Origin of the sequence: Corallococcus sp. RDP092CA, from assembly GCF_041903675.1 — a bacterium.
Classification (GTDB): domain Bacteria; phylum Myxococcota; class Myxococcia; order Myxococcales; family Myxococcaceae; genus Corallococcus.
Window position 1 is genome coordinate 342844 of the sequence record NZ_JAYESI010000002.1, and the last position, 56022, is coordinate 398865.

General features: G+C 71.3%; 53 protein-coding genes (2 of these 53 cut by a window edge). 18 read left to right on the top strand and 35 right to left on the bottom strand.

The features are described 5' to 3' along the window. The 5 genes in view from nuoL to nuoE are tightly spaced (at most 40 nt apart) and all read right to left on the bottom strand, a layout consistent with a single transcriptional unit that may run on beyond the window. Nucleotides 1–148, bottom strand: partial view of an NADH-quinone oxidoreductase subunit L gene (gene nuoL, locus U8525_RS03655; protein WP_374261205.1) — the start only. The gene continues 2081 nt to the left of window position 1, outside the view; 148 of the gene's 2229 nt are visible here — the first part of the coding sequence; it begins with the start codon at nt 146–148; the stop codon falls past the left edge of the window. A 25-nt stretch (nt 149–173) separates the two neighbouring features. Continuing rightward, complete coding sequence (gene nuoK, locus U8525_RS03660) at nt 174–476, bottom strand: NADH-quinone oxidoreductase subunit NuoK (RefSeq protein WP_374261207.1); 303 nt, start codon at nt 474–476, stop codon at nt 174–176. 25 nt (nt 477–501) lie between these two features. Beyond that, complete coding sequence (locus tag U8525_RS03665) at nt 502–1008, bottom strand: NADH-quinone oxidoreductase subunit J (protein WP_374261209.1); 507 nt, start codon at nt 1006–1008, stop codon at nt 502–504. Next, nucleotides 1005–2348, bottom strand: coding sequence for an NADH-quinone oxidoreductase subunit NuoF (nuoF, locus tag U8525_RS03670; RefSeq protein ID WP_374261211.1), 1344 nt, complete (start codon nt 2346–2348; stop codon nt 1005–1007). Before nuoF ends, U8525_RS03665 begins: the two co-directional genes overlap by 4 nt. A gap of 40 nt (nt 2349–2388) precedes the next feature. Next, nucleotides 2389–2877, bottom strand: a complete 489-nt coding sequence (gene nuoE / locus U8525_RS03675; RefSeq protein WP_374261215.1) for an NADH-quinone oxidoreductase subunit NuoE — start codon at nt 2875–2877, stop codon at nt 2389–2391. A gap of 105 nt (nt 2878–2982) precedes the next feature. On the opposite strand from nuoE, the gene U8525_RS03680 reads away from it, so the two are divergent. From U8525_RS03680 to serB, 3 genes are all read left to right on the top strand, one after another. Further along, nucleotides 2983–3735 (top strand): TIGR02266 family protein, encoded by a 753-nt coding sequence (locus tag U8525_RS03680; RefSeq protein WP_374261218.1) that lies wholly within the window; start codon nt 2983–2985, stop codon nt 3733–3735. A 91-nt stretch (nt 3736–3826) separates the two neighbouring features. Continuing rightward, nucleotides 3827–5446, top strand: coding sequence for a serine/threonine-protein kinase (locus U8525_RS03685; protein ID WP_374261221.1), 1620 nt, complete (start codon nt 3827–3829; stop codon nt 5444–5446). Nucleotides 5447–5519: 73 nt separating this feature from the next. After that, nucleotides 5520–6710, top strand: a complete 1191-nt coding sequence (serB, locus tag U8525_RS03690) for a phosphoserine phosphatase SerB (RefSeq protein ID WP_374261223.1) — start codon at nt 5520–5522, stop codon at nt 6708–6710. Nucleotides 6711–6727: 17 nt separating this feature from the next. Here the strand turns inward: serB and U8525_RS03695 are convergent, their stop codons facing one another. Beyond that, nucleotides 6728–7582: a hypothetical protein gene (locus tag U8525_RS03695; protein WP_374261226.1), complete on the bottom strand. Its 855-nt coding sequence runs from the start codon at nt 7580–7582 to the stop codon at nt 6728–6730. 82 nt (nt 7583–7664) lie between these two features. Here U8525_RS03695 and U8525_RS03700 point away from each other — a divergent pair, with 82 nt between their 5' ends. Both U8525_RS03700 and U8525_RS03705 read left to right on the top strand, forming a co-directional pair. Beyond that, the gene (locus tag U8525_RS03700) at nt 7665–7859 is read left to right on the top strand and encodes a CPXCG motif-containing cysteine-rich protein (protein ID WP_374261228.1); all 195 of its coding nucleotides are present in this window, start codon (nt 7665–7667) and stop codon (nt 7857–7859) included. A 233-nt stretch (nt 7860–8092) separates the two neighbouring features. Further along, nucleotides 8093–8542: an Hsp20/alpha crystallin family protein gene (locus U8525_RS03705; protein WP_374261231.1), complete on the top strand. Its 450-nt coding sequence runs from the start codon at nt 8093–8095 to the stop codon at nt 8540–8542. 123 nt (nt 8543–8665) lie between these two features. On the opposite strand, the gene U8525_RS03710 is transcribed toward U8525_RS03705, so the two are convergent. The 6 genes from U8525_RS03710 to U8525_RS03735 form a co-directional block, all read right to left on the bottom strand. Then, nucleotides 8666–9295, bottom strand: coding sequence for a response regulator (locus U8525_RS03710; RefSeq protein ID WP_043321054.1), 630 nt, complete (start codon nt 9293–9295; stop codon nt 8666–8668). 44 nt (nt 9296–9339) lie between these two features. After that, nucleotides 9340–9915, bottom strand: a complete 576-nt coding sequence (locus tag U8525_RS03715) for a KdsC family phosphatase (RefSeq protein WP_374261234.1) — start codon at nt 9913–9915, stop codon at nt 9340–9342. Nucleotides 9916–9938: 23 nt separating this feature from the next. Next, complete coding sequence (kdsA, locus tag U8525_RS03720; protein WP_374261236.1) at nt 9939–10775, bottom strand: 3-deoxy-8-phosphooctulonate synthase; 837 nt, start codon at nt 10773–10775, stop codon at nt 9939–9941. Further along, on the bottom strand, nt 10772–12412 hold the full coding sequence (locus U8525_RS03725; protein ID WP_374261239.1) for a CTP synthase: 1641 nt from the start codon (nt 12410–12412) through the stop codon (nt 10772–10774). The genes kdsA and U8525_RS03725 overlap by 4 nt, the downstream gene beginning before the upstream one ends. An 87-nt stretch (nt 12413–12499) precedes the next feature. After that, nucleotides 12500–12733 carry a hypothetical protein gene (locus U8525_RS03730; protein ID WP_374261243.1) on the bottom strand — a complete coding sequence of 78 codons (234 nt, stop codon included), beginning with the start codon at nt 12731–12733 and terminating at the stop codon, nt 12500–12502. A gap of 329 nt (nt 12734–13062) precedes the next feature. Continuing rightward, entirely contained in the window at nt 13063–14832 is a 1770-nt protein-coding gene (locus tag U8525_RS03735; RefSeq protein ID WP_374261246.1) for an ABC transporter ATP-binding protein, read from the bottom strand. A gap of 115 nt (nt 14833–14947) precedes the next feature. On the opposite strand from U8525_RS03735, the gene U8525_RS03740 reads away from it, so the two are divergent. Further along, nucleotides 14948–15796: an aldo/keto reductase gene (locus tag U8525_RS03740; RefSeq protein ID WP_374261249.1), complete on the top strand. Its 849-nt coding sequence runs from the start codon at nt 14948–14950 to the stop codon at nt 15794–15796. A gap of 6 nt (nt 15797–15802) precedes the next feature. Here U8525_RS03740 and kdsB read toward each other — a convergent pair whose 3' ends face one another. Beyond that, entirely contained in the window at nt 15803–16540 is a 738-nt protein-coding gene (kdsB, locus tag U8525_RS03745) for a 3-deoxy-manno-octulosonate cytidylyltransferase (protein WP_374261252.1), read from the bottom strand. A gap of 104 nt (nt 16541–16644) precedes the next feature. Between kdsB and wecB the strand changes: the two genes are divergently transcribed. Both wecB and U8525_RS03755 read left to right on the top strand, forming a co-directional pair. Further along, nucleotides 16645–17766: a non-hydrolyzing UDP-N-acetylglucosamine 2-epimerase gene (gene wecB / locus U8525_RS03750; RefSeq protein WP_374261255.1), complete on the top strand. Its 1122-nt coding sequence runs from the start codon at nt 16645–16647 to the stop codon at nt 17764–17766. A gap of 106 nt (nt 17767–17872) precedes the next feature. Beyond that, on the top strand, nt 17873–18862 hold the full coding sequence (locus tag U8525_RS03755; RefSeq protein ID WP_374261258.1) for an RluA family pseudouridine synthase: 990 nt from the start codon (nt 17873–17875) through the stop codon (nt 18860–18862). Here the strand turns inward: U8525_RS03755 and U8525_RS03760 are convergent. From U8525_RS03760 to purF, 7 genes are all read right to left on the bottom strand, one after another. Then, nucleotides 18859–19656 carry an alpha/beta fold hydrolase gene (locus tag U8525_RS03760; protein WP_374261261.1) on the bottom strand — a complete coding sequence of 266 codons (798 nt, stop codon included), beginning with the start codon at nt 19654–19656 and terminating at the stop codon, nt 18859–18861. The two genes, U8525_RS03755 and U8525_RS03760, sit on opposite strands and share 4 nt — an antisense overlap. A 42-nt stretch (nt 19657–19698) precedes the next feature. Further along, complete coding sequence (locus U8525_RS03765; RefSeq protein ID WP_374261264.1) at nt 19699–22833, bottom strand: efflux RND transporter permease subunit; 3135 nt, start codon at nt 22831–22833, stop codon at nt 19699–19701. A 27-nt stretch (nt 22834–22860) separates the two neighbouring features. Then, nucleotides 22861–24054 (bottom strand): efflux RND transporter periplasmic adaptor subunit, encoded by a 1194-nt coding sequence (locus U8525_RS03770; RefSeq protein WP_374261266.1) that lies wholly within the window; start codon nt 24052–24054, stop codon nt 22861–22863. Nucleotides 24055–24087: 33 nt separating this feature from the next. Further along, nucleotides 24088–25413 carry a TolC family protein gene (locus U8525_RS03775; protein WP_374261269.1) on the bottom strand — a complete coding sequence of 442 codons (1326 nt, stop codon included), beginning with the start codon at nt 25411–25413 and terminating at the stop codon, nt 24088–24090. 166 nt (nt 25414–25579) lie between these two features. Then, nucleotides 25580–26944, bottom strand: coding sequence for a sigma-54-dependent transcriptional regulator (locus U8525_RS03780; RefSeq protein WP_374261272.1), 1365 nt, complete (start codon nt 26942–26944; stop codon nt 25580–25582). After that, nucleotides 26941–28485: an ATP-binding protein gene (locus U8525_RS03785; protein WP_374261274.1), complete on the bottom strand. Its 1545-nt coding sequence runs from the start codon at nt 28483–28485 to the stop codon at nt 26941–26943. Before U8525_RS03785 ends, U8525_RS03780 begins: the two co-directional genes overlap by 4 nt. A gap of 79 nt (nt 28486–28564) precedes the next feature. Continuing rightward, nucleotides 28565–29950: an amidophosphoribosyltransferase gene (gene purF, locus U8525_RS03790; protein WP_374261277.1), complete on the bottom strand. Its 1386-nt coding sequence runs from the start codon at nt 29948–29950 to the stop codon at nt 28565–28567. A 166-nt stretch (nt 29951–30116) separates the two neighbouring features. Between purF and U8525_RS03795 the strand changes: the two genes are divergently transcribed. Both U8525_RS03795 and U8525_RS03800 read left to right on the top strand, forming a co-directional pair. Continuing rightward, nucleotides 30117–31433, top strand: a complete 1317-nt coding sequence (locus tag U8525_RS03795; protein ID WP_374261280.1) for a neutral/alkaline non-lysosomal ceramidase N-terminal domain-containing protein — start codon at nt 30117–30119, stop codon at nt 31431–31433. 133 nt (nt 31434–31566) lie between these two features. After that, nucleotides 31567–32424: a neutral zinc metallopeptidase gene (locus U8525_RS03800; protein ID WP_374261283.1), complete on the top strand. Its 858-nt coding sequence runs from the start codon at nt 31567–31569 to the stop codon at nt 32422–32424. A gap of 13 nt (nt 32425–32437) precedes the next feature. On the opposite strand, the gene U8525_RS03805 is transcribed toward U8525_RS03800, so the two are convergent. Continuing rightward, on the bottom strand, nt 32438–32896 hold the full coding sequence (locus U8525_RS03805; RefSeq protein WP_374261286.1) for a hypothetical protein: 459 nt from the start codon (nt 32894–32896) through the stop codon (nt 32438–32440). A gap of 350 nt (nt 32897–33246) precedes the next feature. Between U8525_RS03805 and U8525_RS03810 the strand changes: the two genes are divergently transcribed. Both U8525_RS03810 and U8525_RS03815 read left to right on the top strand, forming a co-directional pair. Beyond that, nucleotides 33247–34809 carry a parallel beta-helix domain-containing protein gene (locus U8525_RS03810; RefSeq protein ID WP_374261289.1) on the top strand — a complete coding sequence of 521 codons (1563 nt, stop codon included), beginning with the start codon at nt 33247–33249 and terminating at the stop codon, nt 34807–34809. A gap of 39 nt (nt 34810–34848) precedes the next feature. Then, on the top strand, nt 34849–36075 hold the full coding sequence (locus tag U8525_RS03815) for an SO2930 family diheme c-type cytochrome (protein ID WP_374261292.1): 1227 nt from the start codon (nt 34849–34851) through the stop codon (nt 36073–36075). 3 nt (nt 36076–36078) lie between these two features. On the opposite strand, the gene U8525_RS03820 is transcribed toward U8525_RS03815, so the two are convergent. Then, complete coding sequence (locus U8525_RS03820) at nt 36079–37362, bottom strand: dicarboxylate/amino acid:cation symporter (RefSeq protein WP_374261295.1); 1284 nt, start codon at nt 37360–37362, stop codon at nt 36079–36081. A 163-nt stretch (nt 37363–37525) separates the two neighbouring features. Here U8525_RS03820 and U8525_RS03825 point away from each other — a divergent pair, with 163 nt between their 5' ends. Continuing rightward, nucleotides 37526–37720, top strand: a complete 195-nt coding sequence (locus U8525_RS03825) for a hypothetical protein (RefSeq protein ID WP_374261298.1) — start codon at nt 37526–37528, stop codon at nt 37718–37720. A 25-nt stretch (nt 37721–37745) separates the two neighbouring features. Then, nucleotides 37746–38459, top strand: coding sequence for a S8/S53 family peptidase (locus U8525_RS03830; protein ID WP_374261301.1), 714 nt, complete (start codon nt 37746–37748; stop codon nt 38457–38459). Between the two features lie 21 nt (nt 38460–38480). Here the strand turns inward: U8525_RS03830 and U8525_RS03835 are convergent, their stop codons facing one another. Next, nucleotides 38481–40595 carry a catalase gene (locus tag U8525_RS03835; protein WP_374261304.1) on the bottom strand — a complete coding sequence of 705 codons (2115 nt, stop codon included), beginning with the start codon at nt 40593–40595 and terminating at the stop codon, nt 38481–38483. Between the two features lie 266 nt (nt 40596–40861). Here U8525_RS03835 and U8525_RS03840 point away from each other — a divergent pair, with 266 nt between their 5' ends. Together U8525_RS03840 and U8525_RS03845 are read left to right on the top strand one after the other, a co-directional pair. Continuing rightward, nucleotides 40862–41446: a Uma2 family endonuclease gene (locus U8525_RS03840; protein WP_374261307.1), complete on the top strand. Its 585-nt coding sequence runs from the start codon at nt 40862–40864 to the stop codon at nt 41444–41446. Between the two features lie 82 nt (nt 41447–41528). Beyond that, nucleotides 41529–42698 carry a metallophosphoesterase gene (locus U8525_RS03845; RefSeq protein ID WP_374261309.1) on the top strand — a complete coding sequence of 390 codons (1170 nt, stop codon included), beginning with the start codon at nt 41529–41531 and terminating at the stop codon, nt 42696–42698. Here the strand turns inward: U8525_RS03845 and U8525_RS03850 are convergent. Beyond that, nucleotides 42676–43794, bottom strand: a complete 1119-nt coding sequence (locus tag U8525_RS03850; RefSeq protein ID WP_374261312.1) for an alpha/beta fold hydrolase — start codon at nt 43792–43794, stop codon at nt 42676–42678. The two genes, U8525_RS03845 and U8525_RS03850, sit on opposite strands and share 23 nt — an antisense overlap. Nucleotides 43795–43932: 138 nt before the next feature. On the opposite strand from U8525_RS03850, the gene U8525_RS03855 reads away from it, so the two are divergent. Next, nucleotides 43933–44607 (top strand): YfhO family protein, encoded by a 675-nt coding sequence (locus U8525_RS03855; protein WP_374261315.1) that lies wholly within the window; start codon nt 43933–43935, stop codon nt 44605–44607. Here U8525_RS03855 and U8525_RS03860 read toward each other — a convergent pair. From U8525_RS03860 to U8525_RS03885, 6 genes are all read right to left on the bottom strand, one after another. Continuing rightward, complete coding sequence (locus tag U8525_RS03860) at nt 44532–45314, bottom strand: hypothetical protein (RefSeq protein WP_374261318.1); 783 nt, start codon at nt 45312–45314, stop codon at nt 44532–44534. The two genes, U8525_RS03855 and U8525_RS03860, sit on opposite strands and share 76 nt — an antisense overlap. A 203-nt stretch (nt 45315–45517) precedes the next feature. Continuing rightward, nucleotides 45518–46408, bottom strand: coding sequence for a hypothetical protein (locus U8525_RS03865; RefSeq protein WP_374261320.1), 891 nt, complete (start codon nt 46406–46408; stop codon nt 45518–45520). After that, a complete protein-coding gene (locus U8525_RS03870; protein WP_374261323.1) occupies nt 46405–46677 on the bottom strand; it encodes a hypothetical protein in 273 nt (90 codons plus the stop codon). The genes U8525_RS03865 and U8525_RS03870 overlap by 4 nt, the downstream gene beginning before the upstream one ends. Nucleotides 46678–46812: 135 nt before the next feature. Next, the gene (gene yhbY / locus U8525_RS03875; protein ID WP_374261326.1) at nt 46813–47169 is read right to left on the bottom strand and encodes a ribosome assembly RNA-binding protein YhbY; all 357 of its coding nucleotides are present in this window, start codon (nt 47167–47169) and stop codon (nt 46813–46815) included. Nucleotides 47170–47198: 29 nt separating this feature from the next. After that, nucleotides 47199–49682 (bottom strand): DnaJ domain-containing protein, encoded by a 2484-nt coding sequence (locus U8525_RS03880; protein WP_374261329.1) that lies wholly within the window; start codon nt 49680–49682, stop codon nt 47199–47201. Between the two features lie 106 nt (nt 49683–49788). After that, nucleotides 49789–50601 carry a hypothetical protein gene (locus U8525_RS03885; RefSeq protein ID WP_374261332.1) on the bottom strand — a complete coding sequence of 271 codons (813 nt, stop codon included), beginning with the start codon at nt 50599–50601 and terminating at the stop codon, nt 49789–49791. 61 nt (nt 50602–50662) lie between these two features. On the opposite strand from U8525_RS03885, the gene U8525_RS03890 reads away from it, so the two are divergent. Further along, nucleotides 50663–51448: a TSUP family transporter gene (locus U8525_RS03890; protein ID WP_374261335.1), complete on the top strand. Its 786-nt coding sequence runs from the start codon at nt 50663–50665 to the stop codon at nt 51446–51448. Between the two features lie 18 nt (nt 51449–51466). On the opposite strand, the gene U8525_RS03895 is transcribed toward U8525_RS03890, so the two are convergent. The 5 genes from U8525_RS03895 to U8525_RS03915 all read right to left on the bottom strand — a co-directional run. Next, complete coding sequence (locus U8525_RS03895) at nt 51467–51988, bottom strand: YfbM family protein (RefSeq protein WP_374261338.1); 522 nt, start codon at nt 51986–51988, stop codon at nt 51467–51469. Between the two features lie 8 nt (nt 51989–51996). Continuing rightward, on the bottom strand, nt 51997–52506 hold the full coding sequence (locus U8525_RS03900) for a biotin/lipoyl-containing protein (protein WP_374261341.1): 510 nt from the start codon (nt 52504–52506) through the stop codon (nt 51997–51999). Between the two features lie 41 nt (nt 52507–52547). Continuing rightward, the gene (locus tag U8525_RS03905) at nt 52548–54065 is read right to left on the bottom strand and encodes an acetyl/propionyl/methylcrotonyl-CoA carboxylase subunit alpha (RefSeq protein ID WP_374261344.1); all 1518 of its coding nucleotides are present in this window, start codon (nt 54063–54065) and stop codon (nt 52548–52550) included. Nucleotides 54066–54105: 40 nt separating this feature from the next. After that, a complete protein-coding gene (locus tag U8525_RS03910) occupies nt 54106–54720 on the bottom strand; it encodes a hypothetical protein (protein ID WP_374261346.1) in 615 nt (204 codons plus the stop codon). Nucleotides 54721–54837: 117 nt separating this feature from the next. Continuing rightward, a protein-coding gene (locus U8525_RS03915) for an acyl-CoA carboxylase subunit beta (RefSeq protein ID WP_374261348.1) crosses the window boundary here: on the bottom strand, nt 54838–56022 show its 3' portion. The gene runs 378 nt beyond the window's last position; only the last 1185 of its 1563 coding nucleotides appear in the window; its start codon lies off the right edge, out of view; it ends in the stop codon at nt 54838–54840.

Sequence of the window (56022 nt, forward strand, 5' to 3'; positions counted from 1 at the left end):
GCACGTTGGCCCGGCCCAGCCACTTGCCGAACACGCCGCACACGAACGCGCCCAGCAGCGGCAGCAGGATGATCAACCCCAGCGAGGGGCTGAACACCTCGGGGGGGATGGGGGCGGTTCTGAAGAACTCGACGAGGGATCCGTCCATGGGTGCGCTCAGGGGTGACGGGGCGTTAGTGCTTCATCGTCCGGATGTCGTCGACGTTCACGGAGCCGCGACTGCGGAAGACCGCGATGACGATGGCCAGACCGATGGCCGCTTCCGCGGCCGCCACGGCGATGACGAAGAAGGCGGACACGTGCCCGGTGGCCTCGCCGTGCATGCGCGCGAAGGCCAGGAACGTGAGGTTGACCGCGTTGAGCATCAGCTCCACGCACATGAAGACGACCAGCGCGTTGGTGCGCACCAGCACGCCGAACATGCCCATGCAGAAGAGGGCCGCGGCCAGCAGGAGGTAGTAGGTGATGGGGACCATTGGGTTGTCCGGAAGGTCGCGAGGGTCAGATGCGGGACTTGGCCACCACCACCGCGCCCACCATGGCCACCAGCAGGAGCAGGCTGACCGCCTCGAAGGGCAGCAGCCAGGCGGTGAAGATGGTCTCGCCGATGGCCGCCATGGTGCCGAACGTCGCCTGCTGCTGGGCTCCCATGGGCGCGGGCAGCGCGTCCAGCCGGCCCAGCGTCACGCCCAGCACGGCCAGCAGGCCCAGCGCGGAGGCGCCGCCCAGGAACCGGGTCGCCGAGGGCTTTCCGCGGTGGGGGGCGTCACCCAGGTTGAGCAGCATGATGACGAAGAGGAAGAGCACCATGATGGCGCCCGCGTAGACGAGCACCTGCACCGCGGCCACCGTGTGCGCCCAGAGCAGCACGTAGATGCCGGCCAGGAAGAAGAACGTCGACACCAGGGCCATGGCGGAGTTGATGGGGCTCCGCGCGCTGATGACCAGCCCCGCCGACAGCAGCGTCATGACGGCGAAAACGCCGAAGAGGACCAATTCGATGTTCAAGACCAGTCTCCGAAGGAACCCCAGGGGTGGTCACCGTAAGGGCAGCGGTGCTCGCGCACGTGAGCCTCGAACTCGTCCCGGAACCGCATGAGGAAGGAGTGCGTGGGCAGCGCCGCCGCGTCACCCAGCGCGCAGATGGTGTTGCCCAGGCCGATGGGCGGGTAGGGCGCGATGGAGGAGGCGACGTTCGACAGCATGTCGATGTCGCTCATCTCCGCGCGGCCTTCCTCGATCTTGCGCAGGAGGCGCGTCTGCCAGGGCGTGCCCTCGCGGCACGGGGTGCACTGGCCGCAGGACTCTTCCGCGTAGAAGCGGGCCACGCGCCAGAGGCTGCGCACCATGCAGGTGGCGTCGTCCATCACGATGACGCCGCCGGAGCCGGCCATCGTCTGCTTCATCTTCAGCGCCTCGAACTCCAGCGCCACGTCCAACTCGTCCGCGCCCAGCACCGGCGCCGAGGAGCCGCCCGGGATGACCGCCTTGACCTTGCGGCCCTTGGGCATGCCCTGGCCGTACTGGTCGTCGTGGATCAGCTCCAGGATGGTGGTGTGCATCCCCACCTCGTAGACGCCGGGGCGGTTCACGGAGCCGGACAGGCACACCAGGTGCGTGCCGCCGGACTTGTCCGTGCCCAGCTTCGCGTACCACTCCGCGCCCTTGGCGAGGATGGGCGGCACGCTGGCGAGCGTCTCCACGTTGTTCACCACCGTGGGGCTGCCGAACAGGCCCACCACCGCGGGGAAGGGAGGCTTCAGGCGGGGCCAGCCCTTCTTGCCCTCCAGGGACTCCAGGAGCGCCGTCTCCTCACCGCAGATGTACGCGCCCGCGCCGCGGACGAGGTAGCAGTTGAGCTCGTAGCCGTCCTTGCCCATCAGCGACTTGCCGAAGATGCCGGCCTTGTAGGCCTCGTCGATGGCCGCCTGGGTGCGCTGCGCCTGGAACTTGAACTCGCCGCGCAGGTACACGTAGCAGGTGTGCACGCCCAGCGCGTACGACGCGATGGCGATGCCCTCCAGCATCATGTGCGGGTCGTTCTCCAGGATGTAGCGGTCCTTGAAGGTGCCCGGCTCGGACTCGTCGCCGTTGACGGCCAGGTACTTGGGCTTGGGGCTGTCCTTGGGGACGAAGCTCCACTTCATGCCCGTGGGGAAGCCCGCGCCGCCACGGCCGCGCAGGTTGGACTTCTTCACCTCGTCGATGATGGCGGCGGGCTCCATCGTGAGCGCGCGCCTGAGGCCGTCATAGCCGCCGCGCGAGCGGTAGCTGTCGAGGGTCCAGGACTGGGGCTTGCCCCAGGCCGCCGAGATGACGGGTTCGACCGCCTTTGCCGTAGAGGCCATGGATGAACGTCCTAGGAAAGCAAGGGAGAGGAGGGGCGACTCACGACAGCCGGGCCAGGATGGCGTCCAGCTTCGCCTGGGTCAGGCGCTCGTGGTGATCCTCATTGATCTGCAGGCAGGGCGCCGTCCCGCAGGACGCCAGGCACTCCGTCTCGCGCAGGGTGAACTTCTCGTTCGTCTCCCCGGCGGTCAGGCCCAGCTTCTGCTCCAGGTACGCGAGCATCTTCTCCGCGCCCCACAGCGAGCAGGAGAGGTTCGTGCAGACGTCGATGACGTACTTGCCCGGCTTCTTGAGGTGGTACATCACGTAGAAGCTGGCGACCTCGTAGGCGCGCTCCGGCGTGACTTCCAGGTTCTTCGCCACCAGCCGAAGGCCCTCGGGAGGCAACCACCCCTTGAGGTCCTGCAGCAGGCGCAGCGCGGGTAGCATGCCGGCGCTTTTGCGATCAGAGGGGTAGTGCGAGAGGATTTCCGCGATCCCCGCGTCGAACTTCTTCTGCTCTTCAGGAGTGAACAGGGGCTCCGCCATGGCGGGCCGGTACGTATTGCCGCAATGGCTTCGTTGTCAACATAAACCCTCGGCGGTAGACTGGGCCGCGCTCAGCAAATTACCGAGCGATTTCAACCCCTTGTTATGAGCTTGGACCCTGCGGACCAGCGGCAGCACCCTCGTGTCCCCACCATCCTGCGGGTGGACTACGCCCACGGTCGGCCGCTGCGGGACGTGACGGAAAACCTCTCCGCCGGAGGCCTCTTCGTCCAGACCGAGCAGCTCTTCGCGGTGGGGGATGAACTGCGGCTTGCTCTTTCTTTCCCGGGACTGCTGGATCCGGTAGAAGTCGCGGGGACGGTGGCGTGGGTGCGCATCGCCGCCCCGGATCAGCCGGGCGGCGTGGGCATTCGTGTGGAGCGCGAGCAGGACCGGCGGCGACTGGGTGAGATCTTGAGTGCGGCGGGACCCAACGACAGCGCGGTGACCCCCTCGGAGCAGGACGGGTACCGTGTGCTCATCGTCGAGGACAACCCCCACATCATCGAGATGTACAGCTACGTGCTGAAGAAGCTCGCGAGCAACGACCTGCACGGCAAGGTCCCGCTGGAGGTCCACTTCGCCCCGGACGGCCACCACGCCCTGCTGCGGCTGCGCGAGGATCGCTTCAGCCTGGTGATGCTGGACCTCTACATGCCGGTGATGGACGGCTTCGCCCTGGTGGAGCGCATCCGCGAGGAGGAGGAGCTCAAGGGCATCCCGGTCATCGCGATCTCCGCGGGCGGCAAGGAGGCCCAGGAGCGGGCGATGCAGCTGGGGGTGGACATCTACCTGCGCAAGCCCGTGCGGTTCGTGGAGGTGCTGGAGACGGTCAAGCAGCTCCTGCGCATCCGGTAGGGCGGCCGGGGCCCGGCGCTGCCCGCGCCTCCTATAAGATGCGCCAGACGTTGAAGCGCCGGGCGGGTGCCGCGTAGAGTCCCGCGCACCCATGACGAAGCCCGCCATCCATCGTGACACCGTCAGTGGCGAGGCGCTGCTCATCCTGCAGAATCTGCGGGAGAACGGCCGCCTGGGACGCTCGAACAAGCTGGCCGACGTGAAGGCCGCCCTCGAGCCGTCCGTCTCGCTGGAGTTCGACAGCTACTTCTTCTTCCTGCGCAAGTTCCACTACATCGCCATGGACCGCGAGGCCCAGCTCAAGCTCACCGAACAGGGGGAGCGGGTGGTGGAGGGGGACCTGCAGGACCGGTTCGCGTCCGAGGTCGACGACTTCTTCGCGGATCAGCTCCTGCCGGCGGAGGACGCCACGCACATCGGCCGCCCGCTGGACGAGGACGAGCCGATGAGCGTCCCGCCGCCGCCGCCGGAGCTGCTCCTGGACGAGACGGAGGTGGATCCATCCTCCGCGGCCGGGGCCGCTCCCCCGGTGGGGCCGCCGCCCGTGCCGCCGTCGCGCACGCAGCGCGTGGCGATGCCGGCGCTGGACCTGGGGCAGGCCGCGACGCAGATGCAGCCCGCCGCCCCGGCGCCCATCGCGCCGCCCCGCTCGGAAGGCCCGGCGGAGGGACGCCGGGAGACCTTCATCGGGCTGCCGCCGTCTCCCCAGCCCGCCGTGGTGACCGCGCCGGCTCCCAGCGCGTCCCAACCGCTCATCATCACCCCTCCGCTCGCCGCCGCGCCCGCTCCGATGCCCCCTCCCGCCACGACCCCCGCCCCCGCAGCCCCGGTTCCCCAGGCCGTCGCCGCGAAGGGCGCCAGCGACCTGGATCTGCGCTACCAGAAGTTCGACCCCATTGGCACGGGGCCGCTGGGCACGGTCTTCAAGGGCCGCTACAACGCGCTGGGGCTGGACATCTGCATCAAGGAGCTGAAGGACATCTTCGGCTACTTCTCCTTCCTGCAGCGCGGTGAGGTCCTCAAGCGCCTCAAGAAGGAGCTGTGCGCGCAGGCGCAGGTGCGCCACCCGGGCGTGGTGCAGATCCTCGACCAGAACGTGGACTCGGGGCGGCCCTACTTCGTGGTGGAGCTGATGCGCGGCAGCCTGAAGGAGCGGCTGGAGGCGGCCGGCGGCAAGGGCATTGACGTGCCGCACGCGCTGCGCACCTTCCTGCAGCTGGCCTACGGCCTGAAGGCCGCGCACGCGGCGGGGCTCACCCACCACAACATCAAGCCGGAGAACGTCCTCTTCGACGCCTACGGCAACGCGAAGCTCGCGGACTTCGGCATGAGCCGCGTGGTGGAGGTGGACGCCACCAAGGGCATGCCCCAGGTGTTCGTGGGCACGGGCGGCATGGTCTACATGGCGCCGGAGCTGATGAACAAGGGCGTCCAGGAGGCGGGCCCGTCTGCGGACGTGTACGCCCTGGGCATCCTGCTCTACGAGATGTTCACCGGTCAGATTCCGGGCCGCCGCTCGCCGCTGCCCTCCGAGGTGAACCCGGAGGCGCCGAGCGGGTTGGATCAGCTCTTCGACAAGGCCACGCAGGACCGGCGCGAGCAGCGCTACCCGGACGTGGACGCGATGCTGGCGGACTTCTACAAGGCCTTCCCGGAGCGCGAGTACCTGGACCGCGGCGCGCTCATCCTGTCGTCGGAGCCGCAGGAGTAGCCGTTGGCCGGGCGGGCGGGCTCCTCGCGAGGCTCGCCCGTGCCCGCATGGACCTGTCAGAGTGCGGTGCGTCATGCACACGCGCTCCTCTGACAGCGTCCTCCTCACCGTCACCGGCAGGGACGGCCCCGACACCACCGCCCGCCTCACCGGCCTGCTCGCGCAAGCGGGCGCGGAGCTGCTCGACGTGGAGCAGGTGGTGGTGCAGGGCCTGCTCACCCTGGCGCTGTGGGTGCGCCTGCCGGAGGGCGCGTCCCTCCAGGCGCTCCCCGAGCTGGCCCGCGAGCTGGGCGTCACGGTGGACGTGCGCGCGGTGCCTCCGCCCGCCGCGCCGCCGGGGCCGGCGCCGTTGCGCTACGTCGTCACCGCGGTGGGCAAGGCGCTGGGCGTGCAGGACGTGCACGCGCTGACGCGGCAGCTGGCGGAGGGCCACGCGCGCGTGGAGCGCATCACCCGGCTGAGCGAGACGCCGCTCGCCGCGGTGGAGCTGCACGTCACGCTGCCTCCGGCCGCCGACACGGCGGCGCTCAAGCGCGCGCTGCTGGCGCTGTCCATGGCGAGCCCCACGTTCGACGTGGCCCTCCAGCGCGAGAGCCTCTACCGGCGCGGCAAGCGGATGGTGGTGATGGACATGGACTCCACGCTCATCCGCATCGAGGTCATCGACGAGCTGGCGCGGGCGTACGGCGTCCACGCGCAGGTGGCCGCCATCACCGAGCGCGCGATGCACGGGGAGATGGACTACGACGAGTCCCTGCGCCAGCGCGTGGCGCTGCTCGCGGGGCTGGACGCGCGCGTGCTGCACGAGCTGGCCGCGAGCCTGCCGCTCACGGAGGGCGCGGAGACGCTCATCCGCGTGCTCAAGCGCCTGGGCTACCGCACCGCCGTCATCAGCGGCGGCTTCTCCGTGGCGGCGGAGGCGCTCCAGCAGCGGCTGGGCATCGACTTCGCGTACTCCAACGCGCTGGAGGTGCGGGACGGGAAGCTCACCGGCCGCACGGTGGGCACCATCGTCAACGCGCGCCGCAAGGCGGAGCTGCTGGAGACGCTGGCGAAGCAGGAGGGCGTCCTCCTGGAGCAGGTCATCGCCGTGGGCGACGGCGCCAACGACCTGCTGATGCTGGAGAAGGCGGGGCTGGGCATCGCCTTCCGCGCCAAGCCGAAGCTCCGTGAGGCCGCCGACACGTCCATCTCCGCCGGCGGGCTGGACACCATCCTCACGCTGCTGGGGCTCACCGCGCGCGAGCTGCGCGAGGTGGGCTGAAGACCGCCGGCAGGCCCTCAGAGGCGCATGCGCGCGGCCAGCTCGCGCTGCTGCACCTGGCCCTTCTCGAAGACGAGCTCCAAGAGGGCGCGCAGGATCTTGGAGCTCTTCTCCTGGTTCTGCTGCACCGTCTGCAGGCGGGCGAGGTCCTCCTCGGTCCACTCGGAGGTGGGCGCGCCGCCCGCGAGGATTTCATCCAGGATGTCCGAGGCGCTGGAGCTGGAGCTCGCGGCGGGCGCGGGGGCCGCGCGCGCGGCGGGTGGCGGGGCGGCGGGCGGCGCGGCGTTCGGGTCGACGATGTCGCTGATGCGCTTGACGACCGTCTTGCCGCTCATGTCCACGACCTTGAACTCCTCCTCCTCCGGGAGCTCCCCCGCGTCCTGCTGCTTCGCCGTGTCGGGCTTGAAGCGCTTCTTCTCCACGGGCTCCTGGCCGCGGTAGTGGCGCAGGATGGCGTGCTCGATTTCACGGTCGCCCGCCACCATGGGGACCACGCGGGCGCGGCTGCGCGCCGCGACCTGATCCAACGTGGCCAGGTCCGTGGGGTCGGCCATGGCCAGCACCAGCGTCTTCCCGTTGTCCTTGAGCTGCACGGGGAAGATGCCCTTCTGCTCCGCCAGGCCCACGTCCACGCGCGTGAGCGCGGCCGAGTCCTTCGTCAGGTTGCCCAGCTGCACGCGCGGCATTCCCAGGCCCTGGCAGATGGCCTGGGTGATGGTCTCCTCGGACGCCAGCCCCAGGTCCGCGACGACGCGCGACACGCGCCCGCCCCACTGGTCCAACGACGCGAGCGCGCTGCGTAGCTGCAGCTCGTCGATGACGCGCGCCTTGACGAGGATGTCCGCGATGCGATTCCGGGAAGGGGGAGCCATGGGATGGGGATTCTAGCGTCTGATGGCGCGGACGCTCAGTCCACGTCGATGAACATGCCTTGAGGGCAAGGAGGCCTGGACCATGCAGCCGTTCGCGGACGCCGCCACCCAGATGTGCCCGTACTGCGGTGAGGAGGTCGAAGTCGACGTGGACTCGCTGGGCGCCTCCTCCGAGTCCTACGTGGAGGACTGCCCCGTCTGCTGCCGCCCCTGGCAGGTGCGCGTCACCCGGGACGAGGACGGCCCCGTCGTCGCCCTGGGCCGCGACGACGACTGACCGCCCGGGCGGTGGCCCGCTGGCAGGAGGGCAGGCGGGCGGGCGCGGGGGCGCGCTGGGCGGCGCGAGGGCGGCCGGGGCCGTTCCTTGACACGTCCCGAAGCATGGTTCTCTTGAGTCTTGTGAGGCGCTGCCGGGCGCCCTCGGAGACGAGGTCCCGGCCGCCCGATTCAACAACGACCGTGAACCCGCACACCGTGCGTCCGCGAGGGCGACACGAACAGGAGAAGACCATGCTGAACGCTCGCCACCCCTTCAACAACGCCGCCGTTGCCCACCCGCTGCTGCGCGACTTCGACTTCCTCTTCCGCGAGCTGGCCTCGCCGGGCGTCCGCAACGACGCCGAGCGCACCGTCACGCCCGCGGCGGACATCGTGGAGGCCGAGTCCGGCATCACGCTGCGCGTGGACCTGCCGGGCCACGACGCCAAGGCCATCCAGGTGAAGGTGGAAGACGGCGTGCTGACCGTGCGCTCCGAGCGCAAGGAGGACGCGCTGCCGGAGGGCAGCACCCTGCGGCGCCAGGAGCGCGCCCCGGGCGTGTACGCGCGCCAGTTCCGCCTGCCGGAGACGGTGGACTCGGCCCGCGTGGAGGCCCGCTACGACAATGGCGTGCTCACCCTCACCCTGCCGCGCCGCGAGGAGACCAAGCCCCGCGTCGTCGAGGTGAAGGTCCAGGGTTGATGCCCATGCGGCAACACCCCGTCAGGGAGGCCGCTGCCCTCGCGACCGCGAGGCGCGGCGACTCCCGCAAGCAGCCTTGCGACCCGAGGGCTTCCGCGGTGGCCGGCGGAAGCCCCCGTCCCCTCACTTGCGAGCAGCGCTGGTGTTGAGCGCCAGCGGCACCCGGAACAGCTCCATCACCTGCGTCACGTCCAGCGGCTTGGCCAGGCACGCCACCGCGCCGGCCTGCTTGGACTGCTCCACCACGTCGGGCGTGTGATTGCTCGTCATGGTGATGAGGCGCACGCCCTCCATCTGCTTGCGCGCGCGGATGCGCTTGCAGACCTCGATGCCGTCGATGTCCGGCATGTTGAGGTCGATGATCATCCCGTGCGGCTTCTGCTCCGACACCAGCAGCAGGGCCTCCACGCCGCTCGTGGTCGTCTGGAGCTCCACCTGGTTCGCGTGCGGCTTGAACGCGCGCTTGATGGCGTCCAGCACCGGGCGCTCGTCGTCCACGACGAGCAGGCGCACCGTGCTGCTGCCCAGCTCCTCGGGCACGGGCATCTGGTGGGTGACCAGGAAGGTGCGCAGGTCCGTCGAACGCACCCGGCGGTGGCCACCCGGCGTGCGGAACGCCATCAGGATGCCGCGGTCAATCCACTTGCTCACCGTCGACGGGTCCACCTGAAGCAACCGACTGATGTCGTGCGTCGTGTAGAGCTGGTCCGTCATCGCCGTACTCCCCTCGGACTGCATCGTTCCACTAGCCATGGAAATAAACACCTACCTTGAATGCGGGGTTTGATCAACCCACCCTACGACGTGCTGCGTTTCTCTGTGCTTCTCATCAGACCCACGGCGTCTTCCCAACGGCCACTGGCACGGAGGCACAGCTCCACAAGCTCACGGGCGGCTCCGTGACCGCCCACGTTCGTCGTAACGAAGTCCGCTTCCTGGCGCACCTCAGGAACAGCATCCGCCGGACAGGCCGAAAGCCCAGAGAGTGACATGGGGTCCAGGTCGTTGAGGTCGTCTCCCATGTACGCGCACTCGTTTGCGGGGATTTGGAGTTGGGCGAGCAATTCCAGGAGGGCGGGGCCCTTCTGCTTGCGGCCCTGGAAGATGGCGGCGAGGCCCAGCTCCCGGCCTCGCGCCTCGACGATGCGGGACGAGCGCGCGGTGAGGATGGCGGCGGGCAGGCCCACCAGCCGGGCCATGACGAGCGCATGGCCGTCCTTCACGTTGAAGCGCTTCATCACCTCGCCGGTGTCGCCGTAGTACAGGGCGCCGTCGGTGAGGACGCCATCCACGTCGAACACGAGCAACCGCACGCGCGACGCACGGGACGTCAGCTCTTCCTTGCCCGGCTTGGAAGGCGCTTCCGGCTGCATGGCCTCCTCACCTTTCGCGTCCATCAACTGGCTTCGTGACCCAGCGCGCGGCGGATGCTGAGCACATCTCGTACCACGTCCTCGAACATCTGTGGATTGAGCGAGCACGGACCGTCACACAGGGCACGGTCGGGGTCTTCGTGGACTTCTGTGAATAAAGCGTCAATCCCGGCGGCGGCGGCGCTGCGGGCAAGCAGCGAGACGAATCGTCGCTCCCCGCCCGTCTTGCCGTCGCTGGAGCTGGGCAACTGCACTGCGTGGGTCGCGTCCATGCAGACCACGAGGCCGGCCTCGCGCATCTGGGCGAAGCCGCGCATGTCCACGACGAGGTTGTTGTAGCCGAAGGAGGAGCCCCGCTCGGTGACGAGGACGTTGGGGTTGCCCGCCTCCACGGCCTTCCGGGCCGAGTGGACGATGTCCTTGGGGGCCACGAACTGTCCCTTCTTCAAGTTCACCCCCTTGCCCGAGCGGGCCACTGCCTCCACGAGGTCCGTCTGCCGGCAGAGGAACGCCGGTATCTGGATGATATCCACGACTTCAGCGGCAGGCCCGACGTGGCTGGTTTCATGGACGTCCGTGAGAACGGGCACTCCCACCTCCCGTCGCACGCGGTCCAGGATTCTCAGACCTTCCTTCAAACCCGGGCCACGGAACGACTTGCCGCTCGTCCGGTTGGCCTTGTCATAGGAACATTTGAAGGCATACGGGACGCCGAGCCGGGCGGTGATGCCCTTGAGGAGGTGGGCGTGGCGCAGGGCCATCTCCTCGGACTCGATGCTGTCCGGGCCGGCGATGACGAAGAGGCGCTGGCCGGGGCCGACCTTGTGGCCGCACAGCTCGATGGAGGGGGCGTTGCTCACGAGCGCACCGGGGCCTGGCCCTGGGCGGCGTCGCGCTGGGCGAGCGCCGCGCCGATGAAGCCGGAGAAGAGGGGGTGGGGGGCGAAGGGCTTGCTCTTGAACTCGGGGTGGAACTGGCAGCCGACGAAGTACGGGTGGTCCGTCAGCTCGATCATCTCCACCAGGTTCAGCTCCGGGTTGTGGCCGGAGATGACCAGCCCGGCCTCCTGGAGGCGGCCGCGGTAGGCGTTGTTGACCTCGTAGCGGTGGCGGTGGCGCTCCTGGATGGCGTCCTGGCCGTAGAGCCTGTGCGCGACGGTGCCGGGCTTGAGCGCGCACGCGTAGCTGCCCAGGCGCATGGTGCCGCCCTTGTCCTGCACCTTCACCTGGCTCTCCATGAGCGTCACCACGGGGTGGGCGGTGTGCTCGTCGAACTCCAGGCTGTTGGCGCCCTTGAGGCCCAGCACGGTGCGGCTGAACTCCACCACGGCCATCTGGAGGCCCAGGCAGATGCCGAAGAAGGGGAGCTTGTTCTCACGCGCGTAGCGGACCGCGGCGATCTTCCCCTCCGTGCCGCGCACGCCGAAGCCGCCGGGCACGAGCACCGCGTCCACGCCCGCGAGCATCTTCTCCGTCCCCTGCGCCTCCACGTCCTGGCTGTCCACGAAGCGCAGCTTCACGCGCACGTCGTTGGCGATGCCGCCGTGGAGCAGGGACTCGTTGAGGCTCTTGTAGCTCTCCGTGAGGTTCACGTACTTGCCCACGATGGCGACGGTGACCTCGCCGCGTGCGGGCTCGTAGATCTTCCGGGTGATGGTCTCCCACTTCTCCAGGTGGGGCGCGCGGCTCCAGATGTTGAGCACCTCCGCCAGCCGCTCATCCAGGCCCTGGCGGTGCAGCTCCAGGGGCAGCTCGTAGATGCTGCGCACGTCCGGGGACGTGAACACGTTGCCGTTGTCCACGTTGCAGAACATGGCGATCTTGTCCTTCAGCTCGCGAGAGATCTCCCGGTCCGTCCGGCACAGGAGGAAGTCCGGCTGGATGCCGATCTCTCGCAGCTTCATCACCGAGTGCTGCGTGGGCTTGGTCTTCACCTCACCCGCGGCGCCGATGTACGGCAGCAGCGTCAGGTGGATGTAGACGGCGTTCTGGCTGCCCACGTCGTAGCGCATCTGGCGGATGGCCTCGAGGAAGGGCAGGGACTCGATGTCGCCCACCGTGCCGCCGACCTCCACGATGACGACGTCCACGTCCTGGGCGGCCTGGCGGATGCTGGCCTTGATCTCGTCCGTGATGTGCGGAATCACCTGGACGGTCTTGCCCAGGTACTCCCCCCGGCGCTCCTTGGTGATGACCGCGTTGTAGATGCGGCCGGAGGTGAAGTTGTTGAGGCGGCTCATCCGGGCGTGGGTGAACCGCTCGTAGTGGCCCAGGTCCATGTCGGTCTCGCCACCGTCCTCGGTGACGAAGACCTCGCCGTGCTGGAAGGGGCTCATCGTGCCCGGATCCACGTTGATGTACGGATCCAGCTTGATGAGGGTGATGTCCAGCCCGCGGTTCTCGAGGAGGGCGCCAATGGATGCGGAGGCCAGTCCCTTCCCCAGCGAGCTGACCACGCCGCCCGTCACGAAGATGAACTTGGTTTTCTTGGAGCGCATGTCCCTTCCTGCCAAGAGGGCCAGGGGGCGTCAAATATTCTCTGACGCACGGACGGCCGGCTGGTCCCGCCCCGCGAGCTCAGCCCTTCACTGCGCGTCCCAACCGCTAGGGCGGGCGACCGCGAACTGCTGGGCGGTGGGCTGGCCCACGCGGAAGTGGCGCAGGTCACACCCCCGGCAACTCCAGCCCTCCCAGCCTTTCTTCACGACCTGGTGCAGGCAGGCGTCGTAGTTGGGACAAAAAAGATTGCGCTGGTCGTCCACCGTCTCTTCATCACGGAGGGCGGAAGGCAGCGGGATGGGGCATGGCGTGATGGACACGGCAGTTCTCCGGCAGGCGACCCCGACGGTCGTGGATGGCGCTTCCCCCCGGCGGCCTCGAACCGGTGGGTGGACAGGACATTCCCGGTGGGTCGGGGGACGAAAAAAGTCGCCCCCGTCGGCAAGGACGGGGGCGACTCGTTACCGCGAGCGTCGGCTTTCCGCCGGGCGGCCCTGCGCTAGCAGGCCACCGCGACGGAGGCAGACGCCTTGATCATGCTGTCGTTCAAGGCATCACCTCCTTTCTTGCGGCAGCAGAGATAATGCGCGCCTTCATTTCGCGCCATGGAACCCGGGGGACAGGTGCGGCCTGTCCAGGGAACGAGCGTTCAGGCGGCGACGACCTGGCGCTCCACGAGGCGGCGGTAGAGGCCGTCCTGCGTCATGAGGGCGGAGTGGGTGCCGCTCTGCACCACGCGGCCGTGCTCCATCACCAGCACGCGCTGGGCGTTGGCCACGGTGGACAGGCGGTGGGCGATGATGAGCGTGGTGCGGCCCTGCATCAGCCGGTCCAGGGCGTCCTTCACCAGGTGCTCGCTCTCTGAATCCAGGGCGGAGGTGGCCTCGTCCAGGATGAGGATGCGCGGGTCCTTGAGCACGGCCCGCGCGATGGCCACGCGCTGCTTCTGGCCGCCGGAGAGCTGCACGCCGCGCTCGCCCACCTCCGTGCGGTAGCCGTCCGGGAAGCGCTGGATGAAGTCGTGGGCGTTCGCGGCCCGGGCGGCGGCCTCGACCTGCGCGTCGGTGGCGTCCGGCCGGCCGTAGCGGATGTTGTCCGCGATGGAGCAGGAGAAGAGCAGGGGCTCCTGGGCGACCATGCCCACGTGGCGCCGCAGCCAGTCCGGGTCCAGGGACTTCAGGGGGCGGTCGTCCAGGAGCAGCTGGCCCTGGAGCGGATCATAGAAGCGGGACAGGAGGGCGGCGAGCGTGGACTTGCCGGCGCCGGAGGAGCCCACCACGGCGACGACCTCGCCGGCGTTGACGGTGAGGTCGATGCCCTGGAGCACCGGCACGTCCGGGCGCGTGGGGTAGGCGAAGTGCACGCCGCGCAGCTCCACGCGGCCCTCGACGGTGGCGGGGCGCTCGCCCTCGTTGGTGGGGATGGCGGGCGGGCGGTCCATCAGCTCGAAGACGCGCTCGGCGGCGCCGGAGGCGCGCATGAAGTCCGCCCAGAGGTCCGCCAGGGAGCCCAGGGAGACGGCCACGAGCATCGTGTAGATGAGGAACGAGGTGAGGGCGCCCACGGAGAGCTCGCCGTCCACCACCAGCCGGCCGCCGTACCAGAACACCACCACCGCGGCGATGTAGCCCGCGCTGGAGGCGCCGCCCATGAAGGCGGCGGACTGGCGCGCGCGGTGGCGGGCGACCTCGTAGGCGTGGCGCACGGTGCTGCCGTAGCGCGCGACCTCGGACGCCTCCGCCGCGAAGGAGCGCACGGTGCGCATGCCGGACAGGCTCTCCTCGGCGACCTCGCTGGCCTTGGCGAGCGCGTCCTGCACGTTGCGCGACAGCCCGCGCACGCGCCGGCCGTAGACCATGCCGCCCACGGCGACGACCGGGACGATGGCGAGCATCAGGAAGGTGAGCGAGGGCGAGGTGTAGAAGAGCAGCACGATGCCGCCCAGGACCTGCACCGCGTTGCGCAGCCCCTGGGAGATGTTCACGCTCACCGTGTTCTGGAGCACGGTGGTGTCGGAGGCGAGCCGGCTGGTGAGCTCTCCGGTGCGGTGCGTGTCGAAGAAGGCCACCTCCTGGTTCATGAGGCTGCGGAAGAAGTCATGGCGCAGGCGCATGACCACGCGCTCGCCGGCGGCGGCGAAGAGATAGAAGCGCAGGGCGGTGGCCACGCCCTGGACCAGGAAGACGGCCAGCATGACGAGCGCGGCCTTGTCGATGAGGTCGCGGTTCTTCGCGTTGAGGGCCTCGTCGACGAGGATCCGGACGCCCTGGGGGTAGACTAGGCTGGCGGCGCTGCTGATGAACAGGAAGACGGTGGCGAACAGCAGCGTGCCCAGTTCAGGGCGGGCCAGCGCCAGCAGGCGGCGGATGGTGACCCCGGAGGCACGTTGACGTGTCGGAGCGGTGACGGAGGGAGGCACCGGCGGAGCCTACCGGACTGTCGCGGGACGTGCAGCCCGGACCGCGTCCGCAGGGCCGGGATGCAGGCGGGAGGCCTGGGTGGTATTCCAGGGCCGTTCCACGTGAGGAGGGGCCATGGAGACGCGCGTCTTTGGCAACACCGGGGTGGCGGTGCCCGTCATCGGACAGGGCACCTGGCAGATGGAGGGGGACGACCCGAAGTCCGTCGTCCAGGCCCTGCGCGCCGGGTTGGACCTGGGGCTCACGCACCTGGACACCGCGGAGCTCTACGGGCAGGGGCGGGTGGAGGAGGCGCTGGTGGCGAAGGCCATCGAGGGCCGGCGCGACGAGGTGTTCCTCGTCTCCAAGGTGATGCCCTCCAACGCGACGCGGGAGGGCACGGTGGCCGCCTGTGAGCGCAGCCTGAGGCGGCTCGGCACGGACCGGCTGGACTGCTACCTGTTGCACTGGCCCGGGGCGCACCCGCTGGAGGGCACGGTGGCGGCCTTCGAGGCGCTGGTGAAGGCGGGGAAGATCCGCTCCTGGGGCGTGAGCAACTTCGGGGTGGAGGACCTGGAGGAGGTGCAGGCCCTCGCGGGCAAGGGGCGCATCGCGTGCAACCAGGTGCTGTACCACCTGGAGGAGCGCGCCATCGAGCACGCGGTCATCCCGTGGTGCGAGGCGCAGGGCGTGGCGGTGGTGGCCTACAGCCCGTTCGGCAACGGGCAGTTCCCCTCGCCCACCAGCGCGGGCGGCAAGGTGCTGGCGTCCATCGCGAAGGCGCACGGCGCGACGCCCTTCCAGGTGGCGCTCCAGTTCCTCGTGCGCCGGCCGTCGGTGTTCGCCATCCCCAAGGCGAGCGACGTGGCGCACGTGCGCGACAACGCGGGCGCGGCCTCGCTGAAGCTCACGAAGGAGGAGCTCCAGCGCATCGACGAGGCCTTCCCCAGGGGCGACGACCCGGGCGAGCTGCCGGTCATCTGAGCCCGGTCAGCCGCGCTGGCGCAGCACGGCCTCCACGCGGGCCACGTCCTCCGGCACGTCCACCGCCACGGTGCGCCAGGACACGCTGGCGCAGCGGATGCGCAGGCCGTGCTCCAGGGCGCGCAGCTGCTCTAGCTTCTCCGCCTCCTCCAGCGGGGTGGGGCTGAGCGAGGCGAGCTGGAGCAGCGTGTCGCGCCGGTAGCCATAGAGGCCCAGGTGGGCCCAGCGGCGCACGGCCGTGCCGGGGTCGCGGGCGTGCGGCACCGCGGCGCGGCTGAAGTAGAGCGCGTCGCCGTTGAGGGCGAGCACGGCCTTCACCACGTTGGGGTTGTCCACCTCCTCCGCGTCCAGGGGGCGCACCAGCGTGCCCATGTGGACGGACTCGTCCTGGAAGAGGTCCGACAGCACCTTGAGGGCGGCGGGGTCCACGAGCGGCTCGTCCCCCTGCACGTTCACCCACACCTCCACGTCCGGGCGGGCGCGGGCGACCTCCGCGATGCGGTCCGTGCCGGTGGGGCAGGCGGGGCTGGTCATCACCGCCTTGCCGCCGAAGCCCTCCACGACGTCGCGGATCCGCGCGTCGTCCGTGGCCACCCACACCTCGTCGAAGGCGTGGGCCTCCTGACAGCGGCGCCAGACGTGCTCGACCATGGGGGTGCCGGCGATGAGGGCGAGCGGCTTGCCAGGGAAGCGGGTGCTGGCATGGCGGGCGGGGATGACGGCCACGGTGTGGGAGGCGGGCATGGGGCGGCATCTATCAGATTCAGGACGTCCCGCCGCGACCGGGAGGGGGCTGCACGGCTCCCACCACTGGCCAGAATCCGTGCCATGCCTAGCTTCCGGGCGACATGAAGAAGGTCATCCACATCGTTGGCGCGCGCCCCAATTTCATGAAGGTGGCACCCATCCATCGGGCCATCTCCGCGCGCGCGTCCCTGCGGCAGCTCGTCATCCACACCGGCCAGCACTACGACGCGAAGATGAGCGACGTCTTCTTCGCGGACCTGGGGCTGCCTCCGCCTGAAATCCACCTGGGCATCGGCTCCGGGAGCCACGCCGAGCAGACGGCGAAGATGATGGTGGAGCTGGAGAAGGTCTTCCTCCAGGAGAAGCCGGACCTGGTCTCCGTGGTGGGCGACGTGAACAGCACCATCGCCGCGGCGCTCGTCACGTCCAAGCTGGCGATTCCGCTGTCCCACGTGGAGGCGGGGCTGCGCAGCTTCGAGCGGCACCAGCCGGAGGAGATCAACCGCGTCGTCACCGACCGGCTCTCCGACCTGCTGCTCACGCCGTCGCGCGACGCGGACGCGAACCTGCTGAGGGAGGGCATCGACCCGAAGCACATCCACCTGGTGGGCAACGTGATGATCGACTCGCTCCTGTCGTCCAAGGAGAGGGCCGACCAGCTGCCCACGCTGAAGCACCTGGGCCTGACGCCGAAGGGCTACGTGGTGGCGACGCTGCACCGCCCGTCCAACGTGGACAACCCGAAGCTGCTGTCGGGCCTGCTGGGCGTGCTGATGGACGTGGCGAAGCAGCTGCCCGTCGTGTTCCCGGTGCACCCGCGCACCCGGAAGATGATCGCCGAGCAGGGGCTGGGCGAACAGTTGGAGCAGACGCCGGGGCTCAAGCTGGTGGACCCCATGGGCTACCTGGAGTTCCTGTCCGTGACGTCGCAGGCGAAGCTGGTGATGACGGACTCGGGGGGCCTCCAGGAGGAGACCACGGCGCTGAACGTGCCGTGCCTCACCATGCGCGAGCAGACCGAGCGTCCCATCACCGTGGAGGTGGGCTCCAACGAGGTGGTGGGCACCGACCCCGCGCGCATCCGCGAGGCCGCGAACCGCGTGCTGTCCGGGAACTTCAAGAAGGGCCGGGTGCCGGAGCTGTGGGACGGCCGCACGGGCGAGCGCATCGCGGACCTGTACGCGCGCTTCCTGGGCGTGCAGACGAAGCGCGCCTTCGGGTGAGCCGGACGCGTCCGTGAAGCAGCCAGGCCGCCGGGTGCTCGCGTCTTCGCGCGCGGGGGCCGGGCGGCCTTCGTGTTTCAAAGCGTGGTAGAGCGTCGGGTCCGCCATGCGTGACGACGCCGCTCCCGCTCCTGCTCCGGACCTGCCCGACGGCTACGTCGACATCCCGTTCGTCGTGGAGCCGAACTACGCGGGGTGGCGGCTGGACCGCTACCTCTGCGAGAAGATCCGCCGCATGGACCTGGAGCGCGTGCGCGGCATCATCCTGCGCGGCGTGCTGTGCGACGAGTACCGGCTCAAGCCCTCCACGCCCGTGTACCCGGGGCTCACCTTCCGGATCCGCCGCCCCGCGAGCCAGGAGCCCGCGACGCCCACCGCGCTGCCCGTGGTCTTCTCGGATGACTGGCTGCTGGTGTTGGACAAGCCGGCGGGGCTGCCCATCCACCCCACCGCGCGCTACCACAAGGGCACGCTGGTGACGCTCCTGCGCGAGCGCTTCGGGGAGCGCTTCGCGGAGCCCGCGCACCGGCTGGACCGCGAGACGAGCGGGCTGGTGGTGTGCGGCCGCACCACCGAGTCCTGCCGTGTGCTGGGGGGGCTGTTCCTGTCGCGTGACGTGCACAAGGAGTACCTGGCGCTGTGCGAGGGCCAGCCCGCCGAGGACACCTTCGTCGTGGACGCGCCCATCGCGGAGGGGACGGACCTGATCCGCATCGCCGTGCGCATCGACCCGGTGGTGGGCAAGCCCAGCCGGACCCGCTTCCAGGTGCTTCAGCGCTTCACGCATGACGGCGCGCCGTTCGCGCTGCTGCGCTGCTTCCCGGAGACGGGGCGGCAGCATCAGATCCGCGTCCACCTGCGCGAGGCGGGCTTCCCGCTGGTGGGGGACAAGATGTACGGGCCGGACCCCGGGTACTTCGACCGCTTCAGCAAGCACGCGCTGGAGCCGGAGGCGTGGGCCCGGCTGCGGCTGCCCCGCCACGCGCTCCACGCGGAGCGCATCACGTTCCCGCACCCGGGCACCGGGGAGACCGTCACCTTCGCGTCGCCGCTCCCCGACGACTTGAAGGACTTCATCGCCGGGAAGGCTCCCTAGGCCAGCTCACGCAGGAACGACGCGACCCGCTCCGCCAGGCGCTCGGGCTGGTCAAACGGGAGGCCGTGGCCGGCGTCCCGTACCTGCTCGATGCGCACGCGCGGGTTGAGGCCCCGCAGCTCCGTTGCCATCTCCAGCGTGACGACGGGGCTGCTGTCCCCAATGACGAGGAGGAGCGGGACGTCCATCGCGCGCACCACGTCGCGGTACCCGGGGTTGGGCGGCGTGAGGACGTCGAAGGCCTCCAGGCGGGTCTCCAGTCGCGCCTCGGCCTGGAGCTCGATGATCTCGGGCGGGCGATGCGGGTGTCGGGCCAGGGCCTGCGCGACGAGGTCGGACCTGCTCAAGCCGAGCGCCCGGCGGTGTTGTTCAGCGACGTCGCTGGCGTGCACCTCGCGTTGGCGCTCGGGGCTCAAGAACGTCGGGTCGACCAGGATGACGCCGCGCAGGCCCGCCGCCCCTCGACTCGCCACCACCGCGGCGGTCATGCCGCCCATCGAGTGGCCCAGCAGCACCGGACTCGAGAGCTCCAGGCCCCGGATGAGGCCCTCGACGTCGCTCGCGTGATCGTCGTACCGGTAGCCGTGGCGCGGCGTGCTCGAACCGCCGTGCCCTCTGGCGTCGGGCATGACGACGTCGAACCCACCTTCGAGCACGCGCGCCACGGGAGTCCAGCAGGCGCCGCTCCCCATCAGCCCATGGAGCAGCACGACGGGAGGGTTGGCGCCTCCGGTCCGGAGGTAGTGGAGGTTGATGCCGTTGGTCTCGCAGACTCCACTCAGCCAGGTCGCCATGGGCCTGTTCCTGCCTGCCCCGGCCTCGCAAGGGAAGCTCAATCAGCCTGCCTTGCGGAGGTTCTTCGCTCCCGGCACCACGCGCAGCAGCTGCGGCGGCATCCGGTCCACGACCTGCTCCGTGAAGCGGGCGGAGATGCGGAAGAGCACCGGCAGGAGCACCAGCGTCAGCGCGCACGCGGAGAGGGTCCCGGACACGATGACGATGGCCAGGGGCTTCTGCATCTCCGAGCCGATGCCGCTGCTCAAGCACGCCGGCACCAGGCCCAGCGCCGCCAGCGCCGCGGTCATCAGCACCGGGCGCAGGCGCTCGCGGCTGCCGTGGAGGATGGCGTCGTCCAGGGACTCGCCGGCCTCGCGGCGCTCCGCGATGGCGCTCATCACCAGCACGCCGTTGAGCGCCGCCTGACCGATGAGCGCGATGAAGCCCACCGCCGCCGCCACGCTCAGCGGCATGCCCGCCCAGGACAGGCCGAACACGCCGCCCATCAGCGCGAAGGGCACGTTGAGCAGCGTCACCACCGCGCGGCCAAACGAGTTGAACGCCTTGAAGAGCAACAGCAGCGTGAGCACCAGCGCCACCGGGAGCACCGTGAGGAGCCGGTCCATCGCGCGCTCCTTGCTCTCGAACTCGCCGCCCCACTCGACGCTCGTGCCCGGCGGGGGCGGGGCCTCCTGCTGGACCAGGGCCTGCGCGTCCTTCACGAAGGAGCCCAGGTCCCGGCCTCGCACGTTCATGCGCACGCCGATGTAGCGCCGGCCGTTCTCGCGGTTGATGGAGGCGCGGCCGAAGCCCGTCTTCACCTGGGCCAGCTCGCTCAGCGGCACCAGCACGCCGCCCTCCACGGGCACGCGCAGGCGGGAGATCTTCTCCACGTCGTCGCGGCTGGACATGGGCAGGCGCATCACCACGTCGAAGCGGCGCTCGCCCTCCCAGAACTCGCTGAGCGGCCGGCCGCCCACCGCCGTCTGGAAGACGTGCTGGAAGTCGCCCAGCGACATGCCGTGGCGGGCCAGCGCCTTGCGGTCCGGCGTCACCTGGATGCTGGGGACCTCGCCGCTCTTCACGATGCCCAGGTCCGCGACGCCGTCCACCTTCGACAGCGTGCGCTTCACCTTCTGGGAGTACTCCTGGAGCACCTGGAGGTCGTCGCCGAAGAGCTTCACCGCCAGCTGGCCCTGCTGGCCGCTGATGCTCTCGTTCACGTTGTCGCCAATGGGCTGGCTGAAGCTCACCTCCATGCCCGGCACCTCCGACACGGAGCGCTGGAGGAACTCCAGCACGTCGTCCAGCCGGGGCGTGCTCCTGGGCCACTCCGCGGGCGGCTTGAGCTTCACGAAGAACTCCAGGTTGTTGGTGAGCTTCGCGTCCGTGCCGTCCTCCGGGCGGCCCAGCTGGCTGAGCACGCCGTCCACCTGCGGCGCCTGGCGCAGCAGGCTCTCGATGCGCGGCACCAGCTTGCGGCCCTCCGACAGGGAGATGTTCGAGGGCATGGTGAAGGTCAGGTAGAGGCTGCCTTCGTTGAGCGCGGGGAGGAACTCGCTGCCCATGCGCGGGACGAGCGCCCCCGCGCAGAGCAGGCCCGCCGTGCACACCGCGACCACGATGGCCGGGTGCTGGAGGCTCCAGGACAGCACCGGGCCGTAGGCCTTGTCCGCCGCGCGCAGCACCGGGGACTCCTTGTGCTTCACCGGCTTGCGGTAGACGAACGACGCCAGCACCGGGATGAGCGTGACGGAGAAGACGAGCGCGCCCAGGAGCGCCGCCACCACCGTGTTCGCCATGGGCGCGAAGATGCGGCCCTCCACCCGCTGCAACATGAAGATGGGCAGGTACGCCGCGATGATGATGAGCAGCGAGAACACCGTGGGGCGCACCACCGCCTTCGTCGCGCGCTGGATGCGCTCGAGCGGTGTCTCCGCCTCGAACGGGTGGCCGGACATGCGCGCCAGGATGCTCTCGATGATGACCACGCCGCCGTCCACGATGACGCCGAAGTCCACCGCGCCCATGGACAGCAGGTTGGCCGACATGCCGCGCATCTTCAGGTAGATGAACGACGCCAGCAGCGAGAGGGGAATCAGGACGCCCACCACGATGGCGGCCCGCAGGTCCAACAGGAAGATGAAGAGCACCAGCGTGACGAGCAGCGCGCCCTCCAGCAGGTTGTGGCCCACCGTGCGCAACGTCGTGTTCACCAGGTCCGTGCGGTCGTAGAACGGGTCGATGTGGGCGTCGTCCGCCTGGAGGCGGCCGTTCACCGCGGCCACCGCGTCTCGCACGCGGGCGAGCACGACCGACGGGTTCTCCCCCCGGCGCATCAGCACGATGCCCTGCACCACGTCGCCGTCGCCGTCGCGGCTGACCACGCCCTGGCGGGGGGACCAGCCTTCGTTCACGTCCGCCACGTCCTTGAGGAACACGGGCGTGCCCTCGTGCGTGGCCACGCGCACGTCCCGGATGTCGTCCAGCGAGTGGAAGAGGCCCTCGCTGCGGATGACGAACTGCTCGGAGCCTCGCTCCAGCACGCCGCCGCTCGCGTTCTCCGAGCCGTCCTTCAGCGCGTCCTCCACGTCGTCCAGCGTGAGGCCGAACGCGGCGAGCCGGGCGGGGTCCGGCTGGATGTGGATCTCCTTGAGCAGGCCGCCGTAGCTGACGACGTCCGCGACGCCGTCCACTCGCAGCAGGCCCGGCCGCACCACCCAGTCCTGGAGGGTGCGCAGCTTCATGGGGTCGCCCTTCGCGCCCTTGAGCGTGTAGCGGTAGATCTCCCCGATGGGCGTCGCCAGCGGGCCCAGCGCCGGCGTGAGGCCTTCCGGCAGCTCCGCGTCGCGCAGGCGCTCCAGCACCTGGGCGCGGGCGAAGAGCACGTCGGTGTTGTCGTTGAAGCTCAGCGTGACGAACGACAGGCCGAACATGGAGAGGTTGCGCAGGCGCGTCAGGCCCGGGATGCCGTTGAGGGCGCGCTCCAGCGGGAGGCCAATCTGGCGCTCCACCTCCTCCGACGGCTGACCCGGATAGAGGGTGATGACGTTGACCTGCGTGTCGGTGGGGTCCGGGAAGGCCTCCACGGTGAGGTCGCGGAAGCAGAAGTAGCCCCAGATGGCGGTCAGCAGCGTGAGGAACACCACCGCCGCGCGGTTCTTCAGACTGAAGTCGACGAGCTTTTCGAACATGGGCGTCTTTCGATGCGGCGAGGGGGCTCAGTCCGCGAGCTCGATCTGGTTCTCCAGGAGCAGCGCGCCCCGGGCGACGAAGCGGTCTCCGGAGGCGAGGCCGCCGCGCAGCTCCACCTCGCCGTCGCGGCGGCGGCCCGGCGTCACGGCGACGCGCTCCAGGCGGTTCGAGTCGCGGGCGATGAAGACCACCGAGCGCGCGCCGTCCGTCACCACCGCGCTGTCAGGGACCCGCACGCGCTTGACGCCCTCCGGCGCCGTGGGCGTCACCTCCACGAAGGCGTTGGGGCGGAAGCGGCGGTCGCCGTTGGGGACGCGCACCCGCACCTCCACGGTGTGGCGGAGCGGATCCACCACCTCGGAGACGCGGTCCACCTTGCCGGCCCGGACGACGCCGTCCCGCGTGGTGACGGTGACGTCCTGGCCCTGGGTCATGTCCAGCGCGTCCGCCTCCTGGAGGTCCGCGACCACCAGCACCTCGTCCAGGTCCGACAGCCGCACGAGCGGCCTGTCGCGGTCCGGGGTCACCTCCTGGCTGGCCACCACGTCCAGGTCCACCACCGTGCCGGAGCGCGGGGCCTTCACCCAGAAGAGGTTCTCTCCCCGGGAGGAGACGCGGAGGCTGCCCTGCTTCGCCTTCGCGGCCTCCAGGGAGAGCTCGGCCTGGCGCAGCTCCGTCTGCGCGGCGAGCAGGTCCTTCTCCGGGGCGGCGCGCAGGGCCACCAGCTCCTTGAGGCGCTCCACGTTGCGGCGCTTCTCCGCGACCTCGGCCTCCGCGCCGCGCTGCTCGCGCAGCAGCTCCGCGAAGGCTCCGGAGCGCACGCTGAAGAGGTCATCTCCCAGCTTCACGCGGTCGCCGGGGCGCACGCGCACCTCCTCCACGCGGCCCGCGAGCGGGGCCCCCACGGACGCGGTGCGCGCCTCGTCGAACTGCACTCGCGCGGGGGAGGGGAGCGGGGTGAGGGCGCTGCCCTCGGTGGCGACGGCGAGCTGCACGTAGTGCCACTGCGGCGCGCCGTCCGGCAGGTGCACCGTCTCCCCGTTCACGGAGGGGCCCTGGATGGCGGTCTCGCCCTCCGCGACGGAGTCCGTGGGGGCCAGCGCGTAGAGCAGGACGCCGGCGCCCAGCAGGCCCGCGCCCGCGAAGGCCATCCAGACCGGGGCGCGGCGCGAGGGGGTGGAGGTGGATGTCGGGGCGGCGGAGGTGTCGGGGGTGTTCATGGCGTGGGGCCCTCAGGAAGGGGGTTGGGATGCTCAGGAGCGGGGAGCGGCCAGCGTGTCCGGCGCGCGCGGGCCGGCGGCGCTAGCGCGGGCGATGGCGATGGCGAGGTGGTAGGCGGTCTGGTCCAGGTCGGCCGCGTGCAGCACCAGCTCTCCGTAGGTGCGGCGCGCGAGGAGCAGGTCCTGCAACGCCGCGCCTCCGGCCTTCACCGCCGCGTCCAGGCGCTGCACCACGCCCTCGGCCAGGGGCAGCGTCTGCGTGTGCAGCTTCTGACGGCGCTCCTGCACCGCGCGCAGCTGCCGGGTCAGCGCGTCCGTCTCCCGCTCGGCCTGGGCGGCGAGCTGCTCGCGGGCGGCCCTCGCGGAGCGGGCGCTGACGCTGGCGGCGTGCGCGTCCGCCTGGCCGTGGTCGAAGAGGGGGAGGGGAATCGACAGGCCCACGAAGAGGGAGTTCTTCTGGTTGCCGGCGATGACGAACTGGTCCCGCGTGTAGCCGGCGCGCACGGTCGGATCCGGGATCCAGCGGCGCCGCGCGAGCGTCAGGGAGGACCGCGCGGACTCCTCCTGCGCGCCCAGGGCCCGCAGGTCCGGGCGGGCCTCGATGGCGGCGGGCGCGGGCGCCTGGTCGAGCCTCGCCTGGAGGAAGGACATCGCCCGCTCATGGCTCCCGAACGGCTCACACGGGACGCCCGCGAGCTGCGCGCAGGCGAGGAGCGCGTCCGTCAGCTTCGCCTGCTCCTCGCCCAGCGACGTCTCCAGCGACTGCGCCTCCAGCGTGGAGCGGTCCACATCCAGCCCCGCCGCGTCGCCGTGCTGCTGCCTCGCGCGTTGCAGGTCCGTGAGCTTCCGCGCGTCCTCGGAGAGCTTCGTCAGCTCCGCGATGCGCACCTCCGTGCTGGCCACGTCCGCCGCCCGCTCCAGCACGTCGTAGGTGCGGGCCCTGAGCGCGGCGTGCACCTCCAGCGTCGTGGCGGCGAGCGCCGCCTTCGCCGCGTCCTGGCGCGGTCCGCGCTTGCCCAGCTCCACCAGCTCCGACAGGCCCACGACGTAGTTGGGCACGTCGCCCAACCGCCGCAGCCCCGGCGGGTTCGTGTCCCCGAGGGGGAGGGTGTTCATCGACACGTCCAGCTCCGGGTTGGGCAGCAGGTGCGCGCGCTGGTGGTCCGCCCGGGACGCGGCGATGCGGGCGCGGTCGTCCGCGAAGTCCGCGGAGTGCTCCCAGAGGAGCTCCGCCAGCCCGTCCTCGTCCGGCAGGGCGGCGAGCAGCAGCGTGGCGGAGGAGGTGGGGCGCTGCTCGGCGCTGGCGGTGAGACCGAGCAGGGTGCCGAGGGCGAAGAGGGCGGGGAGGGAACGGCGCAAGCGGCAGGCTCCGGTGAGAATCCGGAGGGCCTCCATCGCAAGCCGTGTGCCCGGCCTGTCCCCAGCAAATCCGCGCGGATGCGACGCCGCGCGACTGCAAGAAACTTTCAGCGCCGGCCGACTTCAAAATCCTTTCATCGCCCCGGCGCGGGCACTGCAAAGCCCTTCACGCGTCGCCCAGGCGCTTGAGGAAGGTCGGATAGGACAACCCGAGCGCCTTCGCCGCCTCCATGCGCCGGCCGCCCTGCCGCTCCAGGACCCAGCGCACGTAGGCGCGCTCCAGGTCCTCCATGGGCACGGGCTCCGTCACGCTGAAGGCCCCCGGCGGTACGGCGGCCGGCGCCTCCGCCGCCGCGCTGCTCGCGGGGAGCGCGCCGGCGAGGACCTCCAGCTCCAGCTCCGGTCCGGGCTCCAGCACCAGCGCCCGCTCCAGGATGTTGCGCAGCTCGCGCACGTTGCCCGGGAACGCGTAGGCCGCGAGCCGCGCGCGGGCCTTCGCGCCCAGCGTGACGTCGCGCCGGCCCAGCTCGCGGCCCAGGTCCGCGAGCATCCCTTCCGCCAGGGGGAGGACGTCCTCGCGCCGCTTGCGCAGCGGGGGGATGTCGATGCGGAACACGCCCAGGCGGAACCAGAGGTCCTCGCGGAAGCCGCCGCCCGTCATCTGCTTGGGCAGGTCCCGGTTGGTGGCGGCCACGATGCGCGCGGTGCTCGTCTGCTCCGTGGTGCCGCCCAGCCGGCGGAAGCGCCCCGAGTCCAGGAACGTGAGCAGCTTCGCCTGGAGCGGCAGGGGCAGCTCGCCCACCTCGTCCAGGAAGAGCACTCCGCCGTGGGCCACCTCCACCAGCCCGCGCCGCGCGGTGCGCGCGTCCGTGAAGGCGCCCTTCTCGTGGCCGAACAGCTCGCTCTCCACCGTCTGCTCGGGCAGGGCCGCGCAGTTGATGTGCACGAAGGGCGCGCCGCCGTCCTTCGACGCGAGCGCGTGCAGGTGCCGGGCGAGCTGCTCCTTGCCCACGCCCGTCTCCCCCAGGAGCAGCACCGGGCTGCGCGGCGACGCGGCGATGCGCTCCAGCATCGCGAACACCCGCTGCATGGCGGCGGACGCGGGGGGCACCAGCCGGCGGCGGCCGGACAGCTCCGCCTCCGCCGTCTCCAGCCTGTCCCGCAGGCGGGTGGCGTCCACGGCCCGGCGGGCGCGCAGCACCAGGTCCGCCAGCTCCACGGGCTTGGCCAGGTAGTCCGCCGCGCCCGCGCGCACCGCGTCCACCGCGCTGGCGATGTCCCCGTGCGCCGTCACCATCACCACCGCCACGCCGGGCGCGTGCGCCTTCAGCTCCGGCAGGAACGCGAGCCCGTCCCCGTCCGGCAGGCGGCGGTCCAGCACCACCAGCGCGGGCGTGGCCTTCGCCAGCGACGCGCGGGCCTCGTGCAGCGAGTGCGCCACCGTGAGGCTGAAGCCCTCGCGTTGCAGCGCCACCGCCGCGATGGAGGAGAAGGCGCGGTCGTCGTCCACGAGGAGGGCGGGGAGGCTCATGGCCGGGGCACCCGGGGAAGGAGGAGGAGGAAGCGGCTGCCGTCAGGGAGGCGCTCGAAGGTGAGCTGTCCGCCCTGATGCTCCAGCGCCTGGCGCGTCATGGCCAGCCCCAGGCCGATGCCCTTGGGCTTGGAGGTGTGGAAGGGCTCGAAGAGGTGCCCCTCCATGTCCGGGGTCGGTCCGCCCCCGTTGTCCTCCACCGTCACCACCGCGGCGTCCGCGTCCAGGCGGGCGCGCACCTGCACGCGGGGCTCGGTCACCCTCCCCAGGTCCTTGGCCGCCACCGTGGCCTCCATGGCGTTGCGCACCAGGTTGTCCAGCGCGGTGGTGAGGAGCAGCGGGTCGCACGACAGGGGCGCCCTGGCCGGGGGGACGTCCACGTCCACGCGCACCTCGCCGGCCTCCGGCAGCGAGCGCAGGCCCTCCACCACGTCGCGCACGAGCTGGGACAGGTCCACGTCCACGCGGCGCACGACGGGCGGCTTGCCGAAGTTGAGCAGCGACGTGGCCAGGTGCGCCAGCCGGTCGATCTGGCCGTGCAGCGTGCGCACCACGAGCCCGCCCTCGCCCTCCGGGGAGACGAGGCCGGTGGCGGCCTTGAGGCCGTTGAGGGAGTTCTTCACCTCGTGCGCGATGAGGCTGGCGGCGCTGCCCAGCGCGGCCATCTTCTCCTGCTGCGCGGAGCGCGTCTCCACCTCGCGGAACAGGCCGTAGACGCGGCGCCAGTGGACGGTGAAGAGCACCAGCGTGCCCACCTGGAGCAGCGCCAGCACCAGCAGCTGCACGAGGAAGCGGTCGCGCAGGCCGGCCAGCAGCGCCGTCTCGTCCGCGGCGAGCACCAGGTGCAGCCCCGTGCCGGGCACGGGCGTGGCGGTGAGGAAGGTCTCCGGCGTGGCGTTCAGCGAAGGGGGCCGGACGCCCTCGCGGATGAAGTCGCGCAGCTCCCCGGACGCGCGCGACACGTTGGCCCACGAGGGCGGCTCGCTCGGCAGGAAGAGGTCGCCCGAGGCGTTGAGGACGAGCAGCTCCAGGTCGTTGCTCAGCGGCCGCCCGCCCGGCAGCGCCATCTCCGTGTCCAGCAGGCCCGCGAGCACCGCGGTCGTCTGTCCCCCGCGCACCACCGGCACCGCGACGACGAAGAGGGACGCGCCCGGCGCGATGGCGTCCACCACCGACGTCTGGCGCGCGAGCACCTGCTGGAACCAGGGGCGCGTGGCGAAGCCGGAGTCCTCCAGGGGCGGGTCGCTCCAGCGCAGCTTGCCCTGCGCGTCCAGCACCATCACGCCCGCGTGGAAGAGGCCGGCGCGGGGCGTGGTGAGGTCCTGGAGGTCCTCCGTGGGCAGCTCGCGCTTCACGTCCGGGCCCACGCCCTCCGACACGCGCAACAGCTCCGTCTGGAGCAGCTTCAGGTGCAGGCCCAGCGCCTCCGCGTAGACGCGCGCCTCTCGCGTCATGCGGGACTGGAACTCCGCGCGGGCCACGGCGACGTCGCTCCGGTAGGAGAGCAGCGGCCCCGCCACGGCGACCGCGCCCAACAGCACGAGGCCCGCGACGACGGAGCGGACGAACTGCCGCTCCGCCTGGGCGAGCCCGGGCCGACCCGACGGCGGGGCCGGCGCCTCAGGCGCTGAGCTTGGTGGCGGCACCCGCGCCCTGGGACAGCTTGTCGGTGAGGTACTGCCCGGAGAAGCACGCCGTGCAGTAGGTGCTCCGCTTCGGGTCGTCCACCGCGGTGCCCAGGCCCTCCAGCGACAGGTAGCCCAGGGAGTCCGCCGTCACGTACTTCGCGATCTCCTCCGTGGTGTGGCTGGCGGCGATGAGCTCCGTGCGGCTGGGCGTGTCGATGCCGTAGTAGCAGGGCCACTGCGTGGGCGGCGACGAGATGCGCAGGTGCACCTCCACGGCGCCCGCGGCCTTGAGCATCTTCACGATCTTGCGGCTGGTGGTGCCGCGCACGATGGAGTCGTCCACCACCACCACGCGCTTGCCCTTGAGCACCTGGCGCACGGCGGACAGCTTCAGCTTCACGCCGAAGTGGCGGATGGACTGCTGCGGCTCGATGAAGGTGCGGCCCACGTAGTGGCTGCGGATGAGGCCCACGTCGTAGGGGATGCCGCTCACCTGCGAGAAGCCGATGGCCGCGGGCACGCCCGAGTCCGGCACCGCGATGACCAGGTCGGCCTGCGCGGGCTGCTCGCGCGCCAGCTGCATGCCCAGGCGCTTGCGCACCTCATAGACGCTGGAGCCGAAGAGGACGGAGTCCGGCTTGGCGAAGTAGACGTGCTCGAAGATGCAGCGGCCCAGCCGGGGCGCGGGCTTGAAGGGCATGCTGGAGCGCAGCACGCCGTTCTCGATGACGACCAGCTCCCCGGGCTCCAGCTCGCGCACGAGCTCCGCCTCGATGAGGTCCAGCGCCGTCGTCTCGCTGGCGAGCACGTACGCGCCCTCCTTCATCTTGCCCAGCACCAGCGGCCGGAAGCCGTTGGGGTCGCGCACCGCGATGAGCTTGTCCTCGGTGAGCAGCAGGATGCTGTAGGCGCCCTCCACCCGGCGCAGCGCCTCCACCAGGCGCGCCTCGAAGGAGGGCTGCTTGGAGCGGGCGAGCAGGTGCATCACCACCTCCGTGTCCGCGTCCGACTGGAACAGCGCGCCCTCCGACTCCAGCTCCGCCTTGAGCTCCGTCGCGTTCACGAGGTTGCCGTTGTGCGCGATGGAGAACTGGCCGCCCGCGTAGTTCACGAACAGGGGCTGGGCGTTCTTGATGCCGCTGCCGCCCGCCGTGCTGTAGCGCACGTGGCCGATGGCCGCCCTGCCCGGGAGCCCTTCGATCACCGGCGCGGTGAAGATGTCCGCCACCAGGCCCATCTGCCGGTGCGCGCGCAGGGTGTGTCCGTCGGAGGCGACGATGCCTGCGGACTCCTGCCCGCGGTGCTGCAGGGCGTGCAACCCCAGGTACGTCAGGTTGGACGCCTCTCCGTGACCCACGATTCCGAAGATGCCGCACATGGCGCGCTGCCTTACCCCTTTCGACCGCGAAGCGGAACAGGAACGCACGCCTTGAAGGTGGGTATTCCACCCGCGGTCGACGTCGGCCCTTGTAGGCCAGCCAAGGCGCCGTCGCTCGAAAGGTGGGAGCCGCCGGGAAGCCCCGAGCGGTTACGCTCCCGCCGGCATGTCCTTCTTCCGGCGCTCCTTCCTCCGCACCCTGCTGCCCTTCGCCTTGCTGACGGCCGGGGCCGCCTACGCGCTCGCCTCCTGGAACTGGTGTGGGAGGTGGGAGGAGCGCGCGCCCGAGGTGCTGTCACAGGTGCGTGGCGAAGGCCCCCTCAAGGCGGGCGCGGCGAAGGTGGCCCTCTCCCCGCCCTTCCCGGTGGTGGTGGCGGGCTACGTCCCGCCCCGGCCCGAGGCGAGCCAGGCCGAGGTCCCCCTCCAGGCGCGGGCCCTGGTGCTGGAGGCCGGCGGCGCGCGCGTGGGCGTGGTGTCGCTGGAGCTGCTCCTGGTGACCCCGGAAATCACGGCGCGGGTGCGCGAGCGCGCGGCGAAGGCCGGGGTGAAGGAGGTGCTGGTGTTGGCCACGCACACGCACTCCTCCTTTGGGGGCTACGACGCGCGGTGGGCGGCGCAGCTCTCCGGCACGGGGCGCTACCGGGAGGCGTCCGTGAGCGCGGTGGTGGAGGGCGCGAGCGCGGCGCTGGAGAAGGCGGCGGGCGCCATGACGGACGTGACGCTGGAGGTGGGCGGCGCGGCGGACGCGGGGCTCGTCCATTCCCGCTCCGGCGGCGACGTCCCGGACGGCCAGCTCACGCGGGTGGTGCTGCGCGGGGCGGCGGGGCCGGTGGCGGAGGTGCTGGTGTTCGCGGGGCACGCCGCGCTCATTCCGCGGCAGCGGGCGCTGGTGGATCCGGACTACCCGGGGCGGCTGAGCGCGCTGCGCGAGGAGCTGGGCTCGGGCGTCTCCCTGTTCGTGCAGGGCAGCGAAGGCAATGCCTCCGTGACCTTCAACGAGGGGCAGGGCCCCGAGCGCGCCCTGGGCTTCGCTCGCAAGCTGTCCGCGCTGGCGGACACGGCGGTGCCCGCGGCCGTGGCGGAGCCGGTGCGGCTGGCGTTCGCGCGCGTGCAGGCGGCGCTGCCCCGGCCGGACTCGTCGCGGCTGGTGCCAGCCCTCACCCGGGCGGCGGGGGACAACTTCCTGTGCGGCTCCTCGCCGCGCGAGGCGGAGGTGGACGCGCTGGTGCTGGGGCCGCTGGAGCTCCTGTCCATCCCGGGCGAGCCCACCGTGGGCGCGGGCCGGAGGCTGGCGGACGCGTCCGGGGCCTCGCACGTGCTGGGGCTGGCCAACGGCTACGTGGGCTACGTGGATACGCCGGAGCAGGTGCGCGCGGGGCAGGGCGAGTCCCGGCGCCAGTACTTCGGGCCCGCCCTGCTGGAGCGCCTGGACGCCGCCGCGCGCGTGGCCGCCGGCGCGGTGGGCTTCTCTCCTGGCAGGTAGGCGGAGGCCCGTCCGCCCGCCTGCCCTGGGGACCTCCTGACGTCCGGTTGTCGCGGGGCGGCGCCATCGCTGGCGGAGGGCCCGCTGCCTACCTTGGTCCTCGGACCGGCTGATTCGCGGGAAGGGGCACGGGATGAGGTGGGAAGGCGGACGTCGCAGCTCGAACATCGAGGATCGGCGGGGCAGTGGCTTCGGACGCCCGCTCGCGGTGGGCGGTGGCGCCGCGTCGCTGGTGGTGGCCCTGCTGGTGATGTTGCTGGGCGGCGACCCTTCCGACGTGCAGGTGGACACGCGCGCCTCGCCGTATTCGCAGCCGGGCACGGGCGGCTCCGGGAGCGTCGACCCGCGGCAGGAGCAGCTGAAGGACTTCGCCTCCGTGGTGCTCGCGGACACGGAGGACACCTGGCCCGGCCTGCTGGAGCCCCAGGGCGTGCGCTACGTGCAGCCGCGCCTGGTGCTCTTCACGGACGCGGTGCAGTCCGCGTGCGGCATGCAGCAGAGCGCGGTGGGGCCCTTCTATTGCCCGGGCGACCAGAAGGTGTACCTGGACCTGAGCTTCTTCGACGAGCTGGAGAGCCGCTTCGGCGCGCCGGGTGACTTCGGCCGCGCGTACGTCATCGCGCACGAGGTGGGGCACCACGTGCAGAACCTGCTGGGCATCTCCCGCAAGGTGCAGTCGCTGCGCAGCCGCACGAGCGAGGAGCAGGCCAACCAGCTCTCCGTGCTGACCGAGCTCCAGGCGGACTGCTTCGCCGGCATCTGGGCCCACCATGCCCAGCAGGAGCGCGACATCCTGGAGCAGGGCGACGTGGAGGAGGGCCTGGGCGCCGCCAGCGCCGTGGGCGACGACACGCTCCAGAAGCGCGCCCGGGGCTACGTCGTCCCCGAGTCCTTCACCCATGGCTCCGCCGCGCAGCGCATGACCTGGTTCAAGCGCGGCCTGGAGCAGGGGACGCTGGAGGCGTGCGACACCTTCAACGCCCGGCGGTAGGGGCGCGGAAGGCTCAGCGCGCCCGCGGCGGGGCGCCCGTCCCGTGCATCGGCAGGCGCTGCTGCTGCGTCCCGATGAGGGGTTGCTGGAGCTGGTACGTCCCGTCGAGCGGTTGTTGGAGCTGATACGCGCCGTTGAGCGGCTGCTGGAGCTGGTACGTCCCGATGAGGGGTTGCTGGAGCTGGTACGTGCCGACGAGCGGTTGCTGGAGCTGGTACGTCCCGATGAGCGGCTGCTGGAGCTGATACGACCCGACGAGCGGCTGCTGGAACCCGCTCTCCGCGGGCGGTTGATACCAGTAATTGTCCCAGAAGGTGCTTTCACCGGAATCACTTGTCAGTGATTGCCGGTCATCCAGGTTCTGCGAATCATTGCCCTCCGGGGCAGTCACCGCTTCGTCCTGCTGCGCCAGGACCGTGACCGGACCGGACGCGAGCGCCACCACGAGGGTCACCAGGGTGCCCGTGCGCATGGAGTCCTCCTTCCTTGCGTCGCGGGAGAGGGAAACCGCGCCGCGACCTGCTCCTCAAGATGACCGCGCGGGGCGGCTCCGGGGAGCACGGCGCGCTGCTCCCGGGCCTGGCCGGGCGCCAGCCATGGAGCCATGCGTCATTCGCATTCCGAACACATTGCGAGCGATAGGCTTACCGCGTGTGCGTGCTTTTTCCTCCGTGATCAAAGGTACGCCGCGTCAAAACACAAACGTGAAACTTGTGCTTGTCGTCAGTGTGTCTTTGCTCCGAGCATGCCGCCTTCCCGCTGCTTCGCGGGCCGCGGGTGCTTCCCCGAGGTCCATGCGGAGCGGCCTCGCGGAGGAACGACATGCCCCGTTTGCAGTGGACCCGCGCGACGTGCGCGACCCTTGTGGCCCTGGTGGGGGCCCTTTCGCTGACCGCCTGCTCGGACGACGATGACAACAACAACACGCCAGACTCGGGCGTGAAGGTGGATGCGGGGACGAACACGGACGCCGGCAGCGACGCCGGGACGGACACGGACGCCGGGACGGACGCGGGCAGCGTGGACACGGGCATCCCCTGGGACGGCGGCAGCGCGGGGACCTTCTCCTGCGAGGGCAAGGCCCAGGCGACGCTGACCTTCAATCCGGGGGAGGAGGAGGCGTTCCAGGACCAGGTGAACACGCTGGCCGAGTGCACCACCATCCAGCTGGCGGCGGGCACGTACACGTTCGACAACGCCATCACCATCCGCCAGAAGGGCATCACGCTGGTGGGCGCGGGCAAGGGCGCCAAGGGCGAGGGCACGGGCGGGGCGAACAGCACCGTGCTGGTGTTCACCAACGCGGCGGCGAACTCCAACGGCCTGGACGTGGTGGGCGACCGCTTCGAGGTGCGCGACCTGGCGGTGTGGAACGCGAAGAAGGACGCCATCCGCGTGGAGTCCTCCACCGACGTGGTGATGCGCCGCGTGCGCACGGAGTGGGCGGAGGCCGACAAGGAGAGCAACGGCAAGTACGGCCTGTACCCGGTGAAGTCCAAGTACGTCGTCATCGAGGACTGCGAGGCGTACAACGCCGCGGACGCGGGCATCTACGTGGGCCAGACGCAGTACGCCGTCGTGCGCAACAGCGTGGCGAAGCAGAACGTGGCGGGCATCGAGATTGAAAACACGCAGTACGCCTACGTGCTGGGCAACACGGCCCAGGACAACACCACGGGCCTGGTGGTGTTCGACCTGCCGGGCAACCCCATCCGGGGCTCCGACATCCGGGTGAAGGACAACATCATCACCGGCAACAACCGGAACAACTTCGCCTCCGTCGCGGCCAGCAGCAGCACGGTGTCGCAGGTGCCGGCGGGCACGGGCACGTTCCTGCTGGCGTCGCGCCGCGTGGAGCTGACGGGCAACACCTGGGCCAACAACAACACGGTGGACGTGGCGGTGCTGAGCGGCCTCGCCATCGAGCCCAACCCGGCGCTGTGGGACGCGGCTGGCGGGAACTTCGCGAGCTCGGACGTCTACGTCCACGACAACACCTTCCAGGGTGGGAGCGGCGACAACGTGGACAACGGCAACCTGGACCAGCAGCTGCGCCCGCTGGGCGCGGCCATGGCGGCGCTCTACGCCTATGGCGAGACGCAGGGCTCGGTGGGCGTGGAGCCCCTGGTGTGGGACGGCCTGGACCCCTACGGCCATGACCGCGCGCAGGTGAACCCCATCAATATCTGCTTCACCAACAACACGCTGCCGCCGGGCACGACCGCGGCCATCGCGGACCTGGACCTGGTGGCGGCGGGCCAGACCGCGGCGGGCGGCGACCTGCCGGGCGCGTGGGCCCTCACGCGGCGCTACCCGGCCACCCAGGCGGAGTTCAACTGCTCGGGCTTCAGCCCCGCGCTGACGATTGGTGACTTCATCCCGTAGTCGCGGTCAGGGAGCGTGACACCCATGTGGACGTCGTTCGTGAACCCCCGTCTCTCCGTGGTGCTGCTGGCGCTGTCGCTGGCGGCCTGCGGATCCTCCGACCCGGAAGGCCCCGGGCCCACACCCGACGCGGGGACCCCCGTGCCGGATGCTGGAACGGCGGACGCGGGGGGGCCGGACGCGGGGGAGCCGGATGCGGGCTCCGTGGACGCGGGGACGGATGCCGGAACGCCCGACGCGGGCGAGCCGGACGCCGGGCCTCCGCTGGCCATCCCCAACGCGCTGTCGGGCTTCGGGTTGTTCACCGGAAGCCCGGCGGACGGAGGGCTCGTCCCGGTGGAGGGCAACGTGCCCTACACCCTGTCCACCGCGCTGTTCTCCGACTACGCGGTCAAGTCACGCACCCTCTACATCCCCCCCGGCAAGACGGCGCACTACGACCCCGTGGCCGCGCTGGACCTGCCGGTGGGGACGCTCATCACGAAGACGTTCGCCTTCCCGGCGGACCTGCGGAAGCCGGACCAGGACGTGCGTTACATCGAGACGCGCGTCCTGGTGCGGCAGCCCTCGGGCTGGGAGGCGTGGCCCTACGTCTGGAACACGGAGCAGACGGAGGCCACGCTGGCCACCGGCGGGCGCTCGCGGCCCGTGACGTTCATCGACACGGAGGGAGAAGCCCGCTCGTTCACGTTCTACGTCCCGTCCAAGAACCAGTGCCAGCAGTGCCACCACCTGGTGGACGACAAGGGCGAGCAGGTGATGCACCCCATCGGGGTGAAGGCGCGCTACCTGCACCACGCGAACACCTACGGTGGCGTGGAGCACGACCAGCTGGAGTACCTGGCGTCCCTGGGCAAGCTGGACGGACTGCCCGCCCCCGGGGACCTGCCGAAGGCGCCGGACGCGTTCGACCCGCAGGCGGCGGACCTGTCCACGCGGGCGCGCACGTACCTGGACATCAACTGCGCGCACTGCCACAACCCGAAGGGGACGGCGGGCATCACCAGCCAGCTGTTCCTCAACTTCGACAACACCAGCGTGTTCAACCTGGGCGAGTGCAAGCGCCCGGGCTCCGCGGGCGCGGGCGTGGGCGGCGAGTTCGACATCGTCCCCGGCAAGCACGACGAGTCCATCCTCTGGTACCGGATGCACACGGAGGAGACCGGCAAGATGATGCCGCAGATTGGCCGCACGGTTCACCACGAGGAGGGCGCGCAGCTCATCGCGGATTGGATCGACTCCCTGCCGGCGAAGAGCTGCAAGTAGCGCTCAGGCGGCCGGCGACGGGGGCTGGGGCTCCTCCAGCCCCACGTTGCTGGACGCGCGGTTGTAGACGGCCAGGTCCAGGAGCCCCTCCTCGCGCGCCACCAGGACGGGCACCAGCATCTGGCCGGTGACGTTGGTGAGGGTGCGCATCATGTCCAGCACCCGGTCGATGGCCAGCAGGTAGCCCAGCCCCTCCAGGGGCAGCCCCGCGGCGCTGAGGACGACGGTGGTCATCACCACCGCCGTGCCGGGCACGCCCGCGGTGCCGAAGCTGCCCAGCACGGACGCCAGCAGGATGATGAAGAGCTGGGGCGCGGACAGCGTCAGGCCGAAGTACTGGGCGACGAAGAGCGACGTCATGGCCGGGTAGATGGCGCCGCAGCCGTCCATCTTGATGGTGGCGCCCAGCGGCACCGCGAACGCCGCGTAGTCGCGGTTGACGCCCAGGTTGTGGGTGACGCTGCGCAGGGCCACCGGCATGGACGCGAAGCTGGAGGCGCTGACGAACGCCACCTGCATGCCCGGCGCGGCGCCCCGGAAGAAGCGCAGCGGGTTGAGCCCGTGCGCGGCGAGCAGCCCGCCGTACACGAAGACGACGTGCGCCGCGCACGCGAGGTACAGCGTGAGGACGAAGGTGCCCAGGGGCAGGAGGCGCTCGAAGCCGTAGGTGCCCACCAGCGCGGCGATGAGGCCGAAGGTGCCCAGCGGCGTCAGCTCCAGCACGAAGCGGGTGACCTGGATCATGGCGTCGCTGGCCTCGCCCACGAGCGCGCGCAGGCGCGCGGTGCGGTCCCCCAGCTTCACCAGCGCGAAGCCCAGCAGGCCCGCGAAGAAGATGACCTGGAGCATCTTGCCTTCGGCCAGCGCGGCGAAGGGGTTGGTGGGCACCACGTCCAGCAGCACCTGCACGGGGCCGGGCACCTGCCGGGGCTTGTAGTCGCTGGCCACCTGGAGCGTGCCCACGCCCAGGCCCGGCCTGGTGAGGGCGGCGGTGCCCAGGCCCACGCCCACGGCCAGCGCGGCGGTGACGGCGAACCAGAGGAAGGTGCGGCCGCCCAGCGCCGCCACGCTCTTCTGGCCGCGCAGCGCGGACACCGCGTGGATGACGGCGAAGAACACCAGCGGCGTGGCGATCATCCGGATCAGCTGGACGTAGAGGGTGCCCAGCGGCTGGAGCCACGTGCCGGCCCGGTCGCCCAGGGCCCACCCGGCGAGCGCCCCCAGCACGAAGGCGCCCAGCACGCGCTGCCAGAAGGGGATGCGGAACCAGCGGGCCCAGGGCTTCATCGCGCGACACCTCTCACGGCGGTGGACCCGCGGACCCTAACCCCCTCGCGGGTCCGGCGCCGCGTTCCCGTCCGGGCGATGCCCCACGTCATTGAGACCCGCTGATGGGCCCCCTAGGCTTCCGGCCCGCTTCCCCCCTCGCCCCACCGCCGGGAGTGCTCCCTTGAAATTCACGAGCAAGGACGTGTCGAAGCTGCTGGACGAAGTGAGCGGAGCCGAGGGCCTCATCGGGTACGCCTGCGCCACGTCGTACATGAACGGCTACCAGTGGACCTGGAACGGCACGCAGTGGGTGGGGACCTACTACCCCACGCAGCTGAAGCTGCCGGTGGGCGAGGACTCGAGCGGCTCCTGCTAGAGGGGGTTGCCAGGCCCTGCCTCCCGTGAAGGTCGCCGTCGTGGACAGCGGTGTGTCGGTGGGCTTCCTTCGCGGGGCGGGGCTGTCGCTCGCCGGGGCCGCGAGCTTCGCGGTGGACCGGGAGGAGCGGCGCCTGGAGTCCCGCGTCCACTCGCGGGAGGAGCTGGCCGCCTGGTGTGACGGCGGCTCCGCGCTGGAGGACCTGGAGGACACGCACGGCCACGGCACCGCGGTGCTGAGCATCCTGTGGGGCCAGGGACGTCCTCCCGCCGACGTGGAGTGGTACGTCGCGCGCGTGCTGGACGGACGGATGCGCGGGGACTCGCTGTGCCTGCTGGAGGCGCTGGAGTGGCTGACGCAGGACGTGCGGCCGGACCTCATCAACCTGAGCCTGGGCACGGTGGGCCGCGCCTTCGAGGCGCCCCTCACCGCGCTGCTGGACCGGGCGGTGGAGCAGGGCAGCCTGGTGCTCTGCGCCGCGGGGCCCGTGTCCGGCCTGCCGTCCGGGCTGTCGTCGGTGGTGACGGTGGCGGACGCCGCGATGGCCCAGGCGCTGCGCGAGGGGAGCCTCGTGGACCACGTCGAGGACGCGGCCACGGTGCGGCTGTACGCGGACGGGGCCTGGAGTGAGCGCCCCATGACGAGCAGCTACGCCTGCGCGCTGGCGGCGGCGCGGGTGCTGCGCGAGGGTCGTCCTCCCGGGTGGCGGCGCGTCACCGCGTCACGGCGGACGCGGTGACGTTCCGCTTCGCGCGGGGCCTCAGGCCGGGACGCGGTCGTGGTCCTTGCGGTCCCAGTGCCGGTGCTGCGCGAGGGCCCGCGCGAAGGCGGTGGCCAGCGCCGCCCCCGCGCCCGCCTGGGAGCCGGCGATGACGCCGGGCGCGGCCGGGTCGATTTCACAGGCCCTGAGCAGGTCCTCCGCGTCCCTGGATGCGCCCACCGTCTTGCAGTGCAGGTAGGCCTCCTGCACGAAGTGGCGCGACTCGCCGTCCTTCTTCAGCGTCTCCACGCTCCTGGCGCCGCCGGGGATGAAGACGCCGTCGTACTCCACGGAGGCGGTGGTCATGGCGCTCTTGTCCACCGGCACGTCCTTGCCGTTGGAGGCCTTCACCGTGCCCAGGCGCCTGGCGATGACCTTCAGCCGCGCCCCCTGCGCCGCCAGCTCCTTGCGCAGCGCCGCCAGCTCATCCGCGTCCACGCCGTCCGCGACGAGCACGCCCACCTTGCGGGTCTTGATGGACGGCTTCGAGGCCTGCTTCATCGCCTCCATGCTCAGGGCCTTGGACGCGGGCGGGCCCTTGGGCGTGACGGGCGTGGCCTTGGGCGCGGGCAGGCCCAGCCCCTCCGCCACGGCGGAGACGAGCAGGGCGTCGATCTTCGCGAAGTGCTCCAGCATGCGCTCCTGGATGGCCTTTGTCTCCACCTTGCCCAGCTCGAAGCGGCACGCGTCGATGAGGTGCTGCTGCTCCGGCTCGGACAGGCTGCGGAAGAAGAGGGCGGCCTGGCTGTAGTGGTCGTTGAAGGAGGCGGCGCGCTCCCGCACCTTCTTGCCGCTCACCTGCTCCGGGTGGTGCGCGTAGCCGCCCTGCTGCTGGGAGGCGAGGAACGGGCAGCCGCCGCCGAGCGAGTTGGGGAAGTAGTTGGCGCGGCCCACGTTGCTCGTGTGCCGGCCGAAGCCGTCCTGCTGGTGGTTGTGGACGGGCGCCACCGGGCGGTTGATGGGGAGCTCCGCGAAGTTCGGCCCACCCAGGCGCGTCAGCTGCGTGTCCAGGTACGAGAAGAGGCGCGCCTGCATCAGCGGGTCGTCCGTGAAGTCGATGCCCGGCACGATGTTGGCCACGCAGAAGGCGACCTGCTCCGTCTCCGAGAAGAAGTTCGTCGGGTTGCGGTCGAGGGTGAGCTTGCCCACCGGCTGCACCGGGACGACCTCCTCCGGGATGAGCTTGGTGGCGTCCAGCAGGTCCACGCCCAGCGCCTGCGCGTCCTTCTCCTCCAGGAGCTGGATGCCCAGCTCGTACTCGGGGAAGTCGCCCTGCTCGATGGCCTCGAAGAGGTCGCGGCGGTGGAAGTCCGGGTCCTTGCCCCCCAGCTTCTGCGCCTCATCCCAGACGAGCGAGTGCGTGCCCAGCAGCGGCTTCCAGTGGAACTTCACGAAGCGCGCGGTGTTCTTTTCGTCCACGAAGCGGAAGGTGTGGACGCCGAAGCCCTGCATCATCCGGAAGCTGCGCGGGATGGCGCGGTCGGACATGATCCACATGATCATGTGCAGGGTCTCCGGGACGAGCGACACGAAGTCCCAGAAGGAGTCATGCGCCGTCTGTGCCTGGGGGATCTCGTGGTGGGGCTCCGGCTTGGCGGCGTGGATGATGTCGGGGAACTTGATGCCGTCCTGGATGAAGAAGACGGGGATGTTGTTGCCCACCAGGTCGAAGTTGCCTTCCTCCGTGTAGAACTTCACCGCGAAGCCGCGCACGTCGCGCGCGGTGTCCGCGGAGCCGCGCGAGCCCGCGACGGTGGAGAAGCGCACGAACACCGGCGTCTTCTTGGACGGGTCCTGGAGGAACTTCGCGCGGGTGTATTGGGAGAGGGGTTCGTACACCTGGAAGTAGCCATGGGCGCCCGCGCCGCGCGCGTGGACGACGCGCTCGGGGATGCGCTCATGGTCGAAGCGGGTGAGCTTCTCGCGGAGGTGGAAGTCCTCGAGGAGCGTGGGGCCGCGAGCGCCGACCTTGAGTGAGTCGTCGGTGTGCTCGACACGGATGCCCTGGTCCGTGGTGAGGAAGTTGCCCGTGGGCTCTGAGCGGTCCCGCGCGAGCTGCTGGTCCTTGCTCTGCTCATCCACGCGCACCGCGTCCGGCTGCTTCTGTGAGGTCACCGCACCACCTCCTTCAAGGGGCGTGCAGGGTGCCGGACGCGGTGGGGACCGCACGCCCCGCGTGGCGCGTCTGGGAGGTGCAGGACGCAAGGCGGCGGGGGTGTCCAGTGGCGTTCGTTCGCGGCGTTGGCCAGCGAGCGTCAGGCGTCCCGGGCCCCGGGGCAGGCGCGGCGGGGAATCCATGGGAGACGTGCAGGGTATGGCGTGGGGTGTGTGCCCTGTCATGTTGGACGGGCGTGCTACCTCCTGCCGACATGGATAGAGTGATGGGCGGCGAGGACTGGGGAGACGCGATGGGAAAGAAGCCCGCGACCTATGCGGACCTGGAGGCGCTCCCGGAGCATGTCGTGGGGGAGCTTGTCGCGGGGGAGCTGTATGCCAGCCCGCAGCCGGCATTCCCCCATCTCACAGCGGCTTCGTTCCTGATGGCGCTCCTGGGTAATCCCTTTGTCTTTGGACTGGGAGGCCCGGGAGGCTGGTACATCGTGCTCGAACCCAGGCTCCGTCTGGGAGACGATGTCCTCATTCCGGACCTGGCCGGCTGGCGGCGCGAACGACTCCCGCAGGCGCCGAAAGTCGCGGCGCTCGCCCTTCCGCCAGATTGGGTCTGCGAGGTGCTTTCGCCCTCGACACGGCTCATGGACCGCGAGGTGAAGCTGCCGGTGTTCGCGCGCGAAGGGGTGCGGCATGTCTGGTTCATCGACCCGGTCCTTCGCACCCTGGAGGTGTTCCGGTTGGAGACGGGGCGGTATGTGCACCTCGCGACTCACTCGGGAACCGGGCCTGTACGTGTCGAGCCCTTCGATGCCGTGGCATTGCAACTCGGGGTGCTCTGGGACGAATTGGGCTGAGCGGCGTGCCCGCTTGCGGCGGGCAGCCGGCCGAGCACGGATTCAGGTGCGCACGGGCTCGGGGCAGGGGAGGCTTGCGCCCATGCCGCTGTCTCCGTTCTCGCTCCTCATCGCGCTGGGTGCCGTGCTCGGGCACCTGTACCTGCTCCGGCGGCTCGTGTGGAACATCACGTCCCGCCGTGGGCCCCGGCTCGCCGCCGCGCTCGTGCTGGGCCTCATGGCGCTGGTGCTGATCGCGCGGCGGTACCTGCAGCGCACGCTGCCGGAGGCCCCCGGCGACGTCGTGGAGCTGGTGTCCTATTCGTGGATGGGGGTGGCGCTGTGTCTGGTCCTCGCGCTCGCGGGGGTCGATGCGGGCCGGGCCTTGCTCGCCCTGGGACGGCGGCTTCGTCCCTCCGTGGCCGCACCTTCCGTGGACGTCGAGCGGCGGCGCTTCCTGTCGCAGGCAACCGCTGGTGGGGCGCTCGCGCTGGGCGGCGGCCTGGCCGGCTATGGGAGCTGGCGCGCGTTCACCGCCCCGGAGGTCACGGAGCGGGTGATCCGCATTCCGAAGCTGCCCCGTGCGCTGGAGGGCTTCACCCTCGTGCAGCTCACCGACCTGCACGTGGGCCCGTTCATCCAGCGGCGCTTCATGGACGAGCTGGTGCGGCGGGCCAACGCGCTCAAGCCGGACCTCGTCGCCATCACCGGCGACCTGGTGGACGGCACCGTGCCCCGGCTGGGCGGCTTCGTCGCGGCGCTCGGCGACCTCCAGGCGCGCTACGGCAGCTTCTTCGTCACCGGCAACCATGACTATTCGTCCGGCGCGGAGGCGTGGGTGGCCCACCTGGGCTCGCTGGGCATTCCCTCGCTGCGCAACCGGCACGTGCGCATCGGGGACGCGGGCGGCGCGTTCGACCTGGTGGGCGTGGATGACTGGCACGGCGGCCGGCGCCTGGGACAGAGGGGCTATGACCTGGAGCAGGCGCTCGCGGGCCGGGACCCGGAGCGCGCCGCGGTGCTGCTCGCGCACCAGCCCGCCAACTTCAAGGTGGCCGCCGAGCGCGGCGTGGACCTTCAAATCTCCGGTCACACCCACGGCGGCCAGCTCTTCCCCATGACGGCGCTCATCGGGCTGAGCTGGGAGCACTCCGCCGGCCACTACCGGCACGGCGACGCACACATCTACGTCAGCCGGGGCTGCGGCTTCTGGGGACCGCCCATGCGGCTGGGTAGCCCCCCGGAGCTCGTCAAGCTGGTGCTGACTTCGTGAGGAACGCGTCCAGCGCGGCGTTCACCGCGTCCGGATGGTCCAGCTGGATCCAATGGCCGGCGCCCTCCACCACCTGGTGCGCCACGCCTTCCCCCAGCCGGTGGAGGCTGTGCGGCGCGTCGTTGTCCGGCGCGACGAGCGAGAACTTCGGCCCCGGATAGCGCGCGAGCGCGGCCGTCAGGTCGAAGCGCAGCCTGGCGCGCTGCACGGCCGTCACGGCGGACAGGGGCGTGGCGTCCAGGTCCGCCAGCAGCCGCTCGCGCACGTCCGCGCGCGGCCCCGCCATCTGCGCCCAGTCCTGCCGCACGGCCTGCGCCACGTCCGGCGCGTCCAGCGAGGCGAGGTACGCGGTCACCTGCTCCTCGGGGTACCGGCGCGGGTCCGTCATCGGATCCACCAGGAACAGGCCCGCCACCTGCCGGGGGTTCTCCCCCGCGTATGCCAGCGCCACGCCCCCGCTGATGCTGTGGCCCACCAGCACGAAGCGGCGCAGCCCCAGCGCGCGCACGACGGCGGCGATGTCCGCCGCGAGCGACTCCAGCGCGTAGTCCTCCGGCTCCGGGACGGCGGAGCCTCCGTGCCCGCGCAGCTCCAGCGCGATGCCCCGGCGGCCCGTCCGGGCCAGGTGCTCCAGCTGGGCCTGCCAGTGGGAGGCGTTGCCCGCGAGCGCGTGCACGAGGACGACGGGCGGCGCCTCGCCGCCACCTCCGGTGTCCACCACCCGCAGGTCGCCCGCGGGCCCCGCCACGCGGAAGTCGTCGAAGCGGACGCGGTGGGACTCGAAGGCCTGGCCTTCCGCGAAGGGGACCTCGTAGTGGGTGACGTGCAGGTCCCGCTCGATGAGGTAGCGGTCGTCCTCCGGGAAGAAGATGGCGCGCTCCGGCGCGACCCCCGCGAAGCGCTTCACCGCGTCCATGGACTCCCAGAGGGTGACGAGGAGGAACTCCGCGCGCCCGTCCGCCACCTTGCGCAGGCAGTACGCGGCCAGGTTGCCCGGCGTGCGCCGGTAGTGCGTGAGGCCCGTCTGATGGAGATACGCGAGGTAGGCGTCGGCGTCCTCCGCCTTCGTCACCCCGCGCCAGGTGCGTGCGAGCATTCCAGGTTCCTCGTGCCGGCAAGAAAGGGAGCCGTGCATGTAGCGCGCCCCGTGGGGCGGGACCACCCCGCCGTGGCCCGCGTGTGGGCAGACGACACTTGGCTTGAGGGCGTGCGTCGCCGACGAGGCCGTGCACACGTGGAAGCGAACCCTGGCGCACCGATTTCCGCGACACCCCCCGGCCGGTGGACGAGCCCCGGCCCGGCTGGCGCCAGGGGCTCGCGGGTGCTGGCGGAGGAGCCGCTCTTCGGGACGACGCCGCTGGTGCATCCGGCGGCCCCCGCGCGGATCCACCTGGCCCGCCCGGAGTGCGTGGCGACCTTCGATGAGGCCCTGCCGCGGATGATGGCGCCCGAGCCCCCGGCGTCCGGGACCGTCATCGTGGAGTGCCCGGCGCCGCTGCCAGTGGAGGCCGCGTCCGGCGCGGGCGCGGTGCGCGTGAGCCGCGAGTCGCCGGAGCGTTTCAGCGTGGAGGTGGAGGCCGAGGCGCCGTCGGTGCTGGTGATCAACGATGCGCACCTGCCCGGCTGGACCGCGACGCTGGATGGCGAGCCCGCGTCCATCCTCGCCGCCAACGTGGCGGTGCGCGCGGTGCCGGTGCCGGCGGGACGCCACACGGTGGTGATGCGCTACCGGACGCCGGGGCTCCTCCCCGGGCTGTGGCTGGGCGCGCTGGGAGCCGCGATGGTCGTGTCGCGGCGCCGTGCCCGGAAGCTGACCGGCGCCGGCCTCCAGGCTCAGCGCGGCGCGGGCGTGGCGGTGCTCGGGGCGCCGAACGCGGGCGGCGAGGCGGTCAGCGCTCCGACGGAGTAGGTGCCGTCGTAGCCGTCCGGATCCTCCGCCTTCTTCTGGAGCGTGATGCCCGGGGCCTGGGCCTCGCCCCGGGCGCGCAGGGACTGCTGGCCACAGGTGTCCGCCGTCATCCCCCGGCAGATCCACGCGGAGCCTCCGGCGCTCGCCAGGTCGAGCGACACCAGGCCGGGCTCCGCTTCGAGCAGCCGGTGCGTCATGAACTGGAGCTTCTCGTCCCAGGGCGCGCCCACGTCGCGGCGCGCGTGCAGGTTGCCCACGAGCACGATGAAGGTGTCCGCGCGCGCCTGACTCCGCGCCTCGCGGAGCTGTGCCGCCATCGTGTCGTCGCGGTCCTTGCCCCCCGCGTCGAACGCCACCACGCGGATCGGCAGCCCCGCGTGCCTCCACTCGCGCACGCGCTCCAGCAGTTGGCGCATGGCCTCGCTGCTGCGGCCGTCCTGGACCTCGCGGCGCCAGAAGGCGCTGTCGAGCGGGCCCTCGGCTTCACCCGAGACGAACGCGTCCAGGCGCGCCTGCTCCTCCACGGGCAGCTCCAATGCCAACCGCACCGGCTGTCCCGCCGCCGCCGCGTGACACGCCAGCCGCGCCGCGAAGACCGGCGCCTCCTGCGTGCCGTGAATCTCGCCCAGCACGACGAAGGCCGCGGGCTTGAGCACCGCCTCCATGCCGGGGAGCTCCGGGCCGCAGTCCGCCTTCGCGGTCGTCACGGGAGCTTCGCGCGCCGTCCGACATCCGGCCAGCAGGCAGGTGGCCAACAGCAGGGACCGCGGGGAAGGTCGCATGGGCGTGGAGCCTCCTGAAAGGAACCGGGGAAGCCCCAGTCTCCCCCAGCCCCTCGCCCCTGGAAACACGACGGCCCGCCCCGGGAGACGGAGCGGGCCGGTCGTGGCCTCGTGCGTGACGGGTCGTGTCAGGCGGTGGGGGCGACGACGCTCGGGGCCGACTGGCGCTGGGCCGCCGCGAGCGCAGAGCGCTGCAACCACCCGGCGAGCCCCAGCATCGCGAGCCCGGAGGTGCGCAGCGTGCGCAGCAGCTCCACCGCCTCCGCGGGATTGCCGGGCAACAGCGGGGCCAGCCACTCGCGCGCGTCGTAGAAGAGCCACACCGCGCCGGAGATGCCCATGGCCCACCACACCCACGCGAGCCGCCCACCGCGCAGCATGTACGCGACGCGGAGGATGGGCGCGACGAGCAGGATGGTCGTCATGTCCGCCAGCGTGGACGCCAGCGCGATGATGGCCGTGCACGTGGCCGCGAAGTCCTGGCCCAGGTGCCCCACCGCCGAGACGAGCGCGGGCCCGCCCACCGCCAGCGCCGCCAGCGCCGCCACCGCCCACAGGAGCGTCGCGCGGGGGCTGGGCGGCGGCTGGAGGCCGGACTGCTTGTAGGTGCGCGCCAGCAGCACCAGCGCGAACGTGGTGCTCACGTTCGCCAGCACCACCACGCCCATGCGCACGGGCAGCAGCGGCGACGCCGTGAACGGCACGTCCGGCACCGCGTGCATCCAGTAGCTGCGCAGGGCCGTGCTGACGAGCGACAGCAGCGCGCCCACCGTCAGCAAGCCCCACACGCGGCGCAGGTAGTCCCCCGCGCCGAACGCCTTCGCCGCCGCCGCCGTACCCAGCACCGCGAGCAGGCCCACGGCCCAGCCCGCCACGTCACCCACCAGCGCCAGCCGCTGCGCGTCCTGGAACGACGTGGCCACCGCGGCCAGATGCACCCCCTGGAGCACCAGCACGGCGCCCAGCCAGGGCGCCACCTTCGCGAGCGCGCGACCCGAGGGGGGACGGGGGGCGTTCATCGCAGCTTCTCCATGGCCTTCGATAGCTCCGTGAGGGTGTGGTTCGTGCGCGCCGCGCCGATGAAGACGTTGAGCATGGGCTTGAGGCCCTCCAGCACCAGCGGCACGTCCTGCACGCCCACCTGCTCCGGTGGACGCTTGAGGGCCCGCAGCGAGGCGGTGTGGATGGCCATCTTCGCGGTGAAGTCACCCAGGAGCGGCTCCAGGTGATGCATCAACACGTCGTGCCAGCCAGGGGCGGATGAAGGGGAGGACGAGGGAGTCTGCACGTCACCTCCGCGGGGGGAAGACCCCCAGCGTAGGGACATTTCGAACCCGGCACGAGGGCTCGCCTGCTCTCGGACCCGCACAAAGTGCTCGGGCGGGCCTGATTTCCCCGCGACCTCTGGAAAACGGTGCGGCTTTCAGCGGCGGCGGGGCTTCTTGTCCTCGGCCGGCTTGGGGGCGGGCCGGGGCTCGTGGGGGCCCTTGAGGATGTCCTCGAAGCGGGACTTCTGCTTGCGGCGCTTGAAGAAGAGGGCGGTGCGGCCCAGCAGCTGCGCGAGCTCCGAGCCGGTGGCCTCGGCGATGGTATCGGCGCCTTCGTGGCGGCCCTCCGGGCCTTCGTTGATCTTGACCTTGATGAGCTCGTGGTCGTTCAGCGCCTGCTCGACGGCGGCGATGACGCCCTCGGTGACGCCGGACTGGCCGACGATGACCACCGGCTCCAGGTGGTGGCCGAGGGCCCGCAGGTGGCGGCGTTCTTTCCCGGTGAGGGGCATGGGGGTGTCTCCTTGAAAAGGCGCGCACCCTACTTCTTTTGCGACGCCATGCGGATCTCTCGCATCGCGTCGATGTGGTCCGGTTGCAGCTCGACCGTTCGCTTGAAGTGCTTGAGGGCGCCGGTCGCGTCGCCGCACACCTTGGCGATGACGCCCAGGAAGTAGTGGGCGGGGGCGCAGCGCTCGTTGCGCTTGATGGCGGCCTGGATTTCGCGGAAGGCCTCCGGCTGGGCGGCCTTCTTGTCCGGAGCGGTGAGGAAGCGCGCGTAGCCCCGCCAGGCGTAGAACTCCGGCTCCTCGGCGTTGAGGGCGATGGCGTCGTTGAGCATCTTCACGGCTTCCGGGTACTTGCGCGCCTTCACCAGGATGCAGGCCTTCTGGAAGAGCTCCTCCGCCTGGAGGATGGCCTGGACGTCCACGCCGTCGCCGCCGCCGCTCTTGAGCTCCTCAAGGTAGGCCGCGCGGCTCTTGTCGTCGGAGAGGGCGCGGTAGGCGTCGCCGATGTACGCGAACACCTCCGCCTTGAGCTTCTCCAACTCGGGCGGGGCACCCGGGGGCAGGGTGTCCGGGTGGTAGAGCTTGGCCAGGCGGAAGTAGGCGATCTTCACCGCGCTGCCTTCGGTCTGTTCGGTGAGGCCGAGCCGCTGGAAGTGGTTCTGGCCCTTCATGGTCGCGGCGAGCTGGCGCAGCGTGGGCAGCTCGTCCGAACCGGGGGCCGGACCCGACGCGGCGGGGGCCGCCGGAGCGCCGACGACGGGCGGAGCGGGGCGGGCGCCCGGGCCCGCGAGGGGCGCGGCTCCGGCGGGAGCACCTGGAGGTCGGGCACCAGGGCCGGCGGTGGGGGCGGCCCCCGGAGGCCGCGGAGCCGCACCTGGACCGGCGACAGGCGCGGTGGCCGGACGCGCGGTGCCGGGACCCGCCACAGGGGTGGCACCGGCGGGACGGGGGGCGGCGCCCGGACCCGCGATGGGAGCACCGGGGCCGGCGGTGGGGGCGGGACCCGGACCCGCGACGGGGACGCCAGGACCGGCAACCGGCGCGGCGGGTCTGGCTCCTGCGGCGGGCGCACCGGGGCCGGCCGTCGGAGTGGCCGCGGGGGCCACGACGGGCCTGGCTCCAGCGCTCGCGGCTCCTGGACCGGCGACGGGCGCTGCCGGACCCGCGGCTCCAGGCCCCACGGTGGGCACGGTGCCGGACGGGCGGGTCGGGTTGCCCGAGGTGGGGCCGGAGGCCGGAGGCGGTGGCGCTGTCTGCGCGCGCGAGGCCGCCGCGAAGGAGACGCCGCTCAGCTCCTTCATCAGGAATGCCACGCGCAGCAGGTGATCCACGTCCTGCGGCACGTCCTGGAGCAGCTGCCCCAGCGAGCGCACGCCGTCGATGAAGGAGAGCGCGCGAACCTCGTGCGGCGTCAGGCGCAGCTCGCTGGCGGCCACCCGGCCCCCGGACTTCATGATGGGCATGGGCAGCACATAGGCCAGCCGCCGCTTGAGATCCGACGGCGGTATGCGGCGCACCTGGTCGCTGAGCAGCGCCCAGCGGTTGCCCAAGGGCATCGCCTTCTGGGCGGGCAGGTCCCGCGCCTCGAAGGTGAACGTCCCGGACTCCGCCCGCAGGGCCTTGCTCAGGATGCCCAGCGCCCGCTGCGACAGCTGCGCGAACGCCGTCGCTGGCTGTAGCAGCCCCAGCCCGAAGAGCGCCGCGAGCAGGTCGCCCCCGAAGCGCTCCTTCGCGCCTTCCGCCTGCTGGAGCTGCTCCGCCGTCAGGAGCCGCGCGCCCATCAGCGACACGCCCAGCGCGTCCTCCGGGTGCGACGAGTCCACGAACTCCGGATTGCCCTTGCGGAAGTGGACCGACAGCGTGCGGTCCGATAGCACCAACGTCAGCAGGCCCGTGTGCTCGCCCGCGGCGATGCGCCCGTACAGTTGCAAGGGCGAGCACTGCGAGAGCTGCCCCTGTGGCGGCACCGTGTTGGTCCCGTCATCCTCCGGCGCTGGCGCGGGCTGAGGCGCTGCCGGACGGGCCGCCGTGGCCGGAGCCGCTCCCGCGCCAGGCGCTCCCGCCGGACGGGCCGCCGCGCCAGGAGGACCCGGTGGCCGCGCGGCGACGGGCGGACGCGCCGCGCCGGGACCCCGTATCGCGCCTGGACCCGCCATGGGCGCGGCGCCCGGACCCGTCATGGGCATGGCGCCCGGACCCGCCATGGGCGCGGCGCCCGGACCCGCGATGGGCGCGGCGACAGGGCCAGGACCGGGCGGTGGTGGGGCGATGACGGCCGGCGCGGATTGCCGCAGCGACGCGGGCGCGCCGTCCCCCCACAGCTCGCGGGGGAACATGTCCCGCACCTCCGGGAAGCGCCAGGGGAAGGCGAACTGCAACCCGTCGGTGGAGACCTGGAGCTTGCCCTGGATGGAGCCGCTGTCGATGAGCAGCTCGATGGTCGGACCCGTCAGGGGGCCCCAGGTGGTGCCCCGATCGTTCCGCACCCAGTACTGCCGGACCTCGCCCTCCGCCATGTGCTGTCCTGCTCCCACTCCCTGGACCACCGGGAAGCAGGAATTTTATCGCCGCCCGAGCCCGCCTCCAAGCAGACGACCTCTCGCGGGCCGCCGGGCGGGGGTTTCAGGGCGTGGCGCCCTCCATCGCCGCCAGCCCCACGCTGGCGAGGCACGCCGCGTCGGCCTGCTGCTCGGCGGGCGGGTCGAAGCAGTACACCTCGCTGTCGAAGACCTTGCAGATGCCCGCCGGGGTCCCCGCGCACGCCACCTTTCCGTACGCCGTGGTGCAGTTGTACCCGCACACCGGGCCCGTCTCGCTCAGCTTGCACTGCGGCGCGGGCAGGCCCTTGCCCCACGCGCAGAGCGCCGCGGGCGACGGGTCGAAGCAGGTGAGGTGGCCGTTCTGCGCCTTGCACACGCCCAGGGGCGTCTTCGCGCAGCGCACGCCCTCGGAGGCGTTCACGCAGTTGTAGCCGCACGCCATTTGCAGGCCGTTGCTGACGCACTGCGCGCGAGGCACCTGCCGGCCGAACACCGCGAACACCGCGGCGGGCGGGTCGAAGCACGTCACGTTGCCGCTCTGGGTGCGACACACGCCCGCGGGCGTCTTCGCGCACTGCACCTTGCCGAAGTCCGTCACGCACCCGAAGCCGCAGCCCACCACCCCGTCGATGGTCTTGCACTCCGAGTCCGGCAGCCCGGCGCCGTAGGCCTTCACCACGTAGGCCGGCGGGTCGAAGCAGACGGCCTGCCCGTCGATGACGGTACAGCGGCCCTGGAGCGTCTGGGCGCACCGCACGCGCTGTCCATCCGACTTGCACGCATAGCCACAGGACACGTGCCCGTCGATGGCGCGGCACGTGGCGGTGGTCGCGTCGGGAGGGGAGGGCGGCGCCGCCAGCGTCAGCGCCAGCACGGTCATCAAGGTCGCGAGCATGCACCGCATTGACCCCCAAGCTTCGCCCCCGCGCAAGTAAGGGTGATAAGCGAGCGCCACCGTGGACCTGGACGTCAGCGCAGTGAAGCTGGTGCTGTTGTGCGTGGCCGCGCTGAGCGCGGGCGTCGTGGACGCCATCGCGGGAGGCGGCGGGCTGATCACCCTGCCCGCGCTCCTGACGGCCGGCCTGCCGGCGCACGTGGCGCTGGGCACCAACAAGGGGCAGTCCGTGTTCGGCTCGGGCGCGGCCATGGTGCGCTTCGCGCGCGCGGGCCTCGTGGACGGGAAGCTGGCCCGGGTGACGTTCCCCTTTGGGCTGATGGGCGCGTTCGCCGGCGCGGCGCTGGTGCTGCTGCTCGAACCGGAGGTGCTCAAGCCGCTGGTGCTGGTGCTGCTCATCGCGGTGGCGGTGTTCCTCGCCTTCCGCCGCGCGCCGCCGAAGCAGGACGGCGTGGAGCCCTCGCCGCGGCCGCGCGCGCAGGCCATCGGCGCGCTCATCGCGCTCTGCCTCGGCACCTATGACGGCTTCTTCGGTCCGGGCGTGGGCACCTTCCTCATCGTGGCGTTCTCGTCGCTGCTGGGCCACTGCCTGGCGCGCGCGTCCGCGGACGCGAAGGTGGTGAACTTCGCCTCCAACCTGGCGTCCGTGACGCTCTTCGCGGTCCGGGGCGTGGTGCTGTGGAAGGTGGCGCTGCCCATGGCCGCCGCGCAGTTCACCGGCGCGTGGCTGGGCGCGCACCTGGCGGTGAAGGGCGGCGACCGGCTGGTGCGCGGGGTGGTGCTGTGCGTGGTGGCCGCGCTGGTGCTGAAGCTGGGGCGCGACGTGTGGCTGGGCTGGGCGGCCTGAGGCAGGCGCGCCCGGCCTTCAGCCGATGTGCACCAGCAGGCACAGCCCGCGCTTCGCCACGGACGCGGTGAACTTCTGGAGCTCCACGAAGTAGGAGAGCAGCTCCTCCAGCGGGTCCACGTCCTCCGCCGGCTCCTCCTCGTCCCAGGTGCCGGGGTAGATGTCCTCCGCCTGGAGCTTCGCGGGGGCGAAGCGCTTGCGCAGGGCGTCCACGGGCGTCTGCTTCAGCGCCTCCGCCAGCGCCTTCACGGCGGCCGCGTCGAACACGCGCGCGGTGCCTTCATCCGACGGGATGTCGCCCACCTCGTCGCCGCCGCGCACGAGGAAATCCAGGGGCGGCTGGCCCTCCCACGCGGTGCCGGTGAGCAGGTACTGGAGGCCGTGCCACGCCTCGCCGATGTCCAGCTCCAGGAACGCCGCGCCCTTCGCGTCGCCGAAGTCCTCCTCGTCCTCCAGGAAGGGCTCCAGCGACTCGGGCGCCGCGCGCAGGGCCTGGCGCTGCGACTCGGTGGTGCTGCGCAGCGTGCAGAGCATCTCCATGGGGCGGCCTACTCCACGACGACGAGCTTGGCGTTGTTCTCCACGGCGGTGCCCTCCTTGGCGAACACCTCCGTGACCTTGCCGGCCTTGGGGCTCTTGAGCTCGTTCTCCATCTTCATGGCCTCCACGACCACGAGCCCCTGGCCCTCCTTCACTTCCTCCCCGACCTTGACCAGCACCTTCACCACCTTGCCGGGCATGGGCGCGAGGACGACCTGGCGGCCCTCCACGGAGAAGCTGCTGGCGGCCGCGCGCATGCGCAGCTTGCGCTCGTCCGCGACGTCGGTGCGGTTCACCTGCCCGCGCACCAGCGTGCCGACCTCGTCGCCGTTCTCCTCGAACTCGACGTTGTACGACTGGCCGTCCACCAGGAGCGACAGCGTGCCCGCGTCCACGGACAGCGCGTCCACCTGGAACGTCTTGCCGTTCACCGTGAGCCGGTAGCGGTCCTGGCCCAGCGACTCCAGGTCCACCGGCACCGCTTCCTTCTGGCCTTGCTGCTTCGTGAAGTAACGCATGGAGGAAAGGTCCTTCCGAGAGGCCTGCGGGAGGAAGAGGGTCAGCGGCGGCGGCTCTTCAGCGCCAGCCGCCACGGGCTGATGCGGCCGCTGGCGTCCGAGCCACCGGCGCGCGACGGCAGCGTCTCCGCGCGCTTCTGGTCGCGCTGGAAGGCGTGCAGCGTGCTCGCGAGCAGCGCCACCTCGCTGAGCTTGGGGTCCTCCGCGCCCAGGAGCGCGGTGTGCTCGCGGGTGAGGAAGCTGGTGTCGTAGTCCCCGCCCACGAACTCCGGGTGGGACAGGATGCCGTGCAGGTAGCGGAGGTTGGTGGTGATGCCCTTCACCACGTACTCGGACAGCGCGCGCTTGGCCCGCGCGATGGCCTCCTCGCGCGTGGCGCCCCACACGGACAGCTTGGAGATCATGGGGTCGTAGGCGTTGGGCACCGTGAAGCCCGCGTACACGCCCGAGTCGTCGCGCACGTTCGGGCCGCCCGGCACGCGCAGCGCCTGGATCTTCCCGGGGCTGGGCATGAAGTTGCGCGCCGGGTCCTCGGCGTACACGCGCACTTCGATGGCGTGGCCGCGCGGCGCGGGGGCCTCGAAGAGGGGGAGCTTCTCCCCTTCGGCGGCCTTGATCTGCATGGCCACCAGGTCCAGGCCGGTGACCCACTCCGTCACCGGGTGCTCCACCTGGAGGCGGGTGTTCATCTCCAGGAAGTAGAAGTTGCGGTGCACGTCCACCAGGAACTCCACCGTCCCGGCGCCCACGTAGTTGACGGCCTTGGCCGCCTTCACCGCGACCTCCCCCATCTTCGCGCGCAGCTCCGGCGTGAGGATGGGGCTGGGCGTCTCCTCCACGACCTTCTGGTGGCGGCGCTGCGCGGAGCACTCGCGCTCGTTCAGGTGGAGGGTGTTGCCGTACTGGTCGGCGAACACCTGGATCTCCACGTGGTGGGGCTTCTCCAGGTACTTCTCGATGTAGACCGAGTCGTTGCCGAAGGCGTTGAGCGCCTCGCTCTTGGCGGAGCGCCACGCGGAGTCGAAGTCGGCCAGGCCCTCCACGCGGCGCATGCCCTTGCCGCCGCCGCCGCCAGCGGCCTTGAGCATGATGGGGAAGCCGATGCCCTGGGCGTACTCGCGCGCCTCCTCGATGGTGACGATGGGCTCGGTGGTGCCGGGGACCACGGGCACGCCCGCCTGGATCATGTTGGCGCGGGCGCGGGTCTTCTCGCCCATGGCGTCCATGGCGGAGGCCGGCGGGCCGATGAAGGTGATGCCGGCCTTCTCGCAGGCGCGCACGAAGGAGGCGTTCTCGGAGAGGAAGCCGTAGCCGGGGTGGATGGCGTCCGCGCCGGACTGCTTCGCGACCTCCAGGATGCGCTCCTGCACGAGGTAGCTCTCGCGCGAGGGCGGGGGACCGACGAAGTACGCCTGGTCCGCCATGCGGACGTGCAGGGCCGAGCGGTCTGCTTCGGAGTACACCGCCACCGTGGCGATGCCGAGGTCCTTGCAGGTGCGCATCACCCGGATGGCGATCTCGCCGCGGTTGGCGACGAGCACTTTGCGGATCTTGGGCATGGGCGCCCGTCTAGCATGGGGCGCCCGGGATTGCCCGCCTCTACTTGCGCAGGTTCAGGTACTGGTCCATCAGCTTCCGGGCCTGGGCGAGCTTCGCCTCCACGAACCGGTCGTCCTCGTCCGGCTCCGGGGGCGGGGCGGGGTGCGACGGGGCCTCCACCGGCTTGCCGTCCGCCCCGAAGTCCACCGCGGCCGCCAGCAGGTTGCGGGCCGCGCTGCCGCTGAAGAGGCGGGCCACCGCCGTCGTCTCCACGTCCAGCCAGCGCGCGGCCTGGCGCAGGACGTCCAGGTACTCCCCCTCCATGGCGCGGGGCGGGCGGCTGGGCGCGGCCATGCAGACGCGCGCGTAGCTGTGCTCCCGGTCCACGTACATGCCCATGGAGCGGTCGCGGAAGTCCCGGGAGAGCGCCTGCGTCATGGCGTCCACGTGCTCCTCGGGGGAGGGCACCTTGCCGGACGTCTTGCCGGAGACGAGGGGAATCTCCGCCACGTGCCAGCCGCTGTCGGCCAGCGCCTCCGGGCGGGGCTCCACCCACTTCACCTCGGGGGGAGGCAGGTCCAGCCCCTCACACACGCCCTTGAGCGTCTGACGCAGGGCGGTGAGGTTTCCTTCGACGTCGGAGAGGAAGAGGACGAGTCGGCGCTGCTGGGACACGGGGGCTCCTTGAGTGGCCCCGTGAAAGCCTCGGCGTTACCTCCGAATTTCCGGAACGCGCCACGCCCGCCTGCCCTCCGGGCGACGGGGGGCGAGCGGGCGCGGCCGGGACTTCTTCTACAGCGGGATGTTGCCGTGCTTGCGCGGCGGGTTCTCCTGCCGCTTGTCCTTGAGCATCTCCAGCGCGCGGATGACCTTGGCGCGGGTCTCCTCGGGACGGATGACCTCGTCGATGTAGCCCAGCTCCGCCGCCTTGAACGGGTTGGCGAACTTCTCGCGGTAGTCGTCCGTGAGCTTCTTGCGCTCGGCGTTGGCGTCCTGGGCCTTCAGGAGCTCGTTGCGGAAGATGATGTTCACCGCCCCCTCGGGGCCCATCACGGCGATCTCCGCGGTGGGGTAGGCGTAGTTGATGTCCGCGCGGATGTGCTTGGACGCCATGACGTCGTACGCGCCGCCGTAGGCCTTGCGGGTGATGAGGGTGATCTTGGGGACGGTGGCCTCCGCGTACGCGTAGAGCAGCTTGGCGCCGTGGGTGATGATGCCGCCCCACTCCTGGTCGGTGCCGGGGAGGAAGCCGGGCACGTCCACCAGGGTGAGCAGGGGGATGTTGAAGCAGTCGCAGAAGCGCACGAAGCGCGCGGCCTTCACGCTGGCGTCGATGTCCAGGCAGCCGGCGAGCACCGCGGGCTGGTTGGCGACGATGCCCACGCTCTTGCCGTTCATGCGCGCGAAGCCGACGACGATGTTCTTCGCGAAGTGCTCCTGCACCTCGAAGAAGTGCTTCGAGTCGACGATGGCGCGGATGATCTCCTTGATGTCGTAGGGCTTGTTCGGGTTCGCCGGGACGATGGTCTTCAGCGACTCCTCGGCGCGGAACGGGTCGTCGTCACACGGCTGCGCGGGCGGGTCCTCCTGGTTGTTGGAGGGCAGGTACGAGAGCAGCTCGCGCGTCATGGCGATGGCGGCCTGCTCGTTCTCCGCGGCGAAGTGGGCCACGCCGGACTTCTGGTTGTGCGTGAGCGCGCCGCCCAGGGCCTCCTTGGAGACCTCCTCGTGCGTCACCGTCTTGATGACGTCCGGGCCGGTGATGAACATGTACGACGTGTCCTTCACCATCATGATGAAGTCCGTGATGGCGGGCGAGTACACCGCGCCGCCCGCGCACGGGCCCAGGATGAGGGAGATCTGGGGGACGACGCCGGACGCCAGCGTGTTGCGCAGGAAGATGTCCGCGTAGCCGGCGAGGCTCTCCACGCCCTCCTGGATGCGCGCGCCGCCGGAGTCGTTGAGCCCGATGACGGG

What these genes read in the sequence shown, in the direction of transcription:
- nuoK (WP_374261207.1), bottom strand. Translation starts at nt 476, where the DNA reads ATGGTCCCCATCACCTACTACCTCCTGCTGGCCGCGGCCCTCTTCTGC.
- nuoF (WP_374261211.1), bottom strand. Translation starts at nt 2,348, where the DNA reads ATGGCCTCTACGGCAAAGGCGGTCGAACCCGTCATCTCGGCGGCCTGG.
- nuoE (WP_374261215.1), bottom strand. Translation starts at nt 2,877, where the DNA reads ATGGCGGAGCCCCTGTTCACTCCTGAAGAGCAGAAGAAGTTCGACGCG.
- U8525_RS03680 (WP_374261218.1), top strand. Translation starts at nt 2,983, where the DNA reads ATGAGCTTGGACCCTGCGGACCAGCGGCAGCACCCTCGTGTCCCCACC.
- U8525_RS03685 (WP_374261221.1), top strand. Translation starts at nt 3,827, where the DNA reads ATGACGAAGCCCGCCATCCATCGTGACACCGTCAGTGGCGAGGCGCTG.
- serB (WP_374261223.1), top strand. Translation starts at nt 5,520, where the DNA reads ATGCACACGCGCTCCTCTGACAGCGTCCTCCTCACCGTCACCGGCAGG.
- U8525_RS03695 (WP_374261226.1), bottom strand. Translation starts at nt 7,582, where the DNA reads ATGGCTCCCCCTTCCCGGAATCGCATCGCGGACATCCTCGTCAAGGCG.
- U8525_RS03700 (WP_374261228.1), top strand. Translation starts at nt 7,665, where the DNA reads ATGCAGCCGTTCGCGGACGCCGCCACCCAGATGTGCCCGTACTGCGGT.
- U8525_RS03705 (WP_374261231.1), top strand. Translation starts at nt 8,093, where the DNA reads ATGCTGAACGCTCGCCACCCCTTCAACAACGCCGCCGTTGCCCACCCG.
- U8525_RS03710 (WP_043321054.1), bottom strand. Translation starts at nt 9,295, where the DNA reads ATGGCTAGTGGAACGATGCAGTCCGAGGGGAGTACGGCGATGACGGAC.
- U8525_RS03715 (WP_374261234.1), bottom strand. Translation starts at nt 9,915, where the DNA reads ATGCAGCCGGAAGCGCCTTCCAAGCCGGGCAAGGAAGAGCTGACGTCC.
- U8525_RS03725 (WP_374261239.1), bottom strand. Translation starts at nt 12,412, where the DNA reads ATGCGCTCCAAGAAAACCAAGTTCATCTTCGTGACGGGCGGCGTGGTC.
- U8525_RS03740 (WP_374261249.1), top strand. Translation starts at nt 14,948, where the DNA reads ATGGAGACGCGCGTCTTTGGCAACACCGGGGTGGCGGTGCCCGTCATC.
- kdsB (WP_374261252.1), bottom strand. Translation starts at nt 16,540, where the DNA reads ATGCCCGCCTCCCACACCGTGGCCGTCATCCCCGCCCGCCATGCCAGC.
- wecB (WP_374261255.1), top strand. Translation starts at nt 16,645, where the DNA reads ATGAAGAAGGTCATCCACATCGTTGGCGCGCGCCCCAATTTCATGAAG.
- U8525_RS03755 (WP_374261258.1), top strand. Translation starts at nt 17,873, where the DNA reads ATGCGTGACGACGCCGCTCCCGCTCCTGCTCCGGACCTGCCCGACGGC.
- U8525_RS03760 (WP_374261261.1), bottom strand. Translation starts at nt 19,656, where the DNA reads ATGGCGACCTGGCTGAGTGGAGTCTGCGAGACCAACGGCATCAACCTC.
- U8525_RS03765 (WP_374261264.1), bottom strand. Translation starts at nt 22,833, where the DNA reads ATGTTCGAAAAGCTCGTCGACTTCAGTCTGAAGAACCGCGCGGCGGTG.
- U8525_RS03770 (WP_374261266.1), bottom strand. Translation starts at nt 24,054, where the DNA reads ATGAACACCCCCGACACCTCCGCCGCCCCGACATCCACCTCCACCCCC.
- U8525_RS03780 (WP_374261272.1), bottom strand. Translation starts at nt 26,944, where the DNA reads ATGAGCCTCCCCGCCCTCCTCGTGGACGACGACCGCGCCTTCTCCTCC.
- purF (WP_374261277.1), bottom strand. Translation starts at nt 29,950, where the DNA reads ATGTGCGGCATCTTCGGAATCGTGGGTCACGGAGAGGCGTCCAACCTG.
- U8525_RS03795 (WP_374261280.1), top strand. Translation starts at nt 30,117, where the DNA reads ATGTCCTTCTTCCGGCGCTCCTTCCTCCGCACCCTGCTGCCCTTCGCC.
- U8525_RS03800 (WP_374261283.1), top strand. Translation starts at nt 31,567, where the DNA reads ATGAGGTGGGAAGGCGGACGTCGCAGCTCGAACATCGAGGATCGGCGG.
- U8525_RS03805 (WP_374261286.1), bottom strand. Translation starts at nt 32,896, where the DNA reads ATGCGCACGGGCACCCTGGTGACCCTCGTGGTGGCGCTCGCGTCCGGT.
- U8525_RS03810 (WP_374261289.1), top strand. Translation starts at nt 33,247, where the DNA reads ATGCCCCGTTTGCAGTGGACCCGCGCGACGTGCGCGACCCTTGTGGCC.
- U8525_RS03820 (WP_374261295.1), bottom strand. Translation starts at nt 37,362, where the DNA reads ATGAAGCCCTGGGCCCGCTGGTTCCGCATCCCCTTCTGGCAGCGCGTG.
- U8525_RS03840 (WP_374261307.1), top strand. Translation starts at nt 40,862, where the DNA reads ATGGGCGGCGAGGACTGGGGAGACGCGATGGGAAAGAAGCCCGCGACC.
- U8525_RS03845 (WP_374261309.1), top strand. Translation starts at nt 41,529, where the DNA reads ATGCCGCTGTCTCCGTTCTCGCTCCTCATCGCGCTGGGTGCCGTGCTC.
- U8525_RS03850 (WP_374261312.1), bottom strand. Translation starts at nt 43,794, where the DNA reads ATGCTCGCACGCACCTGGCGCGGGGTGACGAAGGCGGAGGACGCCGAC.
- U8525_RS03865 (WP_374261320.1), bottom strand. Translation starts at nt 46,408, where the DNA reads ATGAACGCCCCCCGTCCCCCCTCGGGTCGCGCGCTCGCGAAGGTGGCG.
- yhbY (WP_374261326.1), bottom strand. Translation starts at nt 47,169, where the DNA reads ATGCCCCTCACCGGGAAAGAACGCCGCCACCTGCGGGCCCTCGGCCAC.
- U8525_RS03880 (WP_374261329.1), bottom strand. Translation starts at nt 49,682, where the DNA reads ATGGCGGAGGGCGAGGTCCGGCAGTACTGGGTGCGGAACGATCGGGGC.
- U8525_RS03885 (WP_374261332.1), bottom strand. Translation starts at nt 50,601, where the DNA reads ATGCTCGCGACCTTGATGACCGTGCTGGCGCTGACGCTGGCGGCGCCG.
- U8525_RS03895 (WP_374261338.1), bottom strand. Translation starts at nt 51,988, where the DNA reads ATGGAGATGCTCTGCACGCTGCGCAGCACCACCGAGTCGCAGCGCCAG.
- U8525_RS03900 (WP_374261341.1), bottom strand. Translation starts at nt 52,506, where the DNA reads ATGCGTTACTTCACGAAGCAGCAAGGCCAGAAGGAAGCGGTGCCGGTG.
- U8525_RS03905 (WP_374261344.1), bottom strand. Translation starts at nt 54,065, where the DNA reads ATGCCCAAGATCCGCAAAGTGCTCGTCGCCAACCGCGGCGAGATCGCC.